The following is a 45,536-nucleotide window of genomic DNA, read 5'->3' on the forward strand; positions in this document are numbered from 1 at the left end:
AGCGAAAATCGACGATATTAATGGTAATGGTTCGACATAACTCTCCGTAATCCATTCCTTCTTTCATCTGACTTGTATACATACGAGACAAAAAATTTAATAATGCATTAAACTCTTACGCAAAACTTAGTGAAAACGAATTTGCAATTTTACTCTTTGGTAACACAGCCTTTGGAAGTGCGAAGGATGGCTGTTTAGTATCAATTAAAGAAATCCATGTTCACAATGCACTTTCTTCAGCAAAGTTCTTTCCGTTTAATACAATACAATCAATAGAATTAAAAGGAACTTTCTCAAAAGAACTTTTTATCAATGGTTATGAAGTACAAACAACTATGTTAAGTGGTGAAACAAGGAAAATATTAGGCTCTATCCTCAATAAGATATTAGCAGACTTTTTTGAAAATATCCCAGAATCTGAGACACTACTACAAAAAATAAAATATTTTATTAAATTATGTAAAACGATATATTATTTCTTCTATAATATTAAGTTCATTAATTCCTTCATTTATCATAAATTGCAGGCAGTAAAGTAAAGATAAATAACCAAATGATCCTATTTTTAAAAACTTGTCATCAATTGATTCTGTTTCACTTGTATAGTGTATTTGACTTGGTCGAGATAAATTTTGTTTTCCGTGGACTATCTTTGAACGTAACTTGTAAAAGTCTTCAACATTGCTTACAATGTATTTTTTATCAAATATATCATGAAGCAATAATGTAAGTTTTCCTGCTAATTGATTTTTAGAAAAGCTTTGGTTAGTAACTAATAATGATTCAAGAGACATACTAAGCCATACTATACCAAGCGGACTAGACTCGTTGTAAAAGTATCTTAAATAGTTAAATACCCTTCCTATATTTGATTGAGCTACCTCTCTCCAAAAATCTGGTATTTCTCTTAACCAATCCCACACCACTAGCCAATCAAACGTTTCTATCCAATCGACTTTTGGATTAATTTCCTCATCAAAAGTGTATTCAACTACATAAGGGGGTGTCATTGGATTTACCTTTAAGTATTCACAAGGTTTTCCATCCTGTAAAATCAAAACCTCATTAAAAGCAACCTTACCAGGATTAGCAATCTGCATTGCAAAGTTAATATCATATATTCTCGCATAAAACTCTTCTCTAAATATAAGATACTCTACATTTTCTCTTGTGAAGGGAGGTGTAAAATCCCCCTCTAAACAACTTTTTCCTAAGAGAATCTCCACGTCTATTTTTATATGACCTTCATTTGTACATTTTATAGAGCATTCCTGATCGTCAATATATTCAAATGGCATAAAAAATTTCTGTGGTTTTATATAATCTGTAAGCGGGCTATTGCTATAAGTTTTCATAATTGCTGTTAACTGTGTTTTCATAATACCTGTTTCCTTTCAGTGGTAAATAAGTTTACATTCTTCTTATAGAATAAAACCAAACGATTTATAACTTATCCTTGAAATGCCATTCACTGCTTTCCTGCATATCAATATCTGTTCTTCTATTATCAAATTTATTCTTTAAAAATGGTTTGCAGTTACTTATGATACGGTTCTGCGCTTGTTGTTTGCTGGTAAACATATATCGTCACCGATCCAAAGGGATACTCGTTCCAACTTCTTTCTGTCTTTGGACACCTGTATTTCTTTAATTACAGACCGAATCAATACCTTCTTTTCTTGATCGTCAGCCACTTCAAATAGGCTGTCAAAATCCTTAAGCAATTCGATTACCATTTTAGAGTTGATCTGAGTGCCAAAATTAAGCCTGCCTAGCTCCCTTTCTTTCTTAGCCAACATCTCATTGATCTCGTCTATTTCCTCCTGTACCTTACTGGAAAGTCTGTTAAAGTTATTAGCATCTAATTCCCCGAGTAGATAGTTTTCGTCTAACGAATCAAGCATTATTGTTTTCTTTTCCAATTGCATCTTTAACTCATTCAGTTGAAGTTCCAGAGGTCTTTTGTCCTGTAATGAATCCAGTTCAAGTTTTTCTAGAACCTCATCTACAAGATTCATGTTGTTAATCGACTGTCTTAAAACGTATAACACTTCTTGTTCAATCCAGTCAGCCCTTACTAAGTTTGATGAACATTCAATTTTTCCTCTTTGATGATAACCCTGGCACATATAGTAACGGTGGTAATCATTCTTGCCTCGCATTTTGATTTTATGCATGACCATTCCAGCACCACATTGTGGACACTTTATAACTCCCGCCAGAAAGAAATTCTCACTGTACGACTTTACAGGAGTAAAGGCTTGCTTATGCATATTGTTAATGGTCTGTACTTTCTCCCACAATTCTAGGGAAATGATTCCGTCATGCTTACCTTCCCGTTCCGGCATTTCCTCTACTTTCCCTTTTCTTCTCTTAATGTTCCAGTCTTCTTTTTTCCCCCATGTATTGATTCCAACATACTCTTTGTTGTGTACGATACGCCTTATTGCGTCTATACCAAAGTTGTTGCCCTTCTTAGTTTTACATCCTGTAGCGTTAATTATATTAGCAATGGCTTTATATCCAAATCCTTGCGCACGCAATTCAAAAATATGATTAATAGCGTGTGCTTCCTGTTCATTTATCACTAATCGTTTATTTACTACATCATATCCAAACAGTATTCCGCCGTTAAATTCCCCGTTTTTTGCCTTTTGTTTCATCGCTGACTTAACCCTATCAATGGTAATCTTCCGTTCATACGAAGCCCATGTTCCTTGTAAGCTAATAAACATTTGTCCATTTGTTGTAGACGAGTCAATATCACAGGTTTTTACAAGTAATTTCATATCTCTTGGCTCTAGTTCGTTTTCTATAAGTATCAAAATATCCTTATTACTTCTTGATAAACGGTCTAGCCTCCACACTAAGATTGCCTCAAACTTTTCTTCATTCATATCCCGAAAAAGGCGTTGAATATGAGGTCTATTGAAATCTTTTCCAGAGTATCCACCATCACAATACACATCAAATACTGTATAACCTTTTGCCGCAGCATATTCTCGCAACTCTTCCTCTTGAGCCTCTAATGAGCAACCTTCTTTCTTTTGTTCGTCAGTACTAACCCTTGTATAGATTGCAGCAAATTTTCCTTTTTTCATATTTCCCACCTCTATTACAGTTACTTTATAGAATGAAAAAGGATAGACGCTTAAACATGTAAACGTCCATCCAACTCTCCGTTATTGCTTGTCCTTTGCTACCTTTTCAGCATATTTCCGTAGTAAATTCGCTAGAGTTCTAACTATTTCCAATCTTTTGACTTCTGCTTCCGTAGGTTTAATAACTACATAATTGATTGTTCTATCCATACCAATATCACCTTTGTCTTTAGCTTAGTTGCCTCTGGTTAATAATCCAAAATCGGATAATGTCTACCTTCCGATTCAATCTGTCCGTAACGATAACTACCTTTATAAAAACTTTCACGATCCAAAATCCGTTTCACTTGTACTTTTGTGAATGCTTTGGACTGTGTTGTTTGAAAACCTTCTTCATTTAATTGCAATGCTAGCTGGCTAAGTGACCAATCCGAATTTTCTTTTCGTAATTGAAACAGCCTTTTTACAACCTGAGCATGCTGATGATTTACCTCTAAAGACTTTTGACCTTTCTTAGCTGAATAGCCAAAAGTTGCTCTCCCTCCTGCATAACCACCTTGTTGGGCTTTCTTCCGTCTACCCCTACTCAGTTTTAAGGCAATTTCTAATCGTTGGTACTGGTCAAGCAGTTCCATCATCCCATTGATTAAAAAGTCATTTGGGTCTACGGTGAAAATACTGTAGTTTGTCTGCTCAATGGACTTGATGTCTACGTTGTGACGCTTTAGTTGACGCTGAATCAGCACCTTTACCAGATCAGCTCTCCACAATCGCGAAGTGTTTAACACCACAACGTAGCTAGCACCAAGCCATTCCAAGTCTGACAACATTTCCTGCAAACCTTCTCGTTCAACGGTAAGACCCTCTTCGTCAACTTTTGCACCGCTGATTCCTACATCCTTGTATATTTGCAGTAGTTCAAGGTTGTGGTCGGAACAATAGCGCTCAATTTCCTCCATTTGATAAGCGAGACTGTAACCGTCTCTTGCTTGTCCTTTAGTTGAAACACGAATGTATCCGACCACTTTCTCCATGTGTAAAACCCCCACCGTTACACAAACTTTAATTTTTGTTACGCCTTGGCGTGAGCTTTACTATATTACCCAGTAATATATCAGCACAAGTAAAGATTGTCTGGAATGTAAAAATGGTCATTTAACCAATCAATTACCTCGGCATCTTCTTCAAACAAATCCACCATTAATTCAATAAAATAGCTGTTTTCAATTTCCTTTAAACCAGCATAAATAACTTCTGAGCAATCAATGCGTTTTAGAAAACTCAATTCAAACGTATCATCTAAAATTGCATTGCCCGTTTCAATTATTGAATCAATGATCTGCTGCTCTATACTTTTGTCTTCATGAATATGAACCTTTTCTATATACGTTCCCATTAGGTAGTAAAATTTTTGTTTCATTCTTATATGCTCAATAAGTCTTGTACATTCTAGAGACTCAGATTGAGCCTCTTCCAAAGCTTTCGCCAACATCCCCATCCGGCATTCCATTCCCAAAAGCGAAAATCCTACATGAGAGAATTGTTCCATTTTTGCCTTAACTGCTTCGTCTTTAAAATTCATTTTTCTTTCCTCCCAAAGTTGATTTGTTTTTCAAGCTACTATATATGACAAAAACATTAATTTTTTTAAGGGATGCTACAAATTTTCTTGCACATCATTTTGTTTTCCGTAGATCTGACCAACGAGCTTTGCTTCTCATGCCGTTCTAATTAGTAACTGGTTACATTTGTAGCTAGGAGCACTTGAACCACCAGATCAACCAATACAGAACCTACATGAGGTCCTATGAAAAATTGTGTGATTTCTTTAACCTACAAGAGGTTCGTTTGAATTTTCTTCGTTTAATAACACATTTTCGCTACAGGATCGCTCTCTGTACAGTTTTAACTTCTCCTGTACAACAGGAAGCTCTCCTGTAAGTCTTCTTTTATCACAACGAGTTGGTGAAAATCCTTCGGGTACAAGTCCATCCGTTCTTCTTAGAAGTAAATCCGTGCTATGCCACGAACATTCAGCTTTTCTAATGAGTTTTACATGTTCATAAAAGGTTGCTGGCTTTTGATTATCTTTAACAAACTGCTCCCCTAATGTCGCCAATTGATGCCATGTATTAAACAAGGTTTTGGCTCGACGTTCTCCATATTCTTTAACTAGTCTCTGTCGAACCGCATTGACCGTTATCACTTTACCTACTCGACTTGCTCCTTCTTTTAGAAATGCGCCAACTTCTTTATCAAAGAGGTTGTTCAGATAGTTAATTGTAATTTCACTAACAAGCGGCACATGTCCAAAGTCTTCTTTTAGTTTTCTAGTCTTTATTTCCACTTCTGCCCGTAATAGCCGATCTGCAAGCTCTTGCAATTCGGCTACCTTGATAACGTCCGTGAACGGCAGTAGCCTTCTTGCATCATGTTTCGCAAACTCCTTTCCTTTGTGATAGAACTTTAAAGATGTTGTTGTTCCTACCACTAACAATCCATGTTGTCCATACTTGGAAACACTACGCCTGCGGAAAGTATCGTTTATTTTTAATCCTTGAAACCATTCCTGTACAGCTTGCTCTGAAACCAACATAAAAACTTCTGCCACATCAATTCTTCTTACTTGCCATAGAGGTGCTGGTGGCAGTTGTACTCCTAATAATTCATTAACTTTGTCAATTAGCCAAAGAATTGATGCCCGAAAATCATCTGTACCGCCATAAACATTGTGTCCAATCAACGCTTTATGCACGCTGCACTCTAAAGTAATGAATGGGGAGCAATCCTTTTTATATGGTATTTTGTTATCAAAGCCCTTTTGTTGGCGTTCAACTTTGACTGAGATACGTGCATCAAAAGAACCTTTTAACCTAGCAGTAGTCAAGGAATACAACAATTCCCCTGACTTCATATTCACACCTTGCCGCTTTATGCTTTGGAGCTCTATACGTTGGGCTACCTCTTCTGTAATAAAAGGTGAACGTAATGTAACTGTGTCAATCGCCATCTGATTCACAATCCCTTCTTGTTAAATGTTTTATACTAACTCCTACTCGCCTAAAAAACAGTTGCGCATAGTTGCGTACGGTGATACTATTGGTTCACAACGAATCACACCTCTCTATTTCACATGTTGAAAACCATCGTATCGGTGGCTTCGTATGATATATAATAAAAAGCTCGAAAAATTTAAGTGGATTCCAAAAAAATTTGAAAAAAAATCCCCCAAGCGATTAAAATGGCTCGCTTGGGGGATTTTTCACTTTCTTCTTACTTAAATACAGTATGCTCCCAGTATGTATCAACAACATTCTCAAGATTCTTCCAGTTAAAGTTGTCCCATCTTATATTAGCAGCACTTTTTCTAGTCATAGTGACCTTCAGTACAGGTTCCGTTTGTTTATTTCCCTGTGAATCTAATAAAGGTAACTCCCAAATAAAAGTTGCTTCTTCAATGTTGTTTATTGCAAAGAGTTTCTTCAAGATGTTCGTCGAGTCTATTAATATTCCACCCTTTGTCATACTGTTTTTTAGATTTTCATCTGCATTAAGGTAGGCTACCACTACTTTGTCATGTTCAACAGTTGTTGCAAGATTATCATTTACCTGTAAATCTATGATTTTTTGTTCACCAGTGTTTGCTGTCTCTCCAACTGTATCTATAATAGCTTGCTTTACTTGCTCTTCTATACTATTACTTACTGAAGTAGTTGCTGTTGTTATTTCATTTTTTTCTTTTTGAGTACCATTGTCATTAACAGCATATAAAATTAGACCACCAGCTATCAATGCAATTAATAATAGAATAACTATACCTAGACAACCTAAGCATCCTTGTACAATATCATTTCCTTTTGAGCTTTTCTTAGTTGGAGTTGTCTTTACCGTTGATGCATGGCTATTTTCTTTTATCCTACCTTTGTTGACAGTACTACTGGTGTTTCTCATGGTATTCTTTGACAGTGTCATTTGTTTACATCCTTTCACACCTTACATAATTTAGTAAACACAGATGTCAAGGCCGAACTGAAATTCCCCAAAATCGCCGATTTAATTTTCCCCACTTGCATCCTAAGCGTTTGTTGAGGAAGAAAGCCTCCGTTCACGAAGACGGTAGCTTTCTCCTTTAAGATTAAATATCCTCGAGTGATGTAATAGCCTGTCTAAGATAGCTGTCGCAATAACGCTGTCTCCCAATATTTCTCCCCATTCACCAAATGACTTATTGGATGTTAGGATAATCGAACCTCTTTCGTATCTTCTTGATATAACCTGAAATAGATAATGAGCGCTGCTTGTGTTTAGCCTTAAATATCCCATTTCATCTATAATCAATATTCTTGGTTTCATAAATGTTCGTATTTTACGCTCTAATCGGTTATCCTCATCTGCTTTTCGAAGCTGAGTTACAAGATCATTTGCTGAAATAAAATAAGTTTTGAAGCCTCGTGAGATGGCTTCCATACCAATTGAAATGGCTAAATGAGTTTTTCCTAACCCAGGAGGACCTAAGAAGAGAACATTTTCATGTGATTCTAAAAATGAGAGGTTCATTAGCTCCCTTATTCTTCGTTCATCAATGGTAGGTTGTGCTTCGAATTGAAATTCATCAAGTGTTTTACGAAATGGGAAACCAGATAACTTTAGCAATGTTTGAGATGAGCGAAGGTGCTTATCAGCTAGTTCAGCTTCTAAAAGTCGCTCAAGGAATGCTGAGTATGGTATATTATTTTTAGCTGCTTGATCTGCCACCGTTGACCACGAATTGGCGGTGACAGGTAATTGAAGTTTCGTACATAGCTCTACGAGCTTTTCACTCATGGAAGATCTCCTTTCAATAGGTCTTCATAGGCAGAAAGTGGGCGGACTTCAACGGAATAAGAAGAGGCGGAAATAACGGCTGGTATCCGTTGTTTTGGTCTCTTTTTTTCTTTTGAAGGAAAATAGACAACATTTTCGTTTAACTGTATTTTTTCTCCTTTATGAAATAAAAAGATATCTCCTGACAGATTTTCTTTCACTAAAATCTCAGCTCCGACGTAGGTAAGTGGTACCCTCCAGGTTTCTCCTTTATAAGAAAAAGTGCCGTCTAAGTGTACTTTTCTGTAAGACTTATAACTTGTATCATATCGTGGCATTTCTAGGATTGAATGAAGCTCTTCCTTTAGCCAAAGTTCTTGAGGAACTGCATTAGTGGTCGTGTTGATCTTCCGATTTCCAACAGAGTCTAACCAACGTAGTAATTGCTGATTTAGATCCTCAAGAGATGAGAATGTAACGCTGTGAAAGAAGTTGTTAGCGATAAATTGAATAGCTCGTTCAACCTTTCCCTTTGTTTGTGCTCGGTATGGTTTACATGCTCTTGGGAAGAACCCGTAATAGTTAGCAAAGTCTAGGAACGCTTCGTTCCACTTGACTTGTCCTGCCTCTCGGCCGTCCATTATCGTTCTCATATTATCGAATAAGATTTTCCTCGTTACACCTCCAAAATACTCAAACGCATCAGCTAGACAATCTAGCAAGTGCTCTCGATCTTGACTAATAGTGAAGCGAGCATATTTCATTCGGGAATAACTTAGAATAGCAACAAACATGGATAGTTGGACTCGCTCTCCAGCGATGATATACTCACCAACATGCTTCCAATCAACTTGCATTTGTTCGCCAGGAACAGTCTCATATCGTATTGTTTGTCTGCTCTTTTTCTGAACCCGAAAGGGTTGCATAAAGTCTTTTAGGATCGTTCTGCCACCTTGATATCCCTGTTGTTTAATTTCTCGCAGAAGAACCTCGCTGTTTAGCACCTCATCTTCCCGCATCCTACGTAGTATGTAATTTTTATATGGGTCAAGTTTGCTGTTTCGAGTGCGTGGTTTTCTTGTTGGAGCCTCTCCATTTAAATATTTCCGAACCGTTTTGCGATCGATCTCTAACTTCTTAGCAATATCTGAAATCGACATGCCACGGGCGAAAAGGTCCTTAATCAATAAATAATCCCCCTTAGTAATCAACTTCCATAGCTCCTCTCAAGTAGACTATGGTTTATTCTAAGTGGGGAATTTTATTTCGGCTATATTGGGGATTTTAACACCGGCTTTAACAACGTTGTAGCTTAAATGAAAGTAACATGAAGTGACAGCTACCTTTCGAATGAAAAGATAAATCCACTCCGAATAGTGTACGGATTTAACGGCTTCCATGAATCGATTTCATAGGAAGGAACTACAGCGTTTCCACATGCCTCATCCGTGTCGTTCGATTCGTTTTCTAAATTTAAAAGGAGCCAACCCCCTAGTATTATCAAGGGTTTTTGGCTCCTTTTTGTCTAACGTTCGATCACACTTCGATTATTCAAAGCTCTTTATTTTAATCTGATTGTCTCTATCATATGCGTTCACTTATCCGCCTGTCCTTCCGTAAATCGTGCTGGCGCATGCGTAGGCAGGTGACAGTCTGTTTCAACTATCTTGACACAAGTCCATAGGACCGCTTCTCATCACGCGTCCAATGATGTCTAATGCACAATCAATGTCTCTTTCAGTAATTCCAGAGTGTGTAACAGCTCGAATTCGTCCATGTCCGAGTTCAGCTACATGAACACCTTCGTGGAAAGCAGATCTTACAAATGTCTGCCACGTAAACCTCGGGTCAACGATTCGGAAAAAAACCATATTCGTTTCCACTTCATCGACGTTACATTCAATCCCTTCCACCTTATTCAACCCTTCGGCCAATCGTCTGGCATTTGCATGGTCATCTGCAAGACGATTGACCATATTGGTAAGGGAAAATAATGCTGGTGCGGCAATTACTCCAGCCTGGCGCATTCCTCCGCCCAACATCTTGCGGATACGGTAGACTTTTTCAATAAACCGTTCACTTCCAAGGACCATCGAACCGATCGGTGCCGAGAGCCCTTTGGATAAACAAAATTGAAGCGAATCGGCATGTTGGGCAATTTCTGAAACAGGTACATCGAGGGCAAGCGCCGCATTAAATATTCGGGCGGCATCCATATGTAAAGGTAAATGCTTGCTCTCGGAAAACGCTTTTACCTCTGCCAAATAGTCAAGTGGCAATACTCGTCCACCCTTGCGATTGTGTGGGTTCTCCAGGCAAATCAAAGACGGCAATGCAAACTGTGGATCACTGGCGTCGTCTGGAAAAGCTTTCTCCAAGTCTGCAATTCGTAGTCTCCCGTCAGATTGTGTCGGGATTGGCTCGTACATGATTCCACCGCAAACAACTGCCCCTCCTGCTTCATAAATGTAAATATCCGTCTCATCCCCGACAAGCACCTTTGAACCTCTTGGACAATGTGCCATCAGAGAGGCCAGATTTGCCATCGTGCCACTAGGCATCAGAATAGCTGCGTCTTTTCCCAACATTCGTGCTGCGAGTGTTTCAAGTTCTTTGACAGTTGGGTCCTCACCGTAAACGTCATCACCGAGCACAGCTGTTGGTATCACTTCCAACATTTCTTTCGTTGGCAATGTAAAAGTATCACTGCGCAGTTCAATCATGATAATCCCTCCCCTTCGTCAGGAACTTTCACTCGAATTTTTATGGTATCGATAGCCCGTTGAAGTAACGTAATTGTCTGCTCAACCGAATCGCTATGGACGATGACATGACCCATCCGGTGAAAAGCATTTTGCGGTGGTTGAATTTGATCTCCTGGCTTTACGGTAATGTGTGCGCTTTTTACGCCAGGTAAATGCCGCGCTGCTTCCAAACCCTCGATATCCATAATCGTCCCTGCTTCCTTTGACATCAAAAACTGGATACCCGCAATACCGTTATTCTCGTTATTCAATTGAGGTGGCATCCCTGTCGCGCATAGAATCTGTTGCTTCAACATATCAACGCCACTCGTCAAGCGTATCAGTTCAGGGATCATACCTCCTGCTAAGCGAGCGTTGATTTCTATAATTTGCGGTCCTGTTGATGTCACTTTTACTTCCGTATGGGTTGCTCCTTGTTGAATCCCAATCACCTTGAGTGCTTGGCGGACTGACGATTCAATCTCTTTGGCCAAATCTGCCTGAATAGGAGCCGGGAACAAATGACGTGATTCGACGAAATAGGGGAGTCCATGCAATGATTTTTGCGTGATCCCAATGCAGGTCGTTTGGCCATTCCTCGTTAACATCTCTACACTAAATTCAGGATCATCCAAATATTGCTCGGCAAGTACAACTCCTGAATTTTTTTGCCCACGCATATTATAGGCATTTGAAAAAATAGTAGCCGCATGCTGTCGGGCTTGTTCAAGCGTGTGGACCAGCATAACATTGTTGGACCCGCTATCGTCAGCTGGCTTCAAAACACACGGAAATCCGATCTCGCTTACAGCGGCTTCCACCTCTTTGATTGAGTGTATTAGTGAAAAAAGTGGTTGACGGATGTTGGCTTCAGAAAGGCATTGACGCATGAATCCCTTGTTTCGAGCTTTTTGAATGGCTTCAATCGGATTTCCGGGTAATTGGTATCGAATCGTCAGTTCAGCGACAGTTTCCAGATAATAATCACTCGTGGTCAGGATTCCACATATGTTCTCTTTTATAACGTGTTTTTCAATCGTCTGTTGCAAAGCTGCCAAATCGTTTGTATCACAAACGATAACTTGGCAACCAGTTTCTGCAAGTCCTTTGTAACGCTTAGGATTGCTAGTAAAAAAGAGTGGCATCAAGTCCATAGAAGCAGCTATTTGCAAAGCAGTCATTCCGGTTCCTGTTGTGTTTGATTCTATAAAAAGCAGTTGATTCGACACTATGCATATACCCCCGTAACATCAACATAAGACCATGAATGGGCAATTGTTCCTGGTTGAATCTGCTTTGGCTCCATGGGCAAATGCATGCTTTGAAGCCCTCTTTCAACGCGATATGAAACATTATAAATTGTGTCTACGTAACGATCGCCACGATCAGGCAAAATAGCCACAATTTTTGTTCCTGGCATCGACTGTCTACTTACCCATCTAGCTACAGCGTAAACAGATCCAGAAGAATTACCTGCAAATATCTGCTCGTTTCTAGCTAATTGCAATGTAGCTGCAAACGCTTCTTCATCGTTCAACCAGTGGACTTCGTCGATAAGTTTGTGATTTACATTAGAAGGAACTAGCGAATTGCCAAGTCCCCCTTGCAGACGGCTCGGGCGGTCAGGTTGACCAAAAATTACACTGCCGGTTGCGTCAACAGCAACTACTTTTAATTTTGGATTCGTTATTTTTAGTTCCCAGGCTGTGCCTGACAAAGAACCTCCGCTGCCAACCGCTGCCACAAGCACGTCCACTTGTCCCAGATCTGCAATCAATTCCTGAGCCAATCCGGCATAAGCCCGCGGATTTTCCGGATTCTCATATTGCCTGGGCCAATAAGCTCCCGGATACTCTTTCATCAATTCTTGTAAACGTTCCAAACGCGTACTTTGCCACCCCTGTGCTCCCATCTTGTCGACCACATGCACCTTACAGCCAAGAGAGGTTAACTTGGCGAGAGTAATGGAATCTATCCGCGGATCTGTAACGATGTGCACATCATGCCCTAGATACCTGCCAACTAGTGAAACACCACAAGCCATCGTACCAGACGAACTCTCAATGATGGGAGCACCTTCTTCGAGAATGCCTGATTTTTTCGCTGACAGAATCGCTTGTTTTGCTACTCGATCCTTCATTCCGAATGGATTCATAAGTTCCAATTTGGCGTAAACCTCTCCCGCTGCACGCTCCTCATTTAACAGAATACGTACGAGAGGTGTATTTCCTATTGCATCCAATATACTTGCACAAAACATGATCAGTGCTCCTCTCTTAATCTGCTAGACTAATGGTTGACCATTAATTGTGTTTTTTCTGCCAGGAACGATTGATTTCTGATCTGCACTCCACGAATGAAAAATCATAACATCACCATCGAGTTCCTGCATCGCCTCAGAAGCAGCCGAAATCTGATTCCAATAGTCAACTCTTTCAGGTGATAGGAGGATGCCGATAAAGGTTCCACTATGGGCAATGACAATACCAAGCCCCCGCACTTTCTCGCAGATCGACATGACATCGTGAAAAAACTTATTTTGTCGAATCTTCTGGTTCATTCTAGCACTCTGCGTCGATACTACGCCAATTGTATGTATATCGCCTGTGCGGACAGCATGTGATAAGGTATCGAGAAGCTCGTCATAGATTTGTTTCTCTCCATCACTGAACCGTTTTGGCAGTTTGTTAAATTCAACAGTGTCTACCTCGCCACCTTCATCAATTCCTAGGATCGTCAACGGTGGGAGTTGTCCAAGAAATTCACGTAACTGAACCTTGCGATGGTAAAATGACACCACCCCTTCGTACATCACACCGTCTGTTGGCTCGACTTGCTTGAGAAAGAATTGTATTTGTTCCGGTGTAAAATTGAACCCGAAACAATCGTCGAGTGCACGTACTGTCGCTACTAAATCTGCTGATGAACTGGCCAATCCCTTACCAATCGGAATTTCTCCTTTAATTTCCAATATTCCGCCTGGTTCGATACCATAGTGATTAAGTATAAGAAGGGTAAGCGCCATGGATTTTTTTTTTGTACTCGGAGATACCATGATTTCTCGCATACTGGGGTGATGTATAAACTTTGCCACTGCGTACCTTTGGATGGGTAAAGTGACTAAAAAGTCATCTCCATTGCTTCCGACACCTTGGAGGAGTTCTCCAAATGTTCCAAATGATTGCCCTTCGCCACCTCTGATCATAGAGTGTTTAGAGTGTAACCCTTCCATTTTGTCACCTCCTCCGCTCGGAGTACCTGTTTGTAAGGGTAAACTCCGCTTTCTTCCATTGAATTCTTTGCGCTTCTCGCTCTTGCTCTTGGATATATAGCAGGGTCTTGACTTGATCCGGATGAGTGGAGCCAAGCGTCTTTTTGCTATGAAGACTCCGTGTCACATCGCACACCTCCTGCAGCTCCTCTTCTAATAAAGTAACTTCGTACCCTTCAGCACGGCAGATCTCTTGCAAGTAGTTTGCATCTACTTCCGTTGCTCTCCGTCCACGCTGCATCATGCCAACAATATAGCGCCCCGCCAGCGCTTGCGCCATACGATAGGGAATCCCGCCACGCAGCGACAACTGATTCGCGATAGAAAAACCACCAAAAAACTCATTGGTACATATTTCATACATGCGTTCCTCCTGAAACTGGAGGTGTTCCATGACAGACGTATACAAGCGTAGCAGGGTTTTCATATGATTGATCATAGTAGCAAAGTTGTTTCCGCCTTCTTTTGCTGTTTCAACAAGGTTCGTGAAAGGGGTATTGCGCTGCGCAACGGCAAAATCGAGATAGTAAGCAGTTATATGTGCAGTCTTTCCACGAATCCGCTCTAATACTGGAAAATTTTTTTTCTGAGGCATAGCCGATGAGATCCCCGACAACTGATCGGGCAAATCAATCAGCCTGTACTCGCTGCTTCCCCAGTTGATCAGATCGGTAACAAATCTGCTTATGGAAACGGACAAATTCGATAGTTCCGCTCCGATCTGAATCATCCAGTCCTTAGAAGCAACGCTAGTTAACGCGTGGCGACATGGTCTTAAAAAGCCTAAACGTTCCGCCAAAGCTTCGCGATCCCACTCCAATTCAAGCCCTGCCATCGCACCAGACCCGAGCGGACACTCATTCAATTCATCGAACAAATGAAGCAGGTGCTTGATTGACTTTCCAATTTGCTCGTTCACCGCAGCGAAATAAAATCCTGGTGTGATAATTTGCGCCGGTTGATAATGCGTATATCCAGGCATAGGCATATCCATCGTTCGAATCGCTTGAGTTTGTATTGCGTCAGACAACTGGAGCAGCTCACCGACAATGTCAAGCAACTGTTTTCGCGCAAACATAACTTGCGCTGTGGCCTGGACATCATTTCGACTGCGGTCTACATGCCAAGCCTCAGCACGATGTGTCAGTCTCGTTTCTACATATTTTTCGATGGCAAAGCAAATATCTGACATATTCGATTCGGATTCCGCTACAATCGTATTCTTGTTGATCTGGTCCAAATAAGATAAAATTTCTTCTGAAGCTTCTTTAGTAATAAGACCGAGCCGCTTATATTCTGAGATCATCGCCATCTCGATCTGCAAGTAGAATGGTAGTAAGTGCTCGAGTTCATAATCAAACTGTGGTTGCAATACCATTTCGTGTAACAATTTGCTTGGAGAATCCTTTATCCGACCAGTCAAAACCATTGGAACTCTTTGTGTTTCTTGGTTCATTATGTTCCTCCGTCTTCTGCTTTCTAAGGTAAGCTTCCAGGATTACCTGTCAAACGACTAACTCAATAATTGTTTAAATAGTTTGGCCAGACTATGAAAATGTGGATCATCCATTAACGTGTTATGAGTTCCTGCAATAGAATAACGGTAAATATTTCCATTCGTGGATTTCATCCACCCGTTATGATCAACCAATGGATGCGGATTGTTTCCAGATTCCATTTCTGACACACAGAATAAGTGCAAGTCACTTTGAATCGGTTGTAAATACTCTTTCGAATGTCTGTAATTATCTCTAGCAGTCGAGTTAGCGATAAGCAACTCCATATGACGTGTAAAATTATCCAACGTCCACCATTCTGGAAATCCTTCTCTTTCCTTTGATTTCTGATAAATGAACTCGATTGCTTGATCTTGCTTCATTTCTTGAAGGACAGATGCTTTTATTCCTAAAATTTCCGCCATCCGATCAAATACACGAACGATTGGTGGATTACGATTCACAACAACCTCTCCAGGTACTGCGTCAATTAAGCCAAGGAACTCAATTTGCTCCCCCAGTGACTCTATACGCCGTGCCAGCTCAAGAGCAATATACGCCCCCAGTGACCAGCCTGCTAAACGATAAGGTCCTTTAGGATAAACCTGGCGAATTTCCTCAAGATATCGATCTGCCATCTCATTAATCTTGTAGAGGGGTTTTTCGTCAGTTTCAAACCCAACCGATTGCAATCCGTAAATCCGCTGCCCTGATCCAATCGCTTTAGCCATTTTAAAATATGGAAGTACACTTCCACCGCCTGGATGAATGAAAAACAATGGCGTCTTCGTTCCCGTTTCATTATTGAGTTGAACTAGGCAAGATGGTTGAGTTTTCGCATGTCCTTCACGCAAATATCCAGAAATACTGTATATGGTCGAATTTTCCAAGAACGCATTTATTGGAATCGTTATATTGTACAGTTTTTGAATAGCAATCATAAATTCAAGTACTTTTAGTGAATGCCCGCCGATTTCAAAAAAATTGTCATAAATTGAAATATCCTGTCGTTTAAGGATATCCTCCCAAATATGGGCCACTTCTAGTTCATACTGGTCACGTGGCCCAATATAAGCGCTATTAGATATTGCAGGAGACTGATCTAAACTTGCTAATTTTTTTTGATCTATTTTTCCATTCACTGTTAGCGGCAAGCTTTTTAAAGGAACATACAATGACGGAACCATATAGTCAGGCAAGAAATAATTTAGATATTCACGCAATTCCCTTGTCTCTATTTCTCCCTCATCCGCAGGGACATAATATACGGCAAGACGCTTTTCGTTGGAAATATCCCCCAATGCAATAACCGCTGCTGTTTCAATTGATGGGTGCTTACACAGGTATGCTTCAATCTCACCTAGCTCAATTCGATAACCACGAATTTCGATCTGGTCATCGATCCTTCCTAGAAATTCAAGGTTTCCATCGGGTAATCGTCGTACTCGATCACCTGTTTTGTACAGCCGAGCTAACGGAGCATCACTGAATGGATCTGCAACAAATCGTTCCTGAGTTAATTCCGGACGATTCAGATAACCGCGGGCTACACCGTTTCCACCGATATACAATTCTCCAGGTACATTAACTGGCAATGGTTCAAGGCTTTCATCCAAAACGTAAAGCTGTGTGTTAGCGATCGGTTTACCGATAGGTATATTTCCTTCTCCCTCGTTAGATCGAACCCCGAACGTGCAGCAACCACAGACCGTTTCAGTAGGACCATAATGATTAACTATTATCGTATCGGGAGCATGCTTTAACCAGGGAGAAATTAACTCGTATGTGAGTGCTGCTCCCCCAATGACAAACACATTGGCTAATCCATTCATCTCTTCAGGCTTTAAAGATTTCGTAAGTAGTTGGAGATGTGCTGGAGTGATCTTAATAAGACTAAATCCCTTATTATTTAATAGTGCTTGTTTTAGACCTTCAATTCCTTGCTCTTTTTCAAGGATTAATAATCGCTTGCCAGTCATTAACGGAGGAAACAAACTCGTTACTGTTAAATCAAAAGACAGTGTTGAATGCAAAATAGAACCGTGTCCATCACTTGCAAGCAAAGCATTCTTAGCCCAGGAAACATAATTGATTAAACCTTTATGTTTTACCATTACTCCTTTAGGATTGCCTGTTGAGCCTGATGTATAAATAACATAAGCAAGATTCTCATCTGTTATTTCACTTACAGGATTTTCCTTCGATTCTTCTGATACTTTATCCCACTCTTTGTCTAAAGTAATAATTTCTGCTTGTGTAACTGGTATCAAATCTACGGAAGTTGAATCTGTTATGATGATTGGTACTTTTGAGTCGTTCAACATGTATTCCAAACGACCTCTCGGATAGCTAGGATCTATCGGTACATAGGCTCCACCAGCTTTTAATACTCCCAAAAGCGCTATAATAATCTCAAGGGAAGGTATCATTGCAATACCTACAAGAGTATCAGGACCAACTCCACGCTTTTTTAGCAAGTGTGCCAGTTGATTGGCACGCCTATTTAAATCCTTATAGGTTAAACACTGGTCTTTAAATTCAACCGCTACATGATCTGGATTACTCTCTGCTTGTGCTTCAAAAACTTGGTGAACACTGATGACATTTGGCTTAGGAATATCTGTTGTATTCCAATGAATTAGTACTTGATTCCGTTCTTCTTCGCTTAGAAGTGGAAGCTTTGCTATAGGATGATCTACATTTTTTATTGCACTCTCGAGCAGTGTTTGATAATGCCTCATCATTCGAGCTATCGTATCTTCTGAAAAAAGGGCAGCATTGTAATCCAAATGCCCTTGGAGGGTGAACTCTCCCTCTGTAAACATGAGATTCAAATCAAACTTTGAAGTGTTGCGATGTAAAGTTAAGTACTCTACTTCTAAATCTTCAAGTTGTACCGCTTTTTCAACCGGGGCGTTTTGTATTTGAAACATCACCTGGAAGAAAGGAGAGTGGCTTCGATCTGGTTGTAATTCTTGCACAAGCGTTTCGAAACGAACATCTTGATGGGAGAAGGCCTCCGTAACTATGGTGCGAACTCTGTGCAGCAACTCTCTGAATGTTAATTTTTCAGATAGCTCCGTACGTAAGACAAGCATATTAATGAAAGGACCAATTAGTCCCTCCAACTCTTCCTGATATCGTTGAGAAGAGGGTGTACCTACCAAAATATCCTTCTTACCCGTATAACGATAAAGCATAATTTTAAATACAGTTAGCATCGTTACGAAGATCGTATTTTCTTCCTGTTTTGAAAACTCCTTAATCTGATCGCTCAGATCTTTAGATAGTTGAAAGCAAAATACTGATTGGTTATTTTTACTACCCCCGCGTTTATAATCGGTTGGCAGTTCTAAAACGGGCAGATTTCCATCAAGTTTCTCTTTCCAATAGTTCAATTGGTTCTCGATAACACCATTATCTAGAACCTTTCGTTGCCATTGGGAGTAATCTATGTATTGAATGGGCAGATCCTTCAGGGAAGGGGGATTACCTTGAACAAAATCACGATATAGAGTCACAATCTCATAAAGCAATACCCCATTTGACCAACCATCTGTAATGATATGGTGTTTCACGATGATCAAGTCGTGTAGTTGGTCATTGTGTCTAATGAGAGATGCCCGGATTAATGAACCATTTTCTAAGTCAAAAATTTCACTAATTTTCTCTCGACAGATGGCAAACGATTGTTCTTCCTTCTCCTCTACCGTATGTCCAGTTAATTCTACAATTGGCAGTTTCCATTTTGAATGTGGGTGAATTACCTGTAAAATCCCGTCCTCGTTTCTTTCAAAAGTTGTCCTTAGCGATGTATGTCGTCGTATGATTTCATTAATACTAGCTTCTAATGCACCGATGTCAAGATTCCCCTTTAAACGCACCGCAATCGATACATGATATGAATCACTTTCTGGTGCCATCTGGTGAGCTACCCAGATGCTCTGCTGTGCAAAAGAAGCAGGATATTTTCTGGTTTTTTCATTTAATAGAGCCTTTAGCAGATCTCTTTTTTGTTCTATTGATAGTTCAGCTAGATTCAATGTAATCACTCCTTCATCCCTTTAATAGATCGCTCATAGCAACCAGTGTTTTTCGCTCTCCTTTGAAAGGATTTCTACCGTGTGCCACTAACATATTGTCTAACATCAGTACGTCCCCTCTCTGCCAAGGGAACACCACTTTTTCCTGTTCATACGCATTACGAATCACATGAATCACTTCGTCTTCAATAGGCGTACCATCACCATAAAATGTGTTGTACGGCATTCCTTCTGAACCAAACCAATCCAAAAATAACTTGCGATTTTGTGGTTGCAGGCTGGATTCATGATAGAAAGCAATATGATTAAACCATAAATTTTCTTTGCTTATTGGGTGCTGTCGCACTGCTTTACGTACCTGTCTTGTACGTAAGTTATTTCCACCTACCCATTCGAACTTTAAATCGTTTTTTGCGCAGTAATCTTCTATATTCTCTTTGCGGGTTGAACCAAATACCTGTTCCAATGATAAGCCAAATCCGTTGCCGAAATTCCTGACAAGCATCCAGCCCTTTTCGATAAATGTATTTCTAATTTCTTCTGGCACAAGGTTAAAGACGTTTCTCATATCAGCTATCGGTGTTTGTCCACCTTCATCTGCTACTTTTACTGAACAAAACCAAATTTTGCGGGGCCAGGCCGTAGAATAAGACATCTCATTGTGTAACAATATTTCTTGGTCACTCGGGTGTTCAGTGGAAGTATATACTTTGTCCTGAATGTTTATCCGTGGAGAAGTGGGCTCATTATAATGCAATAGTTCATTGCCTGTTTCAGATAGAAATTGATGAAAGTCTTGTTCATTTGCTATTGAAAAGCCACGAAATAGTACACCACCATATTGCAAAAGCAATGTATCAATTAACTTTTCATTAGCTTTAAACCATTGCTTCAATTTCAAATTTTCATTTTGAGCCATAATGAGGATAGGAAGGGGCCTTCCTATCTCCATTGGTTTAACAATAATGTTCTTATCATCAATAGAGTAATCAAATTTAATAGTGGTCATAACTCTTAGATTCCCCTATCTGCTTTATTTTCATAAAAAGTTACCCATTAGGTTTCGGCCCACATCAGAGTGAATAAACAGCATGTTGTCATCTCTAATTTTTCATTAAACTCTCTATCATTCCTTCTATCTCCTCATTTGAAAGTTTATCGATAGATTCACTATCCCACTCTTTTTCAATCTTGGTAATTGGCTGTACAAGTGGAGAGCTGCTTTTACTGTTTCTAACCAACTCAGCCAGCTTAGCAACAGTAGGATTTTCAAAAAGATGGGGGACGGAAAAATCTATAGAGAATGTTTTGCGAATCCGAGCAACGACTTGCACCGCTAACAATGAGTGACCTCCGAGAGAAAAAAAGTTATCCTTTATACCAATTTTCTCTACGTTTAGTAAAGATGCCCATACCTCGCATATCTTTTCTTCTATTTCATCACTCGGCGGAACGTAAGCTACCTCCGATATTCTAAATACGGGATTAGGCAGTGCTTTTCGGTCAATCTTACCATTAAGAGTTAGAGGCAATCGTGGAAGAAACATAAAGCCCGACGGTTGCATCGAAACCGGAAGTTCCTGTGAAATATACTCTCTTAGTTCCTCATCGTTTATGCCTGTATCCGATTTGGCCACTATGTAAGAGAATAGTTTATGATCGCCTGACTGCTCTTTGACAGCCACCACTACACATTGACTAACTGCTGGGTGCTTAGCAATCACTGCCGATATTTCACTTGGATGAATTTTGACACCACGAATTTTAATCTCATCATCTGTTCGTCCCAAAATCTCTATTGATCCATCAGGCCTGTATCGTCCCATGTCTCCCGTGTAATAGAGAAGATCATTTCTCTCATTTTTAAAGTGGTTGGGAGAAAACAAGCGCTTTGTTTCATCTGGGGAATTACAATAACCCATGCTGCGGAACGGCGTACGAATCACCATTTCTCCAACTTCTCCTACCCCACATAACGATCTTTCTTCATTTAAAATAAGAACTTGAGTTTGAGGAATAGGTTGACCAACTGGCAATATTCCTTGTTGGATAGAGTCAGGTACAATGTAAAAACATTTTGCAAGCGATGTCTCGGTCGGGCCATATAAGTTAACAAATGTCCCTGTTTGTTGGAACTTGGCTCTCCATTTTTCGATTAATGATCCTGTAAGAGGTTCTCCAGCAGAAAAAATCCACCTTAACGAAGCTAAGGAAGTTTGAGACTGTTGATCCATCACCCACGATTGCAGGATAGAAGGTACTGAATGAATAAGTGTAATCTTCTCTTTTTTCAGCCAAGAAATGATTGTTTCCCCGTGTAAATCATAAGGATCTTCTGGAATGCATAAAGTTCCTCCGCTAATTAAAATCAATAAAGTATCTCTCAAGTAGACATCAAAAGACAGATTTGTAAGTTGAGCTGCCCGATCTTGGGAGTGAATCCCAAACTCTTTTTGCTGCCATAGTAGAAAATGGCTCAAACCTTGATGGCTACCCAACACTCCTTTAGGTTTCCCAGTCGTACCTGACGTAAAGAAAATATAAGCTGGATCTAGGTCTGCTTGGTCCGTAGAGAGATTTAGATTTATTGGAGCTTCATTTGCCAACGGTTTCATTGTTACATTTTGTTCATAATTTTCTATGTGACAATCTAACGGAATATCAATAAGCCATGAAGCAGAAGATTCTTGAATCAGCGATTGTTGGCGTGCATCAGGAAACGCGGAATCTATAAGTAAGAGAATCCCCTCAACTTTCCATATACCCAACATGATTGGTATGAATGCATGACTTCGCTTTCCACGCACCGCTATTACTTGTTTCGACTGAACTCCACGTTTGCGCAGGAAGTTAGCTACTTGATCTGCTTTCTCCATTAGCTGGCTATACGTGTAGCTTTTGTTTCCCTGTGTAATAGATACCTTGTTGGGATGTTGTTGCGCTTGGTTTGAGATCAGTTGATAAACCTTCTGTACCTCCGGCTGATCTAAATCAACTGTCGGATCTGGAAGTAATCCATCCGTATATTGTCGTGTCAACGAAAAGCTATGAATCGGCTGATCAGGTTGCTCCAACATTTGTTCCAGTAAAAGCTGATACTGATCCAACCACATCTCAACACGTTCCGCCGAGAAGGCATCGGACTGATGAACAAAATTCAGTACCAATCCTTCCTCTGTTTCTACTATATATAATGTAAGCAAAAATTTAGATACAGGCTCTAACCAGTCCAACGGCTCCATTGCTATGTTATGCATATTCCATTTTGGTTTCATGTTGTTATCAAAGTTTACATAGTTTACAAAAACATCGAACAATGGACTTCGATTCAAATTACGATTCGGCTGAACTTCTTCTACTAACATTTCAAAAGGGACATCCTTATGAGAAAAGTCATCGATAAAGTTATCACGTATCAGATGAACTATTTCTTTAAAGCTCATCTTTCTTGAAAATTGCGTTCTCAGCACTATCGTATTTAAAAACAAACCAATAAGAGGCTCCAGATGCTGATTGTCTCGATTTATAACTGGAGTTCCCACCATAATATCTTCTTGTCCAGTCTGGCGATGAAGCAATATTTTAAAAACAGCTAACATTGTCATGAACAGTGTAGCCCCTTGCTTTTCACTCCATTGTCTTAAATCATCTGTCAATTTGATTGGGAGCTTCCTAATGTGTTCTTGAGAGGTCGGCATCGGTACATGATCTGTAGGGAGTGTCAATAAAGGAATATCTCCCGCTAGCCTTTCCTTCCAATAAGCAAGCTGTCTTTGAAATTCTTCGTTTTTCATCCATTGATGTTGTGAATAGGCATAATCTGCATACTGATATGTCAAAGTTGGAAGCGATGGCTCCCTATGTTGTACAAATGCTTCATAACAACAAGTAAGTTCATGTTTTAAAATATCTAAAGACCAACCGTCTGATAAAATATGATGAACATTAATTACCAATGCATATTCTTGTGAGTCCAACCGGAGGAGATAAGGGCGAATTAAGGGTGATTGGCTAAGAACAAATGGCCGCCTTGCTTCAATGCGATACCAATCTTGCGCTCTTTCTATTCGTTGTTCTTTCGAATAACTGGTAAAATCAACCATATTTAGTTGTATGTCATATGTGTCATCTATAACTTGAACAGGGCCGCCATCAGCGCTTTTAAAAGTTGTCCGCAAGATTTCATGTCGTTCAATAATTCGCCGCAAGCTCTGTTTGAGAGCTTCTAGATCAAGCTGACCATTCAATTTCATAATAATGGGCATATTATAAGCAGCATTTTCAGAGTCTAATTGATTCAAGAACCATAGCCTTCGTTGTGCGTACGAAAGAGGTATCGTTTGAGAGCGATCGCATTTCATCAGACTTGTTATATTACCTCTAGGGCTTTGCTCTTGGTCAAGTATAAACGATAACTTTTCAACTGTTGGCGATTCGAAAATTGTTCGTAATGGTAACCTCACTTCAAATAACTCCTGTATACGGGAAACTAACTTTACTACTAGCAGTGAATGCCCTCCCAGTGCAAAGAAGTTATCGTGAATCCCTATCCGCTTTAACCCCAAAACTCGGCTAAAAATTTCAGCTAATTTTTTTTCTGTATCTGTTTTTGGCGCAACAAAATCACTGTCTGAAACAACCTGTTCCAAATCTGGTTGAGGCAAAGCTTTTCGATCTATCTTCCCATTTGCATTTAATGGTAGTTTCTCTAAAAAAATATAGAAGCTTGGGATCATATAATCTGGCAATTGATTGCTTAAAAAGGATCGCAATTTACTTTGATTCAGTTCTTTGTCGTCGCTAACAATATAAGCAACGAGACGTTTAATATCATCATGTCCCGAGACGTCCACAACTGCTTCTTTGATTCCTGAACAACGCATTAAAACACTTTCAATTTCGCCTAATTCAACCCTCATTCCCCGGATTTTAATCTGATTATCTTTTCTACCCAAGAACATAATTGACCCATCCGGTGTATAATAACCGGTATCTCCTGTTTTATACATTCGTGTACCATGTACAAAAGGATTATTTACAAATGCTTCATTTGTTTTCTTAGGTTGATTAATATATTCTCTGGCAAGTCCCACTCCACCGAGATAAAGATCCCCAGGCACACCTATTGGGACAGGTTGAAGATACGAATCTAAAATGTACACTTGATTGTTATTTATAGGACGGCCTACGGAAACAACCCCTCCATACAGAGCATCTTCTTTGGAGCACTTATGAACAGTTGAGTCTATCGAAACTTCGGTTGCACCCCAAGAGTTAAACAAATCACCTGGCATCTTCTCAAGAAACTCTCCCACTAAACATGCTTGAAGCGCTTCTCCACTCGAAACTACAACTCGCAGACTGGATAACTGTGCCTTGTCTTCAGGTGTAATTGTTTCTAGAACCATTCTTAACATGCTAGGCACAAATTGGATCACTGCTGCATCATAACGTATAGCTGCGTCCAAAATCGCCCTTGGATCGCGATGACTCCCTGGTTCCATCAAGGCTATTCTAGCTCCTACCATTAATGGCCAAAAAAATTCAACAGCTGCATCATCAAAAGTAAGAGTTGTTTTCTGTAAAACAGTTTCCCTGGAAGTTAATTGATGCTTTTTCTGCATCCAATCCATTCTGTTAACCCAACCACGATGAGTACTAGCGACTCCCTTTGGGTTTCCAGTAGATCCAGAGGTGTAATAAATTGATACTAATTGATCAGGATCATGCGAAACATCTAAATTGTCTTGAGAAAAGGATTGGATGAAATCGAGTTGTTCCTCAAAAAACACCGGCTTTACCCATTGAAGTTCTGAAAGTTTGTCCACTAGATGATCTTGGGTTATGCAAATGGTAGCTTGTGCATCTTCCAATATATGCCCAATCCGAGCTGAAGGATTTTCAGTATCTAATGGCAAAAAAGACCCGCCTGCTTTTAGTATCCCTAACAAAGCAACCACTAAATCAAGAGAGCGTTCCATTAAAATTCCTACTGCTGTATCCTTTTGTACTCCTATTTCTCTGAGATAATGTGCCAACTGATTCGAATGACGATTTAATTCGTCATATGTTATTTGCTCATCTCCAAAAACTGCAGCTACATGCTCTGGTGTTCGCAAAACCTGTTCTTCAAACAATTGATGCAACCCTTTATCACCAGGATACGAAACCTCTGTATCGTTCCACTCGAAAAGAATTTGCTCCCTTTCTTGTGCAGTCAATATAGAGATAGAGTTAATTTTTTTTAATATATAACCGCGGGAGTGATTCATCATTGAACCTCCTTTTTCTTTATTGTTTGATGTAATAGACGAAGTATGAAATCTAGTTCTACTAGCTCCTTCAACCATGTTTTTTTAATTGATTGTCATTGATCTCATGGTTGCCTCATCTTTAAGAACCGTACAGTTTTTACATTGATAGCACTTACCATCCATCTCTCACATTGCATTTTGTGGTATATTTTGTTTTTTTCTTGTAAATAATTACAATCTAATTATATAGTTAAATCGTATTTGAAAATATAAGTATTTGTCGCAAATTGTAATGGTAATCATGCAGTTTTTTTCTTTTTATTATTGATCATCAGTGGAAATTCTACATCGGGATGGACAACAATCTACACTCTGAAGTAGTGAAAACAAGTTAGTGGAAAGTTGCAAAAACAGTTGTATTTATTCGTCCTCACTGTCAGATGCACGAGTACTTGGCGAACTGTTCTATTTACTTTGCGAGGATGTAGCACGATTGACTGGGATTGAGAAATACGAAGATAAAGGTTAAAGGTAATGAAAAACTAAGCAACGGCAAGAAAAATGTACGCCTCATTAAGAGGGAAACGGAGGCTTTATCAATTAGGGGATATACACCTCCCTACCTTCTTTCTGAATAGGTACTTGTGCACCCCAAAATTTTTTTTGAAATAAAATTCCGATGAAACCAACCATCAAGAGTCCAGTGCCTACGTAAAAATAGAGTCGAGTTACTCCAACAAGGTGAACAAGTGGCCCACTCATGGATGGAGAAATGATCAAGATTGCATTGGTCAGGCTGCTTTTAATCCCAAACACCCTTCCTATTTGTTCCTGATTGACTTCTTTTTGGAGGATCACTTGATTGGATACAAGCATCAACCCACTACCAATACCGGCAATAAACCCAATGAGATAGCAGAAGATGAAAGGGGTACTAGCAGTTATTAAACCAATGCCACCGAAACCGATTCCCATTAAAGCAGTACCGCCACCTATCACCCAACCGTATTGAAAATGTTTTAGTCTCTGAATGAACAATGCCGAAAGTACTCCTCCAATGCCAACAATAGAAAGAACATATCCCATCATACTCTTATTATTGGGGAACAAACTCTTGAATAGAGTAGGGAACTGCGAGTCTACCAATTGCAATAAAGCCATAGATATGCAAACAAAAATCATGGTAACTAAAACCTTTCTATTAGATAAAACATAACCCCACCCATGCAACCATTCCGCCCATGAACTCTGCTTTCCCTTCACGCTGTTTTGTCTTGGCTGGTCTTCTACTAGCCGAATCATAGGTAGCAAAATGAAAGCAGCTAACAGACAGCTTACTGCCCTAATGACAAGACAAACCTCTGGTTGGAATAGGCTAAGTAACATCCCGCCCACTAATGGACCTATGATCTTGGCTGCCTGCTCTACTATGCCATTCATACTAACTGCTTTGGTAAGATGATTGGCAGAGACAATATGCCGTGTCAGTGTCTGTTGTGCAGGATAAAAGAACACGCCAAAGGTGGAACGGATCATCAATACAAGTAAAAGCTCATGCATATTTTGGACAGATAAAAGAACTATTGTTAGTACAGCAATCATAATATTACAAAAGATCATAATAGGGATTTTTCTAAAGCGATCAGCAAACACCCCCGCCCATGAACCAAATAGAATTCCAGGCAGAGCATACGAAACAGGAATCAAACCAATCATGGTAGGATCCTCTTTCCACTCAAAACTAACAATCGTCATAATGGCTAACATATCAACGAAAACGCCAAACATGAGTATCGAATACGCAGAAAAAACCTGTATATATGTTTGATTCTTCCACAGACTTTTTTCCTTTGGTTTCTTCATAAGAATAAACTCCCCGTATTTTTTTTGAAGGCAGTTACGAGTCTATTTCAAGTCTTGAAGTGTAATGGAAGTCATTTACAGCAAGTACAAAAGGTTTTGACATCATATAGATAGGCTGGTTGATAAGAAATAGAAAACACCTCTTGTTCTGGTAGAGTGAGTTTGTCGAAATCCACAATACCATACAGAAGAGGTGCCTTCGCAATGATAGATCAACAACAACCACTTGATCAACTGCCAAAAGAAGTCGAGCGGGCTTTCACAAATTGAATGTGCTTAACACCTGCCGATTTCAGACTGCGAAAGTTGAGTTTGTAAAACCCAAGGAAATGATTGTTCAGCAAATCCTAATTTACAAACTGTCAGGAATGATAGTTTGTACCTGATATTTCGCACGTAAAAACCACGCTTAAATCAGTTTTTGACGGAAACTCATCGCACCCAGAATATGTAATTATTTGCACATTTTTTCTTTTGCACTCTTTTATTCCGTCATTTGGTTTAGTACCTGTAGTAAATGCCCCTGAATCCGATTCATCGCCGTTTCTTCAAACCGACTTCGGTCATACATAAGCTTCAAAGATAATTGTTTTCCTGGTATAACAACCAGATTTAATGGATAGTTCGTTTGTTCTACACTTTGAACTTGTGTAATTTCCAACTCTGAATTGACATTATCTTTTTCTGTAGGATAATTTTCGAAAACATACAACGTATGGAACAAAGGAACTTCTCTTGGAACCTCGCTCCACCCCTGTATCTCTGTTAACGAAGAATATTCATATTGTCTTCTCTCTATTTCATTTCTCTGTATTTCTAGAAGCCAATCGACAATATCGAGATCATCCGCAACACCGATTCGAGCAGGTAAAGTATTTATGAATGGTCCGATGATTCCCTCTACTCCTACCAGCTCTGCGGGTCGCCCAGAACTGGTTACTCCAAATATGATATCATTCTCTCCACTATATCGGCTCAATAAATATGCCCAAGCTCCTTGAAGCAAGGTGTTTAACGTGAGCTGATGATTTCGTACCCATGTTTGTAACTGTTGCGTCTTCTCCTCCGATAAATGGCAAACACTCTCGCCATAGCCTTTCTCTTTCCCCCGATCTTTTCTTTCCAAAAACAGCTGGGTGGGAGCAGTAAACCCTTTGAGTTCTTTTCTCCAAAACTGTTCAGCTTTATTTTTATCCTGTCTCTTAATCCACTCGATATATTTTTTGTAAGGAGGGGGCTTGGGAAAATCCAAAGCCTCTCCACCTGCCATTTTTACATAGACTGTAAACAATTCGTTTAGGAGCAAGGATACACTCCACCCATCCAATAAGATGTGATGGTGAGTCCAAACTACCCTGTATTCCTTGTCTGCTTCTTTCATAACAGCAACTCTCATCAATGGCGCTTCATCTAACTGAAACCTCTGTTTTCTATCGGATTCCAGAAAAAGCCTTACCTGTTCCTCTCTCTCTTCACTAGACATACAACTCCAATCTAATTCGTTTATTTTAAACAATGTATGATCGTAAACCACTTGCAATGGGTTTTCTATCTCTTCCCATATAAATGCTGCACGAAGAATCTCATGCCGATTAATTACATATTCCCAAGACCTTTCGAAAGTAGGAATATCCAAATATCCGCGAAGAAGAAAACTTATTTGGACGATATAGGAGCAGGATTCAGCTTCTTCGTCATATAAAGCATGAAACAGCATTCCTTCCTGAAGAGGAGATAGAGGATAAATATCTAGAATATTACTCATTATTTTCCTCGTTTCTTTGTCATTTTTGATAAAATCTTATTCATTTCATTCTCTGTTAAATTTGCAAGAGCAAAATCTGATACGGTAAAGGCAGCCTCTGTGGCAGAAGAATGAATCAGCAGGTCCAGTTTTCGCAACATGTTCTCCGCTACCTCCTGAATCGTAGCTATGGCAAATTGTTCTCTGCTATAGATCCAGGTGAGCTGCAGTTTGCCATCCGTTACAATTCCCACAACTTCAATCAGATGAGACAGCTTGGATTCTGGCGCATGGTCCACTCTGGCAAACCCTGTCTCCTGCGTAAACATAGCCTCTTGGGAGAACGTCTGGTCAAATTGCCCGAGGTAGTTAAAACTAATGGACGGCTTCGGCTGAGACTGAAAAATCGAGCCTATCCCTGGATGCAAGTAACGCAGAATTCCATAATCGACCCCTTTATTCGGAATCTGGCGTATTTGCTCTTTTACGGCTTTTAATGCTTCAACAGGCGTCTTGGCTCCCTTCATATCCAAATGAACAGGGTAGATGCTCGTAAACCATCCTACCGTTCTGGACAGGTCTACTCCCTCTAAAATCTCTTCCCGTCCATGTCCCTCTACATCAACCGACAGGACTGGGTGACCTGTCCAGTCTGCTGTGGCTTGTACCAGTGCCGCCAACAACACTTCATTCATATGGGCCCGGTGCGTCACGGCAATCTCTTGTAATAAGGCATGGGTTTCTTTCTCTCCCAACACAACAGTAACCTGCTCTGCAGATGCTTCTCTCGCTTCTTCTACGGCATAGTCCTTTGGAAGAGTAGACACTTCTATTTCTGACTGCTTCCTCCAGTACTCTTCAACCTCTTGGGAGATGCCGGATTGTGAGTAAGCATATAACCGTTCCGACCACTCTTTGAACGACGTACTCTTCGCAGGCAAGTGAATCTTCTGTCCTTCTTTTGCTTGGCTATACACGGTTTGCAGATCTTCCAGCAGAATCCGCCAGGAAACCCCATCTACCGCCTGGTGATGAATGGTCCAGAAGAATCGGCCAGAACCATTTTCCCCTTCATCAAAGTACACCGCTCTCATCAAGGGGCCTTGTTGCAAGTGTAAGCTTGCCTGGGCCGTATCCATCTCCCGTTGAATCACGTGATGCCATTCTTCTTGTGGCGTTTCATCTAATTTGATCACCGTAAGTATCGTTTGTTCTTCTATTCCTTCATTTCTCTGCTTCCATCGTCCATTTGGCAAAAGATCATACCGCAAACGCAGGGCATCATGATGGATCACCATCGCTTGAAGTGCTTCCTCCAGCCGTTCTACCTCCATTCTTTCTCTTGTTCTCAGCAACATAGACTGGTTCCAATGATGGGGGTGCGGCTGTCCTTGTTCAAAGAACCATTCTTGAATGGGGGTCAATAGAACGTCCCCAGTCACCACTCCTTGCTCCGCCTGTATATCCTGAGCTTCCTCGGCCACTTGAGCCAACTCGGCAATCGTTTGATGTTCAAACAGTTGTTTCGGTGTGAATTTCCATCCAGCTTGATTTGCTCGGGAGACAATCTGAATGCTCAGAATAGAGTCTCCCCCCGCCTCAAAGAAGTTATCATGGATTCCTACTTGCTTGACCCCCAATACTTGTTTCCAAATGGAGACAAGCGCTTGTTCACATTCATTTCGCGGAGCAGTGTATCCTTCTTCTGTTTTTTGTGGAGTGGGGGCAGGCAACGCTTTGTGATCTACTTTTCCATTAGCGGTAAGCGGAAAAGCTTCGATAGCGACAAAGTGAGCAGGCACCATATAACCAGGTAATCGAGCCTGCAGATGCCCCCGCCACTCTGCGGCACTTCCTTCTCCCACCACATAGGCGACGAGCCGTTTATCTCCAGGTTCATCTTCCCGAACGATTACAGTTGCTTCTTTTACGAGAGGGTGTGTATGGAGAGTGGATTCAATTTCTCCTAATTCAATCCGATAGCCGCGAATTTTCACTTGATGATCGATCCTGCCCAGATACTCCAAATCTCCATTGGGAAGATATCTCGCTACATCTCCTGTCCGGTATAATCGCTTCGACTGGTCACCCAAAGGATAGGAAATAAAACGCTCTGCTGTCAGCTCAGGACGATGAAGATATCCTCGCGCTACGCCCTCGCCGCCAATATACATCTCTCCAGCTACCCCAATCGGGACAGGTTGACGATTGGCATCTAGCAAATACACCTGCAGGTCTGGAATCCGCTTCCCAATCGTACTTCCTGAAGACAGGAGCGCATCCTCACGCGTGAGAGGATAATACGTGACATGGACGGTGGTTTCTGTAATTCCATACATATTGATGAGCTGTGGCTGCTTATCTCCGTACCGTTCAAACCAGGGTAATAAGCTCGCAGGCTTTAATGCTTCTCCACCAAAAATCACGTATCGCAAGACGAAACGTCTGTCCTCGCCTTCTTCTTGCTCACACACCTGTATGAGTTGTCGGAAGGCAGAAGGAGTCTGGTTCAAAACAGTAACCTTTTCCTTGACTAACAAGTGGTAAAAATCTTTGGGCGAACGGCTAATCCAATACGGAACTACCACTAAACGCCCTCCGTAAAGCAACGCTCCCCACATTTCCCAAACGGAGAAGTCAAAAGCATAGGAGTGAAAGAGGGTCCACGTATCCTTTTCGTCAAACTGATACCAGTGTTCCGTTGCCTTAAATAATCGGGTCACATGATGATGCTCGACCATAACTCCCTTGGGATTTCCCGTCGAACCCGAGGTGTAAATCACATAAGCTAAATTCTTGGCAGTCACTCCTGTTACCGGTGACATAACGCTTTCTTGTGCCATTTTCTCGTGGTCCCGATCCAAGCAAATCGTTTGAATCGTTTCTGGCAGCCACTGTTGTCCTTGCAAGCGTTCTTGGGTTACAAGCACCTGAATTCTGGCATCTTCTACAATATAGTGCAGTCGCTGTTCTGGATAAGTAGGGTCAAGCGGGACATAGGCTCCTCCTGCTTTCAAAATTCCCAGTATACCTACCATCATCTCAAGGGAACGTTCTACACAAAGTCCCACCAATGATTCAGGCCCTACTCCCTGCTGCTGCAAATAATGAGCCAATTGGTTAGACCGCTCGTGTAACTCTCGATAGGTGAGCCGCTGCTCTTCATACACCACCGCAATTTCTTCTGGATGGCGAATGACCTGCTCCTCAAATAACTGATGAATAGTTTTGTTCAATGAAAAATCGACATTTGTCTCGTTAAATGTAACCAAAATTTTCTCTTTTTCTTTCTCAGACAGGATATTGATGTTCTTTATCTTCTGCATGGGATCATTTGATATATTTTCCAACAGAACCAACATACAATTAACAAAATCTGTAATATCCTGTAATGCAAATAATTTTTCCCGGTAATCTACAAGTAACGCTAAATCACCTGAATCCAATCGATGTTCAATATGTATTGCAAAATCACTAGCTTCATGTCCATTTGGCATCCAGTGTAATTCATAGTCTACTTGGTCCATTAAATTCAAAGGGCGATAATCAATCGTAATTCCAAAAAAGCGGTCAAAACTTTTATTGGTTTTTTTAATTTTCTCTGACAATAGGTTAAAAGGATATTTTTGATGACGTAAAACCTTCATTTGTTTTTTAGCTACTCGTTTAAAGAATGCCAGAGCCTCTTCTTCATGCTCAATGTTCATTCGTAAAGGGACTAGGTTAACCATCATTCCCATAATATCCTTCTCTACCTTCATCGTACGGTTTCCATAGACCACTCCGACAACTACATCATCGGTCGAAGTCCACCGCTGAAAAGCTAACATAAGGGCAGCAACAAATATTGAGTTAAGGCTAATTCCATAGCTCTGAGAGAATTCCTCTATTTTGCACTTTAATTCATTAGGAACAACAAAAGTCTCACGTAAAGATTTAGTACTCGTTAGATAGGGATGATAAGATTTAATTCCAGTAATGGCCGGAGTCGTTTCAAACTCTTCTAACCAAAAATTTTCGTCCTTCTCAAAACGATCACTATTTAAATAACTTTCTTCGTTGTTAAGAAACTGGATATATGAATTTCCGAAATTTTTATGCGTCTCCTTACCTTTAAGCAAATGTAAATAATGATCAATAATTCGATTCCCCATTAGATTCATAGATAGTCCGTCTGAAATAATATGATGGACATTGCAAAATACAGCATTTTCATCATCGCTTACTTTTATTAGCGAAAAATAAAATAGATCTGATTCGAATAAGTTAAATGGTTCTTGTATTTTTTGATCTATCCAATTCTCAAATGCTCCTGAATCATTTTCTGAGCTAAAATCAAGAACATCAAACTCTCTCTCTTGATGCTCTGCGATATATTGTAAAGGTTCTTGATCTCCTTGTTGTTTGAGTCTCATACGAAGACTATCACTTTCACTGATAACTATATTAATCGCCTGGTTTAACAACAAATAGTCTACTTGATTATGTATTTTTACTAACATGCCTAAATGGCATAAACTTGTTCCAGAATTTAGAATCTCGGTATACCATATTCTTTTCTGTGGATGAGATAAGGGATAGTTAACTTCACTGTTCATTTCATTCACTCCAAATAAAATGCTTTTATACGTTACTGACAAATTTGAATCAGCTACACTAAGATAGACAGAAAAAAAGTCAAGCCCACTACAAGTAATGTATTCGAGTAGAAGCTACTATGACGAAAAGAGAACGAACAACATTCACCCCTATTGTTCAACTCTAGAAGCGTGGAAAGACTAGAAAAAATATCATCCGTGAGTATCAATTAACACCGCCTTCGCCGGATAAATGGGACATACAAAGTCTGACAACTACCAGGAAGTACGCACTGCTGGAAATCAATCATCGAGATCTTCCGTACAAGTCGCCAAAACTATGAACATGATTAGAGAAACAAAAGTGGTCGAATTTGAATCGAAAGTTGTCTAATTAAAAGGATATCGTTCTAATAATGCGTCGTAGAGACAAGATTCAAAATCTTAAACACAGATTTTGTAAGAGTTTGGCATTTTGAAAGTTTAGATAAGTTACTATGGAGTTATTTGATGATCTTCACTGGTTTAATTTTTCAGAATCAATCTTACACTTGGTTATTTGGACCCCATCGAGTACAAACTAGAAACCCTTTAAAAAGCTGTCTAGTTTAATGTTGACAAACTAATTTTATACTACGTTGTTGTCGAGTGAATCAGTAGTTCACGCAAACACACGCAATATATCCAAAAAAGGATATAAATGTCAGAATTTGAAATCATTTTTTAAGGATTGATGGTATCTCGGCAGCAGTAGCCAAGGAGAAATATAAAAAATGATGTAAAGTGTCACCTATCTCAAAAAAATACCTACTTTTTACACATAATAAATTACTTCCAATACTCCTTCCTCCATTACTAAATGTCCCATTGCAACAACAGCACACTAGCGTAGTGATAACAATAATCTTCAGTTCTTACTCATGTTTGTCGATTCTCGTCGTTATGGAGATTGTGGCTATTGCGTTTTCAGATATATGCAGCGGTCTTGATGAAAAAAGTTCTCAATCAAAAATCGATCTTTAGATGTACTACATAGCAAAAATATCCAAGGAGAATATTACCTCAAAGTGGCTCGTTGCATGACCACGCAACGAGCATATATGTTCGGGGATATCCTGAATTAGGGGAACAGATGGAAATATGTTTATTCCAGCTGTTTTTACTTGCTGAGACCAAAAAAGAGGGGGAAAATCACGTTTTACATTTATTCCCTTTTTTAATAATTATATGGACACGATTGGAATTTTGTGTATAATGAAAATGCATCGAAAATTGTATTTATTTGCAAAAAATAACTTTCGCATTTTAAAAAAAGACCAATGAACCCTTATATCTAATAAGGAGTATCAACGGAAGTATCTGGTAACTGCTATTACTTGGATAACCACCAAGGAGGGATGCTTCTCAAATTCCTAACCGATGCAATCAATAGATAAACAAGCTTGCATCCTTATGGATAAAGAGATCAACTAACAAGCATACATACCACCCTTTTTGATTGATCCGCATGTATTTTTGGCGACTTGGACGAAAGATCTCGATGATGATTTCCATCTGAACGTACTTCCTGGTAGTTGCAGGACTTTGAATGACTTATCTGGCGGAGGCGGAGTTAATTGATATTCACAGATGATATTTTTTCTTCTTTTTCCACGTTTAAGTCATTGAACCCTTGGGGGGTGAATGTTGTTCGTTCTCTTTTCGTCATAGTAATTTCTCCTCAAGAAATTGCAGGAAATTAGAGCTAGAAAAATAAACAGGCACAAGTTTTTGAGGATTTCTTGCCATTTGGCATCCTTTCTGCCTTTTGCCATGGATAGCGTACAAATTTTTCGATGTGCGAGAATGCTTAAAGGAATCTTCAAGTACATGAATAGCAAGTATTGAGTATTTTAAAATAGATTCCAAGCAGACATCCATTTGTGATTGGAAAAAGGCAATCTATAGAGATCAAATTGCGGTCACCTTTTAAATAGAGTAGCCCACTCACCTTCTCGTTATTTGTAGTTAATGGATCAGGCCTGTTGATTAACCACTAAATGGTAGAAAAAAAGCCGCCAACTCGGTAAAATGTTTGTACCCCTACAAACTAACCGAAAGGTGGCGACTCTATGAAAAAGTTTACCACGATCCTGTCTGTCCTTCAATCTATCCTAACTTCGGAAGAAGTCGAATCCGTTGTCGCACTTATTGGATATAAGGATAAAGCCCGCAAGTTTACCGTAAATCATCTGTTGCAATACTGGTGTATGGCTGCCTTCGAGCAATGGGATAGCTATCGTTCTGGGGTCGATCATGCTGCTTCCAAAGGTTTACTCAAGGTTCACTATTCAAGTTTTTCAGGAAAAGCTGCGGAGGTTCCATTTGCAGTTTTCAAAACATTACTCCATCTACTTGTACAGAAGTGCAATCGAATAGTACGCCGAAAACTTTCGTTTCCTAAAGAATTGCTTCTCATTGATTCCACTACAATAACGGTTGGAAAAACCCGTTTACCGTGGGCTCCTTACCATGGTGAACGTGCTGGTATTAAGTTGCATGTGGCGTTGCAGGCTGAAAGCGGGCAACCACTTAATGAAAACCGTTGGTTCTAAACATGATGGGCCAGTGAGCGAAGGGTTAAGCCATGTAGATTACATTATGGTGATGGATCGTGCTTATGCGAAACTTGAACGTTTGGATCGCTACAAAGAAAATGGGCAATCGTTCGTTATTCGGCTAAAAGACAACGTTCATATCGAAAAGCCACGGGCTTTTCGTCGGCAACAAAATCCGAATTCTTCAGTGATCCGCGATATCACTTGCCAACTTGGAACAACACAATGCCGATCAGAACAGCGTCACCGCGTTGTTATTTTTCAGGATTTTGAGGGCCGAGAGATCCGAATCGTTACAGACTTAATGCAAGTTACAGCAGAACAAATCGCAGAAATGTACAAAGCTCGTTGGCAGATTGAGGTGTTTTTTCGTTGGATTAAGCAACATTTAAACATTCCTACCTTGTTTGGTACAACTGAAAATGCCGTGTATGGTCAACTGTTTACCGCTTTGATAGTCTATGTCTTGCTAAAATGGTTGTTTGACACGACAACTTCAGCAGTCTCCAAACATGCACCTCTTTCATTTGCCCGATTTACACGTTTATTTAGTCTGCATCTGCTCCCCACTGAATGGAAAGTAACGATTCAGCAAATTATTCAGTTTTACAACCCCGTTGGGGTTATTTTTGCTACATAATTTGGATAATCAACAGGTCTGTTAATGGATATTTCTATAGCTCAAGTATCATATATCAAATCTTGGAGCAAAACCCATTTTCATTGCGTTTTGAGCCTTGAGTAAAACGGAGGGAATGGATATACATATGGAAAACAAATGGCCCTTAAAAGATACTAATCTGTATTTGTGCGAAAGTTGTAAAATAAAGTCCTTTTTAAATCAAAGAATAAAATCTAATATTTTTTTAACAGAAATGGAGAAAAAAGTAGCGGAAGAGCTTATAAAAGATAAAAGTAATCAAGAGATAGCAGATTCTCTATTTATTAGTAAACGGACTGTAGAATACCATATTACCTCCGCAATTCAAAAGTTGGGGGTAAAATCACGAGTAGGATTAGCTGTAAAGATTATTGAAGCTGGATCGTCAACAAACTATTGTGAATGTCATCAAAAAATTGACCCCCTTGGCAAAAAAACAATGCGTTAGTCTATCGACTAGGGCAGCAGTCCAAACCTGAACAGTGAAAACCTTGCTGTAAGCCTCCATCCCAAGAGCAATAGAAAACTGCGTAGTTCCTGTTCCTGAAGTCCCAATAGAAATTTACATTCTACGCCTTTCGACGCCTCGAACGGAGAGGCAGTATTTGATCTTTCTCCTTATGCTTTGATTACAGTCAGAGGGAAACGTGGAACTTTTTGATTCTCGTACGCCATACATCTTTCTCATAGCCAATGATTCAATTCATCTAAGGGGGCACAAAAGGCATTGAAATAAAGAACTGTCGTCTCGTGCACTTGACAAGGTTTCCACCTCGTCTCTTTTGGATTGCAAGCACGCACTGAGTAAAACGTTCTTGTTCCTCTCTGTTCTCTTTTACGAAAATTATCTTAACAGCTGACCTTAGGTTTGATTTTTTCACGACTTCTCACGTTTTATGTATTGTTCAGCAAGCCTTGGATTATTTATCTGTGACAACAAAATCAAAATTTCCTGCTTCAACATCTACTTCGACAGCGTGCTCACCCGCACCTATTTTGCCGTTTATCTTATCGTCTGACTTAACTTGGTAATTCATACTTAAATTTACATTACTGCTTCCTGCCTGAACTTCAGAATCAAGTTTGAGGGATGTTGGTTCCTTATCTAAATTGATAGCTACATCTCCACTTGAAGAATGAATTTTAAGATTTTGTTGTATCGTCCCTAAATGAATGGTTGTATTTCCTGCGGCGGAATCAACCGTAATATCTCCAGTTACATTATCTATATCCGTATTTCCTGCCGTTGCATTCAATTTTAGGGATTGGCTAGAGATGTTCCTAAGGGAAATATCCCCTGCGGATAGCTGGATATCCACGCTATTGGCATGCAAAGACTCAGCTTTTACATTTCCCCCGGAATTTTCCACCTGAATCCTTTGATATAACTTCTCAGGAAGAGTAATATCTAAGTTAGCGGTTAGATGAGAGAAACCAAGAGAAGTTTGGGATAATTTAGTATAAATGAGTAATTGGTCGTTCTTCTCTTGAACTTCTAAAGAGTGCGAATTATTGACAATCCCTTTTTTATTCCCTGTTCCATAATAACGAATGCTGATATCCCCTTCTTTTGATGGGTAAAAATGTAAATTACCGGCATCCATATAAATTTTTATTTGGTTAAAATTCTCTGCATTCACTTTCTTATTTTCTTCAAATGATTCTTTCTCTTCCGAAAGTATGTCTTTAGGCAAACCATTAACTAATAAAACAACTGCTAAACCAATGCAGCCTATTAGGGCTACTATAGCAGAAGCTATAATCCATCTCTTCATTACAATCTCCCTCCTTTTGCAATTCTTACATTCATTTTAATGTATTTTAACAATCCATTATAAATAGAGATACCTAGATACTTCATCGATATACCAAGGAGTACACCTATTCCACCAGAAGCCAGCGAGCAGAATAATTTAAACAATATCTGAGAAAAGTCTGCCATAATAAAAATTAGAAAACCAATAGAGCCTATAATTAAGGCTACAGATAGTAAACATAGACCTATATATATTCCTAGGACAACAATTAAGGGACCTACAAAAAATATAAGATTAAACAAACTAAGACTAATGCTTGCAAAGACTGCTTTGGTTATATTAGAGACAGAACGATCAGACTCTGCTCTGTCCAAATGATAGTTTGCTAAAATATCTCGTGCAATTTCAGGCGGAGAACCCAATTCGCTAATAATATCCATCTCTGACTTGCCTTCCGCTTCCCCCATATTAAAATGCTCCTGAAAATCATACAGAATTTCACTTCTCTCCTGTTCGGGAAGTGGCATGATAAGCTCAGTTAGGACACGAATGTATTCTTCCTTTGTTGATGGATTATTCACTAATTTTAACCTCTCTTATTAGTTGATTTACTCCTTGTGAAAACTTGTTCCACTCTAAAATAAGCTCCATCATATACTTTTTCCCCAAAGACGTTATCTGGTAATATTTACGAGGAGGCCCCTCCGATGATTCCTTCAAATAAGTAAGTAGATATTCTTCTTTCTGTAGACGACGCAATAAAGGATATAAACTTCCCTCAGCGATCTCAACATGTTTTGATATGTTCTGTGCCAACTCATATCCATATTGGTCTTTCTCGTCAATCAAGACTAAAACACATAATTCTAAGACACCCTTTTTAAATTGTATATTCACACTTTCTGACTCCTACTCGATGATAAATTATATACTTTATCTACAAAAAGGTTCCACTACCGAAAAATAATTACTACTGTGCATTAATCAGTAATTAATAATAATATACAAAATACCTAGCGAATATGCAAGTTACGTAAGGGTGCACTGTCAAGAGTCAGTGAGAATGTCATTCAAAACATCAGGGCTATTTATCACATCTTTTATCGGTTTCCTCTTGTAATTCTAGCTTGTATCGTTCCGTCCCCAAGGGTATTTGCTAAGCACTAGCTGACGCTCGCCTTGATTCCATACACGATACAAGCTCTTGGGAATTTTCTTGAACCAGTTTCTCTTTGTTACTCCGAATCTTACACCTCATGGATTGCAAGAAAATTGTCTAACACTAACTTTTTTTTGTGAAAGCAAAGCAAGAGTGGTCGACTAATGCTATAGACTTTCGGCATACCGGCTGGAATGATACCTATCCACAATCGTTCGATTGAAAACCTCACTATATCTTAGTCATATTTTAAGGATTCAATTAATGGTAACCTTGCAGCTCTTCTAGCTGGCAATAATGCGGCAACTAAACTAGTAAAAATACCCAATATACTAACTGCTGCAATTGTTGACCAAGGGATTACAGGATTTATGTTCAAGTTGATCGTTTTAGTGTATAAGTAAATCGTGATAAACCCTATAAGAATCCCGCTTATCACACCTGTAATTCCGATCATAAGTCCTTCAGATAATATCATTTTAGTTGTTTGAGTGTTAGTAAAACCTATGGAACGCATGATACCTATTTCTCTTGTTCGTTCCATTACATTCATCATTAGGGTATTTACAATACCGATGCCTGAAATAAGGATTACCAGTAATAATAAGGCGTGAAATGGAGTCGATGATAATGATTGTTTCATTCGGTCTAGGTCTGAGTTAACGGTAGTTAGTTCGTTAATTTGCCCACCGAAGTTTTTTAGCATTTCTTCTTTGATACTCCTCTCATGACTCGGATTGTTATACGTAAGCAAGATGTTTTTTGCATCCTTCATACCAAACTCATCTTGAAAATGTGAGTCCAAAGCGAAAGCCAAATACCCTTTGTATTTCAGAATAAAGGAAGTATCGACAACACCAACAACCTCAAAGGATTGCTCTCCTTTGGGTGTATTGATCATAATTTTGTCGCCTATTTTTCCTCCCCATTCCTCAAACGAACGCTGTCCAAGAAGCACTGTATAGGGTTGGGAAAGCTTATACAATAGTTTTTCGTTTGAATATTCCTGCGATCTGAACAATGGGTACTGTTTTGCCCAGTCTTCGTTAACACTGATGACAGGGAATTGACGTTGTTGTCCTTTTTGCGTTTTCCAAGTTACTTTTTCTTCCTTATATATTGCTACACTTTTTACACCGTTCCATTCCTGAATTGTTTTTACATCAGAATCCGTAACTATTTTGTCTAGTTTCACATTCATATCTCCACCCGAAGTAGTTTGAATGATGTCTTTCGCATACTGACTTCCAGTTTCAATGGCAGAGGTAACAAATATAGTACAGATAATCCCTATAGACAGTATAAATGAAGAATTTGCAGTACGGTTAATGTGACGAGAGATACTTTGGGAGGCTACAAATCCTCCAAATCCCCACATCTTATGATTTATTTTCGCAAATGCTTTACATATGACTTTAAGAATATTTGGGAAGAAGAACATAGTTCCAATAAATAGAAAAACACCAAAAAACATTTTTGCGAAAAAACTGAGTAGGATGAGCAAAAAACCTACATAACTTCGCCATCTCTGCTTAGATCCGATTTGTGGTCCCATTGCGCTTTTCATCATAAAGATTATACTTACACGGCTTGCTTGAATCATTGGGAAACATGCTGCTAAAATAGGGGTGGCTATTCCTATTAGTATGGCCATTAGAATAGCGAATTGAAGTTCAGTCGGGACGTTGTAGGTAGCCTTAAAAGAGGTAAATAACAATTTTTTTAATACCTCCGCCAACTGTAGACCAATTGGAATCCCTACTAGTAGCCCAATGAAAGAAAGAAGACATACCTCTATCAGAATTGACTTAACAATTTGATAAGGAATATAGCCCAAAGCTTTCATAATAGCAAATTCTTTCTTACGCTCACCAATACTCATATAAAAAGTGTTGAATACAATAAATCCACTAATGAGAGTGATCAAACCGCCAATCAAATAGAGAATTTGATAGATCGCATCTACTTGATTTGTCTGTTTTGCATCTAAAACTACAGGTCGAAGTACAATGCTATTATCCTGGGTGACTGTTTTCAATTCACTTTCAATTTTTTCACCTGTCTCAGTTGTTTTCACGCGAATTTCACTTACTATATTCTCAAGCTGATACCAAGATTGAAGGGTAGATAATGGAATGACTATTCTCCATCTCTTGCCTTGAGCAGCTTCCCAATTTGAAGGACTTTCAAAAAAACCTCCATTGGCCACAATAGCAGAAATGGCAATCTCCTTTCGCCCTGTGGGGGTATCAAACCAAATTTTATCGCCAAGTTTTACCTTCCATAATTTCGCTGCAACCTCAGGAATAATTGCACCAGACTGATTGATGTCTCCATATTTTGCTACTAACTTTCTCATACTATTGTCTATACTGCTAAGTCCAGTGATACGTATTCTGTTATTTGTCTCATTTAGTTCGCTCAGGTTTGGTATGGTAAACTGGGTGTACACATATAGGGAAGCAAAAGCATCAGAAACAGCTTTGACCTGTCTAACTTTAGATAAATAAACAGAAGACATTGCGTTATTCTTACTTTCTAAAACATAAGTTGCATTTCCTTCGCTCTCTTGCATTTGCTTTTCAATTAATTTTTTTGTAGAATCAACAGAACTAAATACTGCTAGTACGATAGCAACACTAGCTATCATTGCAATAATGGTAAAGAAAGTACGTAGTTTTTTACGCATTAAGTTTCGCCAGCAAATTTTCCATGACATGATCTTTTTCTCCCTCCACCAGTTTATGATCAGATTGAATTTCTCCATCTTTAAAAAACAAAATTCGTTCTGCAAATTTAGCTGCATATGGATCATGAGTTACCATGACAATCGTAAGACCAGTATCATGATGCAAACGTGAAAGGAGATGCAGAATGTCTTTTCCCATCTTTCGATCAAGATTGCCTGTAGGTTCATCTGCTAAAATTAATGACGGATTCATGGCTAAAGCTCGTGCGATAGCTACACGCTGTTGTTGGCCTCCACTTAGCTGAGAGGGGAAAAAATGTTCTTTTCCTTCTAAGTTAACAGACTTAATTAATTCAGCAATTCGCTGTTTTTGCTTTTTTTGAGGAACTCCATCCGCGTTCATGGTAAAAGCGATATTTTCTGAAACAGTCATTGAAGGTAGAAGTTGATAATTCTGAAAAATATAACCTACCTTTCTTCGCCTAAAATACGCAAGTTCTTTTTCGGAAAGGGAAGAAATTTCAGTACCATCGATACGTAACTCTCCATTACTAGGTGTGTCTAATCCCCCTAATAAATGCAATAAAGTACTTTTGCCAGAACCACTGGGCCCCATAATGGCGACAAACTCACCTTTGTTGATTTGCAAATCCACCCCTTTTATAACCACATGAGATTGCTCACCTGATTCATAAACTTTTCCCAAGTTCTTTGTTATGATCACACTAATGCCTCCTTAATATTAAGCAAAAATTATCAACATTATAAATCTAATTGAAATAGTTGTATGTCCGTAGTTGTGTCAAACGGAAATCCCCAATAACTTCATCTAATTTTGCACCATTACTAGGTATCTAGGGATAGTTGAATATCAGTAATTGTATAATCACACTTACCCCCACTATTTAAGCAAAATCACTACTGAATATTATTCATTAGATAACCACAATATACCAAATGATCACCAAATACGCAAGTCGCTAACAAAATTTGGGTGCATAACTGCCATATTATATCTCCTCGTTGCAAAAAAAGGCCAGAAACCCGTGATTATCAAAGGTTTCTGGCTCGTGTTTTTTTAAAGGTACCGATTACACTTCCATTATTATTAAGGTCATTTCAGAACTATTCTGTTTTAATCCCCTTGTTTTCGGATATGCGATAACTTATCATCCTGCTTCCTTTTATTCACCTATGTATCTTAAAGTGCGTGGTCAAAAATGTGGTCACTTGTGGTCATCTAATAAACAGCTTTTTGTAACCTTTACAAGTAATTTATGCACGGTTTCTTTTTCACAGGCGTCTATTAACCTCAATCTATATTTTTTTATTACCTATTTAATAAGTAACGGATTCACAACATCAACTACCAGTAAACATGTGCTGTTGGTTTAAGATCAGAAAGGTATACGCCTGATTCACTACCGACAACAATTTTATCACTTTGTGAATCATATTTTATGGGTCTGCCTGAAAGAGAAGAAGCAAAATGCACAGGTATGTACGGAACCCTTCATATACAAATGTTGAAGGAACTTTCTTGCCGTCCACCTCATATAAGTTATTCATTGGGGTCTTATCAGCGCCGTCAACGATGAACTTTAATGATGGTAAAGTAACATCAATTTTTTGAAGTATCTCTTCTGCAAAAATAGCACCAGTACTGAATAGCACTGCTCCGACAACAAAACCCGATAGGAATTTTTACATATAATCCCCCAATGGTATTTTTTCAAAATAACCTCAGTTGGGGCAAAATTGGTAAATAAAAAAACTATCTACTAATTAAGATTCACAGATTCAATACATTGTGGGGTATCATTCTTCGAGTTCCCTACGATGGCTGAAACCGGATATGCCCTCAAATGGTTAGTTTTAATTAGGTTATTCCCGTAATGCTTCACTACAAACTTTATACTTCTGTCAACAAGAATTACAACTTGAGCCAGCCTCTTCACGACATCCCACTACGTTCATATAAAACCGTTTCCGTGGTGGACACAATGTATCTATCGTTACACCCTTTATATCCCGCTACGTTCAGATAAAACTTGTATAACGGCTACACTTGCCCAATCGCTGATTATCATCTTTATATCCCACTACGTTCAGATAACCCCCCTAAAAACAAAACAGACAAAAACCTTCATTTATCAAGGGATTCACCGATTGAAAAAAGAATCAAAAATCGACTCTTTGCAGTAAACCAGGAGTTCTATTTTTAGCACAGAAGAAAAAACGCCTCAAACCCTTGCTATATAAGGCCTCATGTTCAGTATACCCAAAATTAGGTTTACTGCAAATTTTCCCGAAATCGTCCCATTACGACCTCAAATCAACTGTTTGAAACAGATATCAAATATGGATAAATCGCTAAAGAAAATGTCTATGACCGTTCGGTCATTGCCTCACCATATTGGATCGTCCTGTGAAGCCAAGGATGTGAGTGATACGGTCCAACAAGCGTTATTTAAATAACAATGCCTGTCCCGTTCTTCGTTCGGATAAAGGACCGCCATTCACCATTCATCATTTTACTCAAGCGTGTGAAGTATTTGGGACATCCATGAAGGTATTCCCCATGGACACCGATAAAGAATGATATCTAGGTAACCAGGGTTTATTTTATTGCCTACGAAGTTGTTCAATTTCTCCCTGTGTAAGCTCGGTTAATTCAGCTATGGTTTCGTTATCTATTCCTTTTTGTATCATGCTCAAGGCAACTTTCATGATGGCTTTTTTCTCTCCTATTCTCTTTCCTCTTTCCTCCCCTATTA

28 protein-coding genes and 1 pseudogene are annotated in these 45,536 nt (G+C 39.4%); 3 read left to right on the forward strand and 26 right to left on the reverse strand.

Going from position 1 to position 45,536, the window contains the following annotated elements:
* From HMPREF0083_RS27780 to HMPREF0083_RS02390, 21 genes and pseudogenes are all read right to left on the reverse strand, one after another.
* A partial coding sequence (locus HMPREF0083_RS27780) for an Rpn family recombination-promoting nuclease/putative transposase (RefSeq protein ID WP_222860861.1) occupies positions 1 to 82 on the reverse strand: 82 nt, incomplete at its 3' end.
* Between the two features lie 373 nt (positions 83 to 455).
* Positions 456 to 1,379, reverse strand: coding sequence for a HEPN domain-containing protein (locus tag HMPREF0083_RS02300; protein WP_021619349.1), 924 nt, complete (start codon positions 1,377 to 1,379; stop codon positions 456 to 458).
* 162 nt (positions 1,380 to 1,541) lie between these two features.
* Positions 1,542 to 3,101: a recombinase family protein gene (locus tag HMPREF0083_RS02305; protein ID WP_021619350.1), complete on the reverse strand. Its 1,560-nt coding sequence runs from the start codon at positions 3,099 to 3,101 to the stop codon at positions 1,542 to 1,544.
* An 81-nt stretch (positions 3,102 to 3,182) separates the two neighbouring features.
* Positions 3,183 to 3,311, reverse strand: a complete 129-nt coding sequence (locus HMPREF0083_RS29650; protein WP_021619351.1) for a hypothetical protein — start codon at positions 3,309 to 3,311, stop codon at positions 3,183 to 3,185.
* 38 nt (positions 3,312 to 3,349) lie between these two features.
* Positions 3,350 to 4,135, reverse strand: coding sequence for a recombinase family protein (locus tag HMPREF0083_RS02310; RefSeq protein ID WP_021619352.1), 786 nt, complete (start codon positions 4,133 to 4,135; stop codon positions 3,350 to 3,352).
* Positions 4,136 to 4,215: 80 nt separating this feature from the next.
* A complete protein-coding gene (locus HMPREF0083_RS02315; RefSeq protein WP_021619353.1) occupies positions 4,216 to 4,683 on the reverse strand; it encodes a hypothetical protein in 468 nt (155 codons plus the stop codon).
* A 246-nt stretch (positions 4,684 to 4,929) separates the two neighbouring features.
* Entirely contained in the window at positions 4,930 to 6,111 is a 1,182-nt protein-coding gene (locus HMPREF0083_RS02320) for a phage/plasmid replication protein, II/X family (RefSeq protein WP_021619354.1), read from the reverse strand.
* A gap of 263 nt (positions 6,112 to 6,374) precedes the next feature.
* On the reverse strand, positions 6,375 to 7,073 hold the full coding sequence (locus tag HMPREF0083_RS26065) for a hypothetical protein (protein WP_021619355.1): 699 nt from the start codon (positions 7,071 to 7,073) through the stop codon (positions 6,375 to 6,377).
* A gap of 102 nt (positions 7,074 to 7,175) precedes the next feature.
* Positions 7,176 to 7,925: an IS21-like element helper ATPase IstB gene (istB, locus tag HMPREF0083_RS02330; protein WP_021619356.1), complete on the reverse strand. Its 750-nt coding sequence runs from the start codon at positions 7,923 to 7,925 to the stop codon at positions 7,176 to 7,178.
* Positions 7,922 to 9,115: an IS21 family transposase gene (istA, locus tag HMPREF0083_RS02335; RefSeq protein ID WP_021619357.1), complete on the reverse strand. Its 1,194-nt coding sequence runs from the start codon at positions 9,113 to 9,115 to the stop codon at positions 7,922 to 7,924. Before istA ends, istB begins: the two co-directional genes overlap by 4 nt.
* 447 nt (positions 9,116 to 9,562) lie before the next feature.
* Complete coding sequence (locus tag HMPREF0083_RS02340) at positions 9,563 to 10,627, reverse strand: GntG family PLP-dependent aldolase (protein WP_021619359.1); 1,065 nt, start codon at positions 10,625 to 10,627, stop codon at positions 9,563 to 9,565.
* Positions 10,624 to 11,877, reverse strand: a complete 1,254-nt coding sequence (locus tag HMPREF0083_RS02345; RefSeq protein ID WP_021619360.1) for an ATP-grasp domain-containing protein — start codon at positions 11,875 to 11,877, stop codon at positions 10,624 to 10,626. Before HMPREF0083_RS02345 ends, HMPREF0083_RS02340 begins: the two co-directional genes overlap by 4 nt.
* Positions 11,877 to 12,908, reverse strand: a complete 1,032-nt coding sequence (locus HMPREF0083_RS02350) for a PLP-dependent cysteine synthase family protein (protein ID WP_021619361.1) — start codon at positions 12,906 to 12,908, stop codon at positions 11,877 to 11,879. The genes HMPREF0083_RS02345 and HMPREF0083_RS02350 overlap by 1 nt, the downstream gene beginning before the upstream one ends.
* A 24-nt stretch (positions 12,909 to 12,932) precedes the next feature.
* Complete coding sequence (locus HMPREF0083_RS02355) at positions 12,933 to 13,703, reverse strand: GHMP family kinase ATP-binding protein (protein ID WP_245191302.1); 771 nt, start codon at positions 13,701 to 13,703, stop codon at positions 12,933 to 12,935.
* A 181-nt stretch (positions 13,704 to 13,884) separates the two neighbouring features.
* Complete coding sequence (locus HMPREF0083_RS02360; protein ID WP_021619363.1) at positions 13,885 to 15,375, reverse strand: argininosuccinate lyase; 1,491 nt, start codon at positions 15,373 to 15,375, stop codon at positions 13,885 to 13,887.
* A 57-nt stretch (positions 15,376 to 15,432) separates the two neighbouring features.
* Positions 15,433 to 19,458 (reverse strand): non-ribosomal peptide synthetase, encoded by a 4,026-nt coding sequence (locus tag HMPREF0083_RS02365; protein ID WP_051354509.1) that lies wholly within the window; start codon positions 19,456 to 19,458, stop codon positions 15,433 to 15,435.
* A gap of 13 nt (positions 19,459 to 19,471) precedes the next feature.
* A complete protein-coding gene (locus tag HMPREF0083_RS02370) occupies positions 19,472 to 20,467 on the reverse strand; it encodes a TauD/TfdA family dioxygenase (protein WP_021619365.1) in 996 nt (331 codons plus the stop codon).
* A gap of 94 nt (positions 20,468 to 20,561) precedes the next feature.
* On the reverse strand, positions 20,562 to 25,733 hold the full coding sequence (locus HMPREF0083_RS02375; RefSeq protein WP_167331533.1) for a non-ribosomal peptide synthetase: 5,172 nt from the start codon (positions 25,731 to 25,733) through the stop codon (positions 20,562 to 20,564).
* A gap of 579 nt (positions 25,734 to 26,312) precedes the next feature.
* The gene (locus HMPREF0083_RS02380; RefSeq protein ID WP_021619367.1) at positions 26,313 to 27,575 is read right to left on the reverse strand and encodes an MFS transporter; all 1,263 of its coding nucleotides are present in this window, start codon (positions 27,573 to 27,575) and stop codon (positions 26,313 to 26,315) included.
* A 487-nt stretch (positions 27,576 to 28,062) separates the two neighbouring features.
* Positions 28,063 to 29,340: pseudogene (locus HMPREF0083_RS02385) on the reverse strand (condensation domain-containing protein); the annotation flags it as partial.
* Positions 29,340 to 33,917 carry a non-ribosomal peptide synthetase gene (locus HMPREF0083_RS02390; RefSeq protein ID WP_040301222.1) on the reverse strand — a complete coding sequence of 1,526 codons (4,578 nt, stop codon included), beginning with the start codon at positions 33,915 to 33,917 and terminating at the stop codon, positions 29,340 to 29,342. The gene HMPREF0083_RS02390 and the pseudogene HMPREF0083_RS02385, both read right to left, overlap by 1 nt.
* A 2,090-nt stretch (positions 33,918 to 36,007) precedes the next feature.
* On the opposite strand from HMPREF0083_RS02390, the gene HMPREF0083_RS29215 reads away from it, so the two are divergent.
* The 3 genes from HMPREF0083_RS29215 (at position 36,008) to HMPREF0083_RS26915 (ending at position 37,602) form a co-directional block, all read left to right on the forward strand.
* Entirely contained in the window at positions 36,008 to 36,490 is a 483-nt protein-coding gene (locus HMPREF0083_RS29215) for a hypothetical protein (protein WP_021619374.1), read from the forward strand.
* Positions 36,471 to 37,133, forward strand: a complete 663-nt coding sequence (locus tag HMPREF0083_RS29220; RefSeq protein ID WP_021619375.1) for an IS4 family transposase — start codon at positions 36,471 to 36,473, stop codon at positions 37,131 to 37,133. The genes HMPREF0083_RS29215 and HMPREF0083_RS29220 overlap by 20 nt, the downstream gene beginning before the upstream one ends.
* Positions 37,134 to 37,260: 127 nt before the next feature.
* Positions 37,261 to 37,602 carry a response regulator transcription factor gene (locus tag HMPREF0083_RS26915; RefSeq protein ID WP_081695978.1) on the forward strand — a complete coding sequence of 114 codons (342 nt, stop codon included), beginning with the start codon at positions 37,261 to 37,263 and terminating at the stop codon, positions 37,600 to 37,602.
* 472 nt (positions 37,603 to 38,074) lie between these two features.
* Here the strand turns inward: HMPREF0083_RS26915 and HMPREF0083_RS02405 are convergent, their stop codons facing one another.
* The 5 genes from HMPREF0083_RS02405 to HMPREF0083_RS02425 form a co-directional block, all read right to left on the reverse strand.
* Positions 38,075 to 38,929 carry a DUF4097 family beta strand repeat-containing protein gene (locus tag HMPREF0083_RS02405; RefSeq protein ID WP_021619377.1) on the reverse strand — a complete coding sequence of 285 codons (855 nt, stop codon included), beginning with the start codon at positions 38,927 to 38,929 and terminating at the stop codon, positions 38,075 to 38,077.
* Complete coding sequence (locus HMPREF0083_RS02410; RefSeq protein WP_021619378.1) at positions 38,929 to 39,492, reverse strand: HAAS signaling domain-containing protein; 564 nt, start codon at positions 39,490 to 39,492, stop codon at positions 38,929 to 38,931. The genes HMPREF0083_RS02405 and HMPREF0083_RS02410 overlap by 1 nt, the downstream gene beginning before the upstream one ends.
* On the reverse strand, positions 39,485 to 39,808 hold the full coding sequence (locus tag HMPREF0083_RS02415) for a PadR family transcriptional regulator (protein WP_021619379.1): 324 nt from the start codon (positions 39,806 to 39,808) through the stop codon (positions 39,485 to 39,487). Before HMPREF0083_RS02415 ends, HMPREF0083_RS02410 begins: the two co-directional genes overlap by 8 nt.
* 500 nt (positions 39,809 to 40,308) lie before the next feature.
* Complete coding sequence (locus HMPREF0083_RS02420) at positions 40,309 to 42,789, reverse strand: FtsX-like permease family protein (protein ID WP_040301224.1); 2,481 nt, start codon at positions 42,787 to 42,789, stop codon at positions 40,309 to 40,311.
* Positions 42,752 to 43,483, reverse strand: a complete 732-nt coding sequence (locus HMPREF0083_RS02425) for an ABC transporter ATP-binding protein (RefSeq protein ID WP_021619381.1) — start codon at positions 43,481 to 43,483, stop codon at positions 42,752 to 42,754. The genes HMPREF0083_RS02420 and HMPREF0083_RS02425 overlap by 38 nt, the downstream gene beginning before the upstream one ends.
* Positions 43,484 to 45,536 lie beyond the last annotated feature (2,053 nt).

The organism is Aneurinibacillus aneurinilyticus ATCC 12856 (assembly GCF_000466385.1).
GTDB classification, from domain to species: Bacteria; Bacillota; Bacilli; order Aneurinibacillales; family Aneurinibacillaceae; genus Aneurinibacillus; species Aneurinibacillus aneurinilyticus.

Coding starts and splice junctions, on each gene's coding strand:
- HMPREF0083_RS02310 (WP_021619352.1), bottom strand. CDS start 4,135: ATGGAGAAAGTGGTCGGATACATTCGTGTTTCAACTAAAGGACAAGCA.
- HMPREF0083_RS29650 (WP_021619351.1), bottom strand. CDS start 3,311: ATGGATAGAACAATCAATTATGTAGTTATTAAACCTACGGAAGCAGAA.
- HMPREF0083_RS26915 (WP_081695978.1), top strand. CDS start 37,261: ATGGAAAACAAATGGCCCTTAAAAGATACTAATCTGTATTTGTGCGAA.
- HMPREF0083_RS02360 (WP_021619363.1), bottom strand. CDS start 15,375: ATGAACCAAGAAACACAAAGAGTTCCAATGGTTTTGACTGGTCGGATA.
- HMPREF0083_RS26065 (WP_021619355.1), bottom strand. CDS start 7,073: ATGACACTGTCAAAGAATACCATGAGAAACACCAGTAGTACTGTCAAC.
- HMPREF0083_RS02315 (WP_021619353.1), bottom strand. CDS start 4,683: ATGAATTTTAAAGACGAAGCAGTTAAGGCAAAAATGGAACAATTCTCT.
- HMPREF0083_RS29215 (WP_021619374.1), top strand. CDS start 36,008: ATGAAAAAGTTTACCACGATCCTGTCTGTCCTTCAATCTATCCTAACT.
- HMPREF0083_RS02420 (WP_040301224.1), bottom strand. CDS start 42,789: ATGTCATGGAAAATTTGCTGGCGAAACTTAATGCGTAAAAAACTACGT.
- HMPREF0083_RS02355 (WP_245191302.1), bottom strand. CDS start 13,703: ATGGTATCTCCGAGTACAAAAAAAAAATCCATGGCGCTTACCCTTCTT.
- HMPREF0083_RS02380 (WP_021619367.1), bottom strand. CDS start 27,575: ATGAAGAAACCAAAGGAAAAAAGTCTGTGGAAGAATCAAACATATATA.
- istB (WP_021619356.1), bottom strand. CDS start 7,925: ATGAGTGAAAAGCTCGTAGAGCTATGTACGAAACTTCAATTACCTGTC.
- HMPREF0083_RS02305 (WP_021619350.1), bottom strand. CDS start 3,101: ATGAAAAAAGGAAAATTTGCTGCAATCTATACAAGGGTTAGTACTGAC.
- HMPREF0083_RS02320 (WP_021619354.1), bottom strand. CDS start 6,111: ATGGCGATTGACACAGTTACATTACGTTCACCTTTTATTACAGAAGAG.
- HMPREF0083_RS02370 (WP_021619365.1), bottom strand. CDS start 20,467: ATGACCACTATTAAATTTGATTACTCTATTGATGATAAGAACATTATT.
- HMPREF0083_RS29220 (WP_021619375.1), top strand. CDS start 36,471: ATGAAAACCGTTGGTTCTAAACATGATGGGCCAGTGAGCGAAGGGTTA.
- HMPREF0083_RS02375 (WP_167331533.1), bottom strand. CDS start 25,733: ATGATGAATCACTCCCGCGGTTATATATTAAAAAAAATTAACTCTATC.
- HMPREF0083_RS02340 (WP_021619359.1), bottom strand. CDS start 10,627: ATGATTGAACTGCGCAGTGATACTTTTACATTGCCAACGAAAGAAATG.
- HMPREF0083_RS02300 (WP_021619349.1), bottom strand. CDS start 1,379: ATGAAAACACAGTTAACAGCAATTATGAAAACTTATAGCAATAGCCCG.
- HMPREF0083_RS02350 (WP_021619361.1), bottom strand. CDS start 12,908: ATGTTTTGTGCAAGTATATTGGATGCAATAGGAAATACACCTCTCGTA.
- HMPREF0083_RS02390 (WP_040301222.1), bottom strand. CDS start 33,917: ATGAACAGTGAAGTTAACTATCCCTTATCTCATCCACAGAAAAGAATA.
- HMPREF0083_RS02405 (WP_021619377.1), bottom strand. CDS start 38,929: ATGAAGAGATGGATTATAGCTTCTGCTATAGTAGCCCTAATAGGCTGC.